Raw genomic sequence first — 55,360 nt, forward strand, 5'->3', positions numbered from 1 at the left:
CCGCCCGCCTCGGGGTAGGCCGCGCCCAGCTCGCTCCAGATAAGGCCATCGATGGCGGCCAGCGCCGCCCCTACCAGCCAGGCCAGCAAAAAGTTGGGCCCCATGAAACCCATCACGAGCGGCAGGGTTACGAAGGGGCCAATGCCCACCATGTCAATCATGTTGAGGGCGGTGGCTTGCACCAGCCCTAGGCGGCGCTGTAGAGAAGGTTGCGACATAGGCGGCGAATGTAGGGCGACTTTGTAGTCCGCGTCCGGTAGCGTGCTGCTAGACGGACGCAGACCACAAAGTCCGCGCAACAAACCCCTAGCGCACGCCCACGGTTTTGACGGGCGTTAGGCCTTCGGCCAACTTTAGCAAGCGCAGCAGCTCGGCGCGGTAGCCCTCGGTATCGGAGCCGCGGCCAGCCTGGGCGAGCTGCGCGGCGGTGGTGTAGGTGGCCGTGCCGCGCTGCTCGCTCTGGCGCAGCAACAGGCCAAACTCGGCTACGGCAGCGGCAAACTGCTGGTCGGCCGACGCCTGCGCGATGGGCACTGCCGCACCGGCCAGGGGCTGAGCCAGCAGCTTGCTCGCCCTGCCCTGCGGCTCTTTGTAGCGCAGCTTCACGGTCAGGACTTCGCCAGCCGCACTACCGGGCAGGTGCTGCGCATTGGCTTGGTATTTCAGCTTGTCGACCAGTGGCTCGCTGGCATTAGTTGGCACCAGCTCGTAGAGAGCCGTGACGGTGTGGCCCGCACCCAGCTCGGCGGCATCTTTGCGGTCGTTGTTGAAGTCTTCGTTGGCCAGCAGGCGGTTTTCGTACCCTAGGAGGCGGTAATTGGCCACGCGGGCAGGGTTAAACTCGACTTGCAGCTTCACGTCTTTGGCCACCGTGAAGAGCGTGCCGCCAAACTGTGCTACCAGCGTGCGGCGGGCCTCATCGAGATTGTCGAGGTAGGCGTAGTTGCCGTTGCCTTTATCAGCCAGCAGCTCCATGCGGCTGTCGCGCAGGTTGCCGCGGCCCACGCCCAGCACGGTCAGAAACACGCCCGTTTCGCGCTGCTGTACTATCAGCTGCTCCATAGCCTCATCCGAGCTTTCGCCCACGTTGAAGTCGCCATCGGTAGCCAGAATTACGCGGTTGTTGCCGGCTTTCAGAAAGTTTTGCTGCGCCACCGAGTAGGCTAGGCGCAGGCCCGCGCCGCCCGCCGTGGAGCCACCCGCCACGAGCCGGTCGATGGCTTCCAGTATCGTGCTTTGCTGGGCGCCGGCTGTGGGTGGTAGCACTAGACCGGCCGCCCCGGCGTAGGCTACCAGCGCCACGTGGTCTTGGGGGCGCAGCTGCTTCACGAGCAGCCGCAGGCCGGCCTGCACCAGACCTAGGCGGTCGCCACCCATCATCGAGCCCGACACATCGACCAGAAACACGAGGTTGGCGGGCGGCAGACTGGCGGTTTCTATCCGCTTAGCCTGAACACCGATGCGGGCCAGTTGGTGGCCGGGCGCCCAGGGGCACTCGCTCAGCTCGGCGCTGATGCGCACGGGGTCGGGGCTGGCAGCGGGCGGCGCGGGCAGCTGGTACTGAAAGTAATTGAGCATTTCTTCTACCCGCACGGCATCGCGCGGTGGCAGCTGGCCTTCGTTGAGAAAGCGCCGCACGTTGGTATAGCTGGCATTATCGACATCGAGCGAAAAGGTGCTCAGCGGCTCCTTGCTTACCGGCCGAAAGGTATTTTCCTCCACCTTGGCGTAGGTATCGCCGGCGCCCGCCTCGGGCCGGGCGGGGTACCCTAGAGTAGGCGACGCTACGTAGCCGGCACCTGAGAGGCCAGGAGCGGCCAAAATCTGAGGCGTCGCGTTTTTGACCCGGCGCCCGGCGCGGTCTCCTTGAGTAATAGCCACGCCCGCCACCCGGCCTTGCAAGGGGGCAGCGCTCACGGCGCTGACGCTACCCATGACCTGGGTGCGCTGCTGCACGCTGTAGCCAGTTATTACTACTTCGTTAAGAGACTTCTCATTAGGCGCAAGCACCACGTTCATGACCGTGCCCCGGGCCGGTAGGGCGAGCTCACGCGTGACGTAGCCCACAAAGCTGAATACTAGCACGCCGCCCTTGGCGGGCATGCCCGTTAGCGTATAACGGCCGGCCACATCGGTAGCAGCACCTAGGCTGGTGCCCTTGAGCAGCACGGTCACGCCGGGCAGTGGCTGCCCATAGGCATCGCGCACCTGCCCACTAATGGTGCGGGTGCGGGCAGCGGGTGCGCCTAGGTGGTGCGAGGCAGGCGTGGCCTGGGCAAACGCCGCCGGGCCAGCGGCTAGCAGCCCGAGTAGCACGGGCAGGGTGAGCAATGGTTTTTGCATAGCAAAAGCGGGAAAGAAGTGAAAGCCTTACCCTGCTGATGCCAGCATCCCGACAATTGCACAAGCCTTATTATTCGCTGCTTAGCGACGCGCACGCCACACCCACCACATGAGCAGCGGCTGCAGCGGCAGGCGGGCCCACAGCGCCCAAGCAGGCAAGTGTAGCTGCTCGTGCAGTTGGAGCATGTGCACATTGGCCGGAAACACGGCTACTAGCAGCGCCAGCAGGCCCCACGCCGCCCAGCGCCGGGTAGCGGGCCACAGCAGCCCTAGGCCACCCGCCACTTCGGCCACCCCGCTCAGCAGCACCAGCAGCCGGGGCGCGGGCAGCGCCGGCGGCATGATGCGCAAGTAGGGTGCGGGGTACAGAAAGTGTAGTAGTCCCGCGCCCACAAACAGTAGGACAAGTAGATAGCGCCCCCAGAACCTCCGCATCACAGTATGTAAATATTAATAGACGCTCACGAAGTACGGCCAAAGCTAGTGAGTCGGCAGAGAATAGTATAGGCCAAAAAAATGCAATCATCATAATCCAGTCAAAAATGCCTATTCACTGCTAAAAACATTCCACTCAAAGGAATTTAGCGCCATTTCAGATAAAATATAGTCCAGCTTTAAAACAGAAAAAATAATATTTGCGGCAAGTTTATTTTTTATATTAATCGAAGTTGTCAGCTCAAGTATGAGGTTAAAGAATACATTATTTGCCGTAGGTGGCTGGTTACTAGCAGCACACGCTAGCCAAGCAGCTACTTTCACTGTTACCAATACCAGCGACTCGGGCACCGGCTCCTTACGACAGGCAATTTTGAATGCTAATGCCGCCGGGGCAGGGCCGCACACCATTGCGTTTAACATCCCCAGCACCTCGCTGGTGGGGCCGTTTGGGAGCAAGCGGGCCCTCATTACGCTGGCCTCACCGCTGCCTGCTATTACGGTAGCCGGCGTAACTATCGATGGCACCACGCAGACGAGCAGCGCCGGCGACACTAATACTGGCACCCTAGGTACCACTACCACGGTGGGGGTAGATGGCCTGAGTGTATCGGCTCTGCCCCGCCCCGAGGTAGAGCTAAGCCTGACAGCTAACGCTACCAACACAGCCGTGCTTACTATTCAGGCCACGGGCGCTACGGTGAAGGGCTTAGCCATTCATGGGGCCGGCGATATTGGCACAACGGGCACGGGCAGTGGCCTGGGCGGCGGTACCGACCGTAGCGTGGGGGCAGGCATTCGCCTCGATACGAACGCCAATGGCTTTCTCATCACGCAATGCCTCATTGGTAGCACGGCCCTCTCGTATAGCTACCCTAGCGATGGCACGCAGTGTGCGCTTTACGGCATCAGCGTGGGTGGTGGGGCTGGCAGCGGCACTATTAGCAATTCGCTGATTGGCTTCACCGGCAACTCGGGTATATTCGTTATTAATAACTCGGCAACGGCCGCCGTTACTATCTCGGGCTGCCAGTTCAACCAGAACGGCTACAACGTGGCCGGGGGCGACGCCATTACCCTAGGGGGCTCGGCGGGCCTGCCAGTGGGCCCCGTAACGGTGCGCGGCAACCTTATCACGTCGCCCAACTCGAGCGGCGTGCAGCTGGAAGTGGGCTCTACCAATGCCACAACTATCGATAATAATTCACTGCTTTCGTGCGGCCTAGGTGGCAACAGCACCAGCAGCTCGCTAGAAGGCTCGGCCATCTGCTACCTGCACCGCAACAACACCCTGACGGGCAACGGCGGCGATATCATTTCCAAGAACATCATTCAGGATTCGGAGGCCTCGGGCATCGTGGTGGGCTTTTACCAGCGGGGTGTGCAGATTACGCAAAACCAGATTTATAACAACGGCTCGCTCAGCATCGACCTGATTGATAACAGCGGCGCCTATCCAGGCACTGCCACTGCTACCGCCGACATGTATGGCAACGGCGACGGCGTGACGCCCAACCGTAACAATGCCACCACGGCCACCGGCAGCTACGCGGCGGTGACGGCCAACTCACCCAACTCGGGCATCGACTATCCCATCTTCACTACGGCCACGCTCAGCGGCAATACCCTCACGGTAGCAGGCTACGTGGGCACGGCGGCGGGCCAAACCACGTTTGCCAATGCCACAGTTGAGATTTTTGAAGCAGCCAACGACGGCAACAACAACGGCCCCGTGGTAGCCAGCACTGCCGCAAGCGTGCCCCACGGCGAGCTAGGACGCTACCTAGGCACCCTCACAGCAAACGCCTCGGGCAACTTCAGCGGCACGCTCACCGTGACTAACCTGACCGGGGGCAACCAACTGGCCGCAACGGCCTGGCTGAGCGGCAAAGGCACGTCGGAGGCTTCTAACCTGCTAACGGTGACGGCTACGCAGCCGCCCCTGGCCACGGACCTGACCACGGCGGTATTTCAGAACACAGCGGCGCGCACCGACCTAGGCGTATCGCTCACGGCCACCACGCCCACTTCGGGCGCCACTATCACTTCGTTCACTATCACCGCGCTGCCCGATGCCGCCACCGGTACGCTTTACTACAACAGCGGCACCGCAGCCAGCCCGGTTATCAAGCCGGTGGCGGTGGGCCTGAGCATTCCGTACGCCAACCGCGCCAACCTGTCGTTTGACCCCGCGGCGGGCTATTCGGGCAATGCGATTGTGGGCTACACGGCCACCGACTCGAACAGCAAAACCAGCGATGGCAACGCCACCGTTACCATCCCGGTGAACGCCCCGCCCACAGCCAACAACATTGCGAACGGCACTATCCCTAATACCAACGGGCAAACGGCCATTAACCCGCTGCGCGGCACTGACTCGGATGGCACTGTCACGTCGTTCACTATCGCCTCGCTGCCCGCGTCGGCATCGGGCATCCTCTACTTCAACAACGGCACCAGCAATGTGGCGGTGAAAGCTGGCGATATTATTCTGTATGCTAATGCTGGCAAGCTACTTTTTGCCCCGGCTAGCGGCTACAATGGCCAGGCGGTATTCAACTACTCGGCCACCGACAACGACGGGGGCGTGAGTGCGGCGGCCACCTACACCATTCCGGTGGGCACGGGTACGGTAAGCGGCAACCAGGCCCCTTCGGCCACCAACGTTACTAATACTACCATGCCCGCTGATGCCGGCACTACCTCGCTGTCGGCGCTGGCCGGCACCGACCCCAACGGCGACGCTACTATTGCAGGCTTTACTATCAAGAGCCTGCCTAGCACCGGCACGCTGTACTTCAACGGGGCCGTAGCCACCGTGGGCACCGTAGTGCTCGCCAACGAAGCCAACCTACTGAGCTACAAGCCCAGCACCCAGGGCACATATAACTTCACATACACTGCCACCGACAACCAGGATGCCACGAGTGCCTCGGCGGCTACCTTCACCATTCCGGTAGCTGCGCCGCTGCCTGTGGTGCTGGTAAGCTTTGAAGCCCGGCGCACTGGCACGGCTGCGCTGCTGGCCTGGGCCACTGCCTCCGAAAAAAACAGCGATTACTTCGCCATCGAGCGTAGTCTCGACGGGGTTACGTTTGCCGAGCTAGGGCGCGTAGCCAGCCACGGCACCACTCAGTTAAGCCAGTCCTATCAGTTCGCCGACGCTGAGCTAACTCGCTACGGTGCCGCCGTGGTGTACTACCGCCTGCGGCAGGTAGACCTAGGGGGCGCAGCAACCTACTCGGCCGTGCGCACGGTAGCGCTGCCCGTGGCGGGCCTCACGCTGCAGGCCTACCCCGTGCCCACGCACGGCGCCAGCGTGCAGCTGGCCGTTTCGACCCCGCTGGCCGGGGCAGCTACCATCAGCGTTGCCACCGTGCTGGGCCAGCAACTACTGACGCGCCAGGTAATGCTAGACGCCGGCACCAACAGCCTTGCGTTGCCCGAGGCAGCCTATTGGCCCCGCGGCATCTATACGCTGCGCCTCACCCAAAATAGCACGCACCACACCGTTAAGCTGGTTTGCGAGTAACCTAGCTAGCCCACGCAAACGCCCAAAACCAAAGCCTCCACCTCGGAGGCTTTGGTTTTGCGTTTACTACTACCTAGGACCCTCGCAATTTTCGAGCGGCCTTGCCTGTTAGTCAGTGCACCGGGCGCGCAGCCGCGCCGGGGCTTTACTTTTGCTACCGTCTATGATTCTTCGCGCCGAGCACCTCGTCAAACAATACAAAGCCCGCACGGTCGTCAACGACATGTCGCTGACCGTGTCGCAGGGCGAAATCGTGGGGCTGCTGGGCCCCAACGGCGCCGGCAAAACCACCTGCTTCTACATGATGGTGGGCATGGTAAAAGCTAACTCGGGCAATATTTTCATTGATGATGAGAATATTACTCAATTGCCCATCTACCAGCGGGCCCGCCGCGGCATGGGCTACCTGGCTCAGGAAGCCAGTGTGTTTCGCGACCTAAGCGTGGAGGAGAATATCTTGTCGGTGCTCGAAATGACTAACCTGCCCAAGAAAGCGCAGCATGACAAAGTAGAGGAGCTACTCGAAGAGTTTAGCCTGGGCCACGTGCGCAAAAACCTAGGCAAGGTGCTGAGCGGTGGCGAGCGCCGCCGCACCGAAATAGCCCGCGCCCTGGCCGTAAACCCCAAGTTTGTACTGCTCGACGAGCCCTTTGCGGGCGTGGACCCCATCGCTACCGAAGAAATTCAGGGCATCGTGGCCAAGCTCAAAAACCAGAACATCGGCGTGCTCATTACCGACCACGACGTAAACTCGACCCTCGAAATTGTGGACCGCGCCTACTTGCTCTTCGAGGGCAAGCTGCTGAAGGCCGGCACCGCCGAAGAGCTGGCCGCCGACGAAACCGTGCGCCGCGTGTACCTAGGCAAAAACTTCGAGTTCAAGCGCAAAGTGTTTAATTAATCGGTAGTTGTTAATGTAACTGGTTAATTCAAGCTGGCGCCATTCGGCATTAACAACTACCAATTAACCCTTAACAATTAAAGAAGGTGCTCGACCTCGCTATTGCCGCTGCTACCCAGCTCAGCAGCCTACCTAGGCTGGCGCGGGTGCGCCAGCAGCCGCACGAGTTGCAAGCGGCGATGTTGCGCTACCTGCTGGGCCGGGCCAAGGACACGAGCTGGGGCCGCCGCTACGGCTACGCGGCCGGGCTACCCGCCCAGGAGTTTGGCGCCCGCGTGCCCGTGAGCACCTACGAGCAGCTATACCCCGAGCTAGAGAAAGTACTGCGGGGCCAGCCCAATGTGCTGTGGCCTGGCCCCGCCCCGCAGTGGCAGGCCAAAAGCAGCGGCACCACCAACGCCCGCAGCAAGTTTATTCCGCTTACTGCCGAGGCGCTGCACCACAACCACTACCGCGCCGGGCGCGACATGCTGGCCCTCTCCACGCATCTCTACCCCGCGCAGCGGCTCCTGCAAGGCAAAACCCTGAGCCTAGGTGGCACCCACGGCCCTAGCCCCTTTGGGCCGGCAGCGCGGGCCGGCGACGTATCGGCCCTCATCATGCAGAGCCTGCCGGGCTGGGCCGAGTACCTGCGCACCCCTCCCCTGCCGCTGGCGCTGCTCGATGAGTGGGAAGAAAAAATTGAGCGCATTGCCCGCCACGTGCTAACCCAGGATGTGCGCGTGCTGGCTGGCGTGCCTACCTGGATGGTGGTGCTGCTGCGGCGCGTGGTAGCCCTGGCCGGGGCCCAGCACGTGGCCGAGGTGTGGCCCCACCTAGGGCTATTTTTGCACGGCGCCGTGGCCTTTGGGCCCTATCGCGAGCTGTTTCGGCAGCTCATCCCAAGCGCGCACATGCGCTACCTAGAAATCTATAATGCCTCGGAAGGCTACTTCGCCTTGCAAGACGAGCCCGGCACGCCCGACCTGCTGCTGCTGCTCGACCACGGCATCTACTACGAGTTTTTGCCCGCGGCCGAGTTCGATAGCCCCAACCCACAACCCGTACCGCTGGAGGCCGTCGAAATTGGCCCGAGCTACGCGCTGGTTATCAGCACCAGCGCCGGGCTGTGGCGCTACCTGGTGGGCGACACGGTGCGCTTTACCTCGCTGCGGCCCTACCGGGTGCGCATCACGGGGCGTACCAAGCACTTCCTCAATGCCTTTGGCGAAGAAGTAGTTATCGAAAACGCCGAAGCTGCCGTGACGGCCGCCTCCCAGGCCACCGGCGTGCAGGTGCGCGACTTCACGGCGGCGCCCATCTACTTTGCAGCGGGTGCGGCCTCGCGCGGCGGCCACGAGTGGGCAGTTGAGTGCACCGGCCCACCGCCCGCCGACCTAGGGCGCTTTGCCGAGGTGCTCGACCATACGCTGCGCCAGCTCAACTCGGACTACGACGCCAAGCGCCACCGCGACCTGGCCCTCGGGCCGCCCCGCGTGCACCTAGTGCCCGTCGGCACTTTTGAGGCGTGGTTGCGCGGCCAGGGCCCCCTAGGTGGCCAGCGCAAGGTGCCCCGCCTCAGCAACGCCCGCGAGGTGCTGGAGGCCGTGCTGACGCTAGCCCAGGCGGGCGCCTAACTAAAAACGCCTGGGCCACTGCGACAAGCACAGCAACCCAGGCGTTCGAGTAGCAGGTAGCTACTAAAAAGCTTATTTCAGCGCTTCGGTGCCTGCTGCGGCCTGCTCGCGCTTCTTCTCAACTGAGTCAATCAGCTTGCCGAAGGGCTCGATGAACTTCTGCACGCCCTCTGTTTCGAGCTGCTGGGTGCTGGCATCGAGGTCGATGCCTACCTTGGGCAGGTCGGCCAGCACTTGGCGAGCTTTGTCGAGGCCCTGCTCGAGGCGGTCGGCGGGTTGGCCTTTTTCCTTGAAGATATCCATGGTCTCGACCGGAATGGTGTTCACCGTTTTCGGGCCGATGAGGTTTTCGACGTATTTCAGGTCGTCGTATTTCGGGTTTTTGTTGCCCGTGCTAGCCCACAGTAGGCGCTGCGTGTTCGCACCTTTGTCGGCCAGGGCCTGCCAGCGCGCACCGGCAAAAATCTCTTTGTAGAGCTGGTAGGCCTGCTTGGCGCTGGCCAGGGCCACCTCGCCCACCAGCGACTCGGCCAGTTGGCCTTTCTCGCCGCCTTCGGCCGCGATTTTCTCCAGCTGCGGGTCAAGCAGCACGTCGATGCGCGAAAGGAAGAAGCTGGCTACTGAGTCGATACCCTCGAGCGATTGGCCGGCCTTGGCGCGGTCTTCGAGGCCCGCGATGAAGGCTTCGGCAACGGCCTTGTAGCGGTCGAGGCCGAAAATCAGGGTCACGTTAACATTGATGCCTTCCGAAATAAGCGTGCGAATGGCGGGCAGCCCCTCCTGGGTGGCCGGCACTTTTATCATCACGTTCGGGCGGTTCACGTCTTGCCACAGCTGGCGGCCTTCGGCCACGGTCCCCTCGGTGTCGTGGGCGAGCTTGGGCGATACTTCGAGGCTCACGTAGCCATCGCTAGAGTTGTCGTGGCTGTCGTAGAGCGGGCGAAACAGGTCGCAGGCGGCTTGCACGTCGGCCACGGCTAGGCCCACATAGATTTCTTCGGCCGACTTGCCCTGGCGGGCCTGCTCCTTGATGGTGTCGTCGTAGTCGGCCGAGCCGCCGATGGCCTTCTCAAAAATGGCGGGGTTAGACGTAACGCCCCGCAGCGCATCTTCGTCGATGCGGCGCTTCAACTCACCGTTGGTGAGCACTTTACGGCTAATAAAATCGAGCCAGAGGCTCTGGTCCAGGCGGCGGATGTCGACTAAGGGATTCATATGAAAGAAGGAAAACTGGGGTGAAAAGGCAAACGGCCAGCGTTCTCCAGGGTTATTGGCCAAGCTACCCTTTCAACAAACGCAGCTACATAAAGTAGCCACCGGGTGCCAAAGTAACTTACTAGGTTGCTATCAAACCATAAAAAAGTTGGGCCTTAGGCTTGGCTGAGCAACCAAGGCTAGCGCTTTTGCCACTGAGGCAGGGCGGCGCTAGCCTATCGCTACCGTTGTGATAGCTGATGTATAGGCACCCAGCTTGTTAGTGCCAGATGGGCTGTGTGTAGCTAGCGCCTCCTATTCTACCACGGCGCCAAGTACATACCACCGGCTCTGGCGCGGCCGGGGACCCACAACCCTAGGGTAGCTTTTAGGGTACAAGCTTTAGAAAAGTCTCTTTTGTTTTTTCGCTCTTCCTATGAAACTCACGCATTTTCTCGTAGCTGCTGCCCTCTGCAGCACCAGCGCCGCCCTGGCCCAGACTACCCCCGTGCAAGGCGCTCAAAAAAGCCCGACCACCCTTACGCCGAGCAGCGCCGCACCAGCGCTAAACCCCAATAGTGCCGCTAATACTACGCGCGATATTCCGGCTACCGGTGCCCCCGATGCTATCGACAATACGCCCCTGGGCCCGAAGGACAAGCGGGCCACGAGCAGCAAAAAGCAAAAAAGCTCGATGTCATCGAGCAAGGGCAAGATGAAGACTAAAATGTAGAAAAGCCTGTAAGCTCAGGTTTTTTCTTGAAGTAAAAGCCCCCGCCTTCTTGACAGAAGGCGGGGGCTTTTTTAGGCCCTAGGCTTCGCTGGCGGCTCTTTTTAAGGCTTAACACTCTGTGCTTGTAGCTGCCTATCTACCAGCGCACAGCTTCTTGCGCAGGCCCGGCTACCGGGTGAGGTAGCCGGGCTGCTCACTACTCAGGCTCTGCTTCTTAAAGCCTTGCTTTCTGATTCAAGCTGGGCGCCCTAGGTAGCAACCCGCTGCCAAGCGGGGCGGTACAGGAGGCATGCCCTCTTTGCTTCATTCGCCGGTAAGCGTGCTTCACCTGCTGGCCGCGCTGGTGGCGCTGGGCACCGGCACCGCAGCCCTTTTTCTCCCCAAGGCCACAACGAGGCACCGCCGCCTGGGCTGGGCCTACGTGGGCAGCATGAGCGTTTTGCTACTTACGGCCTTCCGCATCTACACTCTGTTTGGGCGGTTTGGCATTGTGCACTGGGGGGCGGTGGGCAGTGCGGGGGCCCTGGCGCTAGGAGTGGGGGCCGCCGTGGCCCGCCCGCCCGGCGTGGCGTGGTTGCGCTGGCACTACGTAGGCATGGGTACTTCCCTCACGGGCTTATACGCGGCTTTGGTGGTCGAAAGCACCTACCGCCTCTTCTCGCCGGCTTATTTTTGGTGGAGCACGCTTGGGTCGGGCCTCTTGGTGCTGCTGCTGGGCGGCGGGCTGCTGTACAGGCAGTATCCGGCCTGGGTCGCGGCCTACGGGGTATCTGCGGCGGGGCGGGCGGCCCGTGCGCCGGCCACCTAGGTGGACCTAGGTGGTGCTACATACGCAAAGTGCCCTTCGGCACGCAGCCAAAGGGCACTATAGTGGGCAATGCCGGATTCGAACCGGCGACCTCTACCATGTCAAGGTAGCGCTCTAACCAACTGAGCTAATTCCCCAGTGTGGGGTGGTTGGGGCCGCGAAAGTACGGCGCCGGCGGGGTTTGTGCACGCCTAGGTGGTTATTTTTTGGCTTTGGCTGCACTAGCGAGGCGCATGGCAGAGCCGGGCAGCTGGCTTTGGGCAGTTTCTTTGCGCTTATGATAAGCGCTGTATTGCTGACGTCGGTGGCCCCCGCAGCGGGCTGGTTGGCCGCCTACCAGGCCCGCGAGCTGCTGCTGGGCCGGGGCCTGGGCCTGCTGGGTGTGTGGGCGCTGGCCAATCTCATCCTCAGCGGCTACCAGCTGCCGCGCACCGACCGGCGCGAAATGCCCCACCACTTTCACTTCATGAATTGCTGCTGGGGCTTCATCAACGCGGTGCTGGCCGCGGTGGGCATTTTGCGCACCCACCCCGGCGCGCCGCCCACCGGCTTCACGGCCCTCGACGCGGCCTTCGACCAGCAGCACGTCGTGCAGTTGTTTCAGGTAAATGCCGTACTCGACCTAGGCTACCTGCTGATAGGCTGGTGGCTGGTGGCCCGCGCCGCCCGGCCCGCGCTGCAGCCCATCACGCCGGTGCGGCTGCTGGGCTACGGCCGTTCCATCTGGCTGCAAGGCGGCTTTCTGCTGGTTTTCGACGCCATTATGGCGGAGGTGATGAGTAAATAACTTACTGAGCGACACTTCTAAGTAGCAAGCCACTACGCTACCTATTCCCAGCACCCATTACTCCTGGCCCGCGGAGCGGCGCTGCTGCTTTAGCTCTTGGCGCACGGCCTTCACACGCTCGTCGAAGCCGTCGGGGTCGTAGTCGATGTGGGGCACGTCGACCTCCTCCAGCATGTCCATCAGGGCATCGGCGTGGTCGAGGCGCGTGCCGGCGGGCAGCTGCACAAAGGCCATTTCCGACCACAGCAGCGCCAGAAGCCGCTGGCCATCGGCCGAGCGCATTTGCATCTCAACCACTAGGTTGGAGTTGTCGAAGTGAATGAGCTGGGAAAGAATGCGCACCATGACGCCCTGCCGCGCCGGCTTGAGGTAGCTGAGGTGGTGCTTAGTAATAACCCAGGCCGCGTGCTGGGCCCGCGCCAGCTCGCCCATGTTCAGGGCGTAGTGCTCGGCCACGTGGTCTTCGCGGGCATTGAGGAAGTAATCGATGTAGCGGGCGTTGTTGAGGTGGCCCAGCATGTCGCAGTCCTGAAAGTGGATGCGGTGCTGGGTTTCGGGGGTGCGAACGAGGCGCGGCATAGGCGGGCATACGGGTTGGGGCCGCGAAGGTAGGCGCGCCAGCGCACTGCCCTAGGCCGCGGCGCTGGCCAGCAAAAACTGCGGCCCCCGAAAATCCGTGGCGGGGCACAGTGCCATGTCCGTGCACATTCCACTATCCTTTAGCTCATTAAGCAAGTTACTGGGCAGCCCACACCAATAAAGCTGCGTGCTGCTGGCGCGTGCTTTGCTGTCGGCCTGGAGCAGCGCTTCCTGGCCCACCCCGTTGAGCGAATGCAGCCCCCGGCAATCAATCCAGGCTTGTGGCACGGCCCGCACCAGCAGTTGGTTGATGGCCTGTGCCAGGTGGGCCGCATCGTCGGGCGTGGTGCATCCTCCCCGCAAGCTCAGTCCCATGCAGTCGCGATGGCCTCCTAGGTGGATGGTCAGCGTCCTCATCGGAAAAACGAGGAGCAAGAAAGTATCAGCCATAGCTACTGATGTGAGGAGAGAATACAATGCAAATGTACCCGGCTTCTGTCCTATATCGACTACTTTTAATACTTAATTTATACGCGTTAGTTACGCTTCATTTATAAATAGGTAATTGTACTTACGTACTATACCCATCTCATTAGCGAGCACGTTATACAATTTTACACAACTGATATAGCCGCCTGATAAATTGGCAGATACGCCTAGGCCTATCTTAGCTGCTGCTTACAACTCGCGTAGCTGCCACGAACACACCTAGGGCGCCTAACGGCTCAGCTGCTGTGCCAGCCAAGCAATAAGACGCCCTAAAATATTATCAAAAAATAGTACTATTCTTCAGTAGGCCTTCATTTCTTGAGCTAATCGAGCAGTCCCTGCGTCATGGCCAGTTTGATAAGCGCCGCGGTGTTTTTGGTTTGGGTTTTCTCCAGTATGTTCTGGCGGTGCGTTTCGATAGTGCGCTTGCTAGTAAATAGCTTTTCAGCCATTTCGCTGGTTGTCAGGCCTTCGGCTAACAGGCGCAGAATTTCGGTTTCGCGGCGCGTTAGCTGGCCCGCCTTCTTAAATTCGGTGGCTTCGCTGGGCTCGCTGGGCTCTTCTTTGGCCAGCACCTTGTGCAGCATGGCTAAGCCAAGGTCGCTGCACAAAAACTGCTTGCCATTGGCTACCGTCTGAATGGCAATCAAAATTTCGCCTTTATCCGCGCTTTTGAGGATGTAGCCGTGCGCGCCGGCGCCGAAGAGCTGCCCAATGTAGCGCTCGTGGTTGAGCATCGACAGCACCAGGATTTTAATATCGGGGTACTCGGCGTGTAGGCGTTGGGTGGTAGCCAGGCCATCGAGTACGGGCATGTTGATATCGAGTAGCACCACATTGGCGGGCGTAGTGGGCAGTTGGTCGAGCAGCTCCTGGCCATTGTTGGCTTCGCCTACTACTTCCAGGCCAGGCTCCTGCGCCAGCAGCGCCCGAATGCCGTCGCGCACAATGGCATGGTCGTCAACTAAAAAGATACGGTTCATAGATGCTAGGCGTTAGTATCTTTTGTAGCAACCCCTGCAGCACTGATACTTGTAGCAGGCAAGGTTTGTTAGGAAAATCCAAATTATTTTGATAAAACTCTATTTCCTCAGGCCAGAAGCTAGGCACTGGCCTGAGGAACAATACTTGGCTTGTACTTAGGGCGTGTTTTCCACTACTTGTGGACCTTTCGGCGCTTCGGCCTCCGCAGCCTTGTCTTTGAGCGTGCCTAGCTCGCGGCCTACTTTCTTGAAGGCGGCAATGGCCTTGTCGAGGTGCTCGCGGGTGTGGGCGGCGCTGAGCTGCACCCGGATGCGGGCCTTGCCCTGCGGCACCACGGGGTAGTAGAAACCCACTACGTAGATACCCTCATCAAGCATCTTAGCGGCAAACTCCTGGGCCAGCTTGGCATCGTAGAGCATAACGGGCACAATGGGGTGCTCGCCGGGCGTGATGTCGAAGCCAGCGGCCGTCATCTGCTCGCGGAAGTATTTGGTGTTGATTTCGAGCTGGTCGCGCAGGGCGGTACTCTCAGTCAGCAGTTCCAGTACACGCAGACTGGCACCCACGATGGCCGGGGCCAGGGTATTGCTAAACAAATAGGGCCGCGAGCGCTGGCGTAGAATTTCGATAATCTCCTTGCGCCCGCTCGTGAAGCCGCCCATGGCGCCACCTAGGGCCTTGCCTAGGGTCCCGGTGATGATGTCGACGCGGCCCAGCACGTTGCGGTACTCGTGGGTGCCGCGGCCGGTTTTGCCCAAGAAGCCCATCGAGTGGCACTCATCTATCATCACTAGGGCGTCGTACTGGTCGGCGAGGTCGCAGATTTTGTCGAGCTGCGCAATGGTGCCGTCCATCGAAAACGAGCCGTCGGTGACGATGATGCGGTGGCGCATGCCGGCGTTCACGGCGTCCTGGAGCTGCTTCTCTAGGTCGGCCATGTCGTTGTGGGTGTAGCGGTAGCGCTTGGCTTTGCACAGGCGCACGCCATCGATGATGCTGGCGTGGTTGAGCGCGTCGCTGATGATGGCATCGCGCTCGTCAAACAGCGGCTCGAACACCCCGCCGTTGGCGTCGAAGGCGGCGGCGTAGAGAATGGTATCCTCGGTACCTAGAAACTCGGCCAGCTTGGCTTCGAGCTGCTTATGAATATCCTGGGTGCCGCAAATAAAGCGCACCGAGCTCATGCCGTAGCCGTGCGAGTCGATGGTTTCTTTGGCCGCTTTTAGCACCTCGGGGTGCGAGCTGAGCCCTAGGTAGTTATTAGCGCAGAAGTTGAGGACATCGCCCGCTTCGTTGGTCTGGATTTCGGCGCCCTGAGGCGAGGTAATCACGCGCTCCTTTTTGTAAAGGCCGGCGTCTTTTATTTCCTGCAGCGTCTGCTGGAGGTCGGCTTGAAGGGTTCCGTACATGGGGCGGTGGAAGAGATGGTGAGCGCACAAAACTACTCCAAGCCCAAAGTGGGCAGCGGAATAGCGTGCTCTAGGGAGTACAAGAGATTAGAAATTCGTTGGGCTAGGCCGGTAGACAAGTTATCATAGTAAAAGAAGCCTTCTGCGAGACACTGCCGCATCTTTAAGTCGAAATTGACCTCTGGCGGTGTGGCTTTGCCTAGGTAGTAGAAACAGTACAACCAGTCTACCAGCATAAGAAAGGCTGGTGATTGTACGTAATTAGCCGAAGACTGATTTGGTGCCGGCTGCACAACTTCGCACCAGGCTTTTTGCAGCCACGCCTCAGGTAATAAGCCACTTTGCACTAACTCCTGATAAACGGGCTCTACGGAATTGCCCCACCCATCTACCGAACGGCCAGCTATAAATTCCCCAAACTCTTGCTGGAGCAGCGCTAAGCACACATGCCACCATGCCCGTAAGCAGTCTAGCACAACCTGCTGTTCCTGCGCAGGCCAGTTGTGCCAATGCGCGTAAGCGAGCTTATTGGCAAAGCATTGTAGGTCACAGGCTCCATCGTGGATAGTGCCAGGATAGTAACTCGAATCTGGGGTCAGCGCCGCAACGAGCTTAGGCAAAAAATGCTTGAAATCAGTTTCATTACCCCAGGTAGTCATTGCTTTAAAAGCATAGCGCCGCAGATTACCACTTTGTAGTTCGGCATGGTCGGCCGCAGATACGCAACAGGGGCAACCGTCCGTGTCACCACGTAGCGGGTACTTTGCAAATACATCTACCAATGCGCCATGTGCTTGTGCCAATTTGCTGTGAGCTACTGTTAAATCCATACGAGTTGTGTTCAGTGCTGCGCCTGCACTCTACTGAAAAACGCCTGCACGCCATGCTTTGCTAGCTCCTGCAAGGCTCCGCCGTAGGCAATGCCTCGGATGCCATCGCCCTTCATGATAAGATTGCGGCAGGTAATGGGAGAAGAGGTAGCTTGAGCCTGGGCAGCTTGCGAAGTACCTAGCAAGACCAATGAACTGAGCATGAGTAGCAAGCGTATAATCATAGGGTTTAAATATACCCCTAGCTGCAGGCTGCAACGCGTGGCGGCGCTCATCGTCCCTACCCCTGGCCGTATCTTTGCGGTACGCACTTCCCACCCCCTCCCCCAACAGTTTAATCGTTTATGCAACCCTCGCCTAGCGAACCTGCTACTCCTCGAACACCAGGCACTGTACTCGTCATTGGCGCCTGCGGCCAGCTGGGGCTAGAGCTCACGGCCGCCCTGCGCCAGCGCTACGCGCCCGAGGCCGTAATAGCGGCCGATGTGCGTGCCCCCCAGCACCCCGAGGCGCTGGTCGGCGGCCCCTTCGAGCTGCTCGATGTGCTCGACAAAGCCCGCCTCGAAACCCTGGTGCAGCAGTATCGCCCGGTACAAATTTATAATCTAGCCGCCCTGCTCTCGGCCACGGCTGAGAAGAACCCGGCGTTTGCCTGGAAGCTCAACATGGACGGCCTGCTGAATGTGCTGAACGTGGCCGTGCAGTACCAGGTGCCGCAGGTGTACTGGCCCAGCTCCATCGCGGTATTCGGGCCCGATACGCCTCGCGAGCACACGCCGCAGGTCACCATCATGAACCCCAACACGGTGTATGGCATCAGCAAGCTGGCCGGCGAGCAGTGGTGCGAGTGGTACCACCGCCACCACGGCCTCGACGTGCGCAGCCTGCGCTACCCTGGCCTCATTGGCTACAAGAGCCTGCCCGGCGGCGGCACCACCGACTACGCCGTGGACATCTACCATAAGGCCGTGGCCGGCGAAGACTTTTCGTGCTTTCTGAAGCCCGACACCCGCCTGCCCATGATGTACATGCCCGACGCGCTGAAGGCCACCCTCGACCTGATGCACGCCCCGGCCGAAAACATCAACGTGCGCACCAGCTACAACCTAGGGGCTATGAGCTTCACGCCTCAGGAGGTAGCCGCCGCCATTCAGCAAGAAGTGCCGAGCTTCCGGATTTCCTACGCGCCCGACGCACGTCAGGCCATCGCCGACTCGTGGCCCGCCAGCATCGACGACAGCGCCGCCCGGCACGACTGGAACTGGTCACCCGACTACGACCTAGGCAAGATGACGCACGATATGCTCGCGCACCTACGCGAGCTGGTGCCAGCGTAGGCTACTCCGCTATCGAAAAGGCCCTGACTACTCGCTGTAGTCAGGGCCTTTTTAGTTGAGAATTACCGTTGGCTAGAAGCTCACCTGGCCAGCGGCCTGCTTTAGCAAATCGCTCAGTTGGTAGAGTCGGCTTTGCGAGTCGGGGGTGGCATTGACGGCCGCAGCCGCAGTCTGCTGGCTGAGGGTGCTCAGGCTACCGGCCACAGACCCATGATGATTTTGGGTAATAGCATCTTGCAGCTTTTGCAGCTCAGCCGCAATAGGTGCCAGGTCGGCGTTGCCCTGCAAAGCGTCAATCCAGCCGCCGACGGCCGATTTGGCCTCGTCCGTAATCTTAAGTAATCCGTTTTGCAACGCGTCGAGGGTAGCGTCGAGCTGCGCGGTGGGCGAAGGAGTAGCCATGTATATGAAACAGGAAAAGTGAAATACTACCTCCCTAACGGCTACTCGCCGGGCAGAGTTAAGTACTTCGCATCTCGGTCGCCCCTTACTGCCCGCCCAGGCGCTGCGGCCACCCTAGGAAGCGCGACGTGAGCAGCGGCACCCCGAACACGGCCACCGTCAGCACCGTCAGGCCCACATCGGCGGCCTCACTGGTGAGGAACACCGAGAACGGGTGGGTAGGCAGATAATGCTCAAACAACGATAGCATCAGCTTAAGCCCCAAGATGCCGATAATGACGAAGGCCGCCGTTTCGAGGAAGGGGTACTTGCCCATGAGCAGCACAAAAGCCTGCGCCACCAGCCGCATGGCCAGGATACCGATAAACACCCCGGCACAGATGATAACCAGGTTGTTGGTAAAGGCTACCACGGCAAACACGTTATCGATGGAGAAGGCCAGGTCCATGAGCTCGATGAGCGCCACGGTAGCCCAGAACTTACCAAACATCCCCAGAGTGCGGCGATAAATCCAGCTCTTCGATTTCTCTACATGCTCTTCTTCATGCGGCGGGCCGGCCCGGAAGTGGTCCCACACCAAGTAGAGCAGGTAGAGGCCACCTAGGGGTTTCAAAAACCAAAATTCGATGAGGTACGAGGCAAACAGAATGCAGAGCCCCCGGAACAGGTACGCCCCAAAAATGCCGTAGCGCAGGGCCTTCTTGCGCTGCTCGGGGGCGAGGTCGCCGACCATGGTGGCCAGCACGGCCGCATTGTCGACCGAGAGCAGGCTTTCGATAATAATGAGGTTGCCCACGAGGGCCAGGGCCGCCAGCGGATTGTCGATGATTTGCTGGATGTCTTGGTTCATGCCGAAGGAGGAAAGACCGCAAAGCTACTGGCCGGGGCGAGTTGGCAGCCGGAGCGCAGTAGCGCAAAGGGCATCTTGTACGTAGACCCAGCCACTTTGCCTACCTAGGTCAAGTGCCCGTTCCAAGATGATAGTAAACCCTACCCCCACTGGCTGGCAGATAATCTACCAGCAGGCCCACGCTTTGCTAGCCATGCAGCTGGCCTGGGCCTGGCCGCCCTTTCTGCCCGCCGACCGCTGGGTGGGCCTGTTGGCCGCCACTGCGCAGCACGACGATGAGCAAGCGCCTTGGCACGGGCGCGGCGGCCACCACGGCCTCACGCCAGCCGGCGCCCCGGCCAATTTTACGCAAGTGGCCTTTTCGCTGGAGCAAGCCACGGGCGTGCTGCACGCCGCGCGCTTTCAGGGGCGCTGGCGCAGCTTGCTCACCAGCCTGCACCTAAGCACCCTGTATGAGCCGCTGCGCGGCAGCGAGGCCAAAACCACCGCTTTTCTGGACGAGCTGCACACCAGCCAGGCGCGCTGGACCAAGGAGCTGCGCCTTACCAAAACGCAGGTACGCCAGGCCTACGACTTGCTGCATTGGTGCGACCGCCTCTCGCTCATCTTGTGCCGCCAAGAGCTACCCGAGATGGGCCGCGCCGTCGAAATTTACCCCGACCCACTGGGCACCGGGCACCGCACGCCGCACCTAGTGCGCCAGCCTGCCGGGCCGGGCACGCCCGTAGTCGTGTCGCCCTGGCCATTCGCGACTAAAGAGTTAGTGGTGAGCGTGGAATCTCAAGAATTGCACCAGCTTCAGTTTCGCGATGACGCCGAGCTGGCAGCCGCGCTACACCAAGCTACCATTCAAACGTTAAGCTGGACGCTACAATCGGCCTAGGTTATTTTTTCGTGCATTTTTCGGGCAAAAAATTGTCGGGGCCGTATCTACTAGGGCCCTGGGCGGGCTAGGGCTGGTGGTACTGGGCAGATTAGCCACGGCGCGGGCTGGCCCAGTACTCACTTATTGCTACGCTTTTTCTGCTTCCGCACGATGGCCCACTACAAGCTTTCCGACATCTTCGCCACCCTCAAATCGTCGGCCGGCGAGTTTGGCAACAACAACTCCTTCCGGCACTCGGCGGCGCTTTCGTACTACACCATTTTTTCGCTGCCGCCGCTGCTGCTCATCGTTATCACCTCGGCCAGCGCCGTGTATGGCGGCGAGGCCCTTACTGGCCAAATCTACGGCCAGCTTAAAGGCCTGGTGGGCGCCGATGCCGCGGCGTTTCTGCAGGAAAGCATCGCCAAATTCACACTACAGCAAAAATCCGGGCTTGCCACTGCTATCGGCATAGGCACCCTCATTTTTGCGGCTACTACCTTCTTCGTTACGCTGCAAGAAAGCATCAACGATATCTGGAACCTGAAAGTAAAAACCCAGGGCATCGGCGTGTGGCAGTACGTGCAGCAGCGGCTGCTCTCGTTCGGGCTCATCCTCAGCGTAGCGCTGCTGCTACTCATCTCCTTCGTGGTGAGCGCCGTGCTCAGCATTTTCACGGGCTGGCTGCAGCGGCATATTCCAGAGGCGGGGCTCATCGCCATCCGGCTCGTCGATTTCAGCTTGTCGCTCATAGTCACGACGCTGCTGTTCGCGCTCATCTACAAGTTCTTACCCGATGCCATCATTCGTTGGCGCGATGTAGGCATTGGCGCGTTCATCACGGCTTCGCTCTTTATCCTGGGCAAGTATTTGATTGCTTTTTATATTTCCAAATCCAACCCGGGGTCGGCTTTCGGCGCGGCGGGGTCGGCCATTGTGCTGCTGGTCTGGATTAACTATTCCTCGCTCATCATCTTCTTCGGGGCCGAGTTCACCCAGGAGTTTGCCGACGCCTTTGGGCAGCGCGTGCAGCCCAAGGCCCACGCCGTGCGGGTCAAGTTGACGGAGGTTCCGCCTGCCGAAACCGAGGAAGCCATTGCTACCGGCCGCCCGCAAGCCACCGGCCGCTGGCGGGCCTAAGTAGCTAAAGCCTAAGCCACAACCGCACCACCGAAGCCTCAACTCACTCATATATAGCTTTTTAAGCTAATTAAAATCTACTTTTATCCTGTTAAAACACTGTAAGTAAAAGTCAGATACAAAGCTATTTAAGTTTGCAACCAAGCCAGTTAGTAAGCGCATCTTTGCGACAGCCGAATCATTCACCGGCCCTTCATCGTTATGCGCTCTTTACTACTGCTCGGGGGACTATTAATGGCTGGCTCGGCCTGGGCACAGCAGCCTGCCCTACCGGGCGCGCCGCAACCACCGGTGCCTGGGGCTCCTGCCGCGCCCGGCACCGTGCGCATGTCTGAGCTGCCCGAAACCAATGTTACTGGCCGCCACGAGGCGGTGGGCCAAGTGTACAGCGTGGAAACTGCTGGCGGCACTATTTTCACGGGCACGCTGCGGGCCACCAGCGAGGAGTCGCTCACCTTCGAAACCAAGGAGCTGGGCATCGTTACGCTGCAGCGCACCAACATGCGGCAGCTGTCGTCGCTCACGCCCGAGCAGGTGCGGCGCGGCTTCAACTACATTGGCAATGGCACGCGCATGTTTCTTGCCCCCACGGCCCGCAACCTGCACAAGGGAGAAGGCGAAGTGCAGGTCATTAATATCTTTCTGACGGGGGCCAACTACGGCATTACCGACAACATCTCGGTGGGCGTGCTGGTACCAATTATTCCATTTGTCGGCGTGCCCTTCGTGGCCGTGACGCCTAAGGTAAGCGTGCCCATCAACGATAAGTTTCACGTGGGGGCCGGCATCCTGTACGGCTTCGCTACGGGCTTTGAGGGCAGTGCGGGCGCGGGCTACGGCCTAGCCACCTACGGCACGGCCGATACCAACGTGACCTTCGGCCTAGGCTATGGGATAGGCAGCGGGGGCGTTAGCAGCTCACCGGTGGGCGTTATCGGGGCCAATGTGCGGGTATCGCGGCTGTTCTCGCTGGTCAACGAAACGTACCTGGCCAATTTCGGCTCTGTTGGGGGCATAGCCGGCCTAGGTGGCCTGCGCTACACCGCGCCCCGCTTCAACGCCAGCCTGGGCCTGCTGTACTACTCGGCGCGCAACGATGGTGGGGTGTATCCGGCTTACCTAGACGTAGGATTCCGCTTCGGCAAAGTCAAGCTGCGGTAAGACTTGCATAGCACTAGCTGCTTGCGCCCGCTTGAATATTCCTTCAGGCTAAGCAAGAGGTAAGCTGCACTGCCACTATCAGCCGTAAGTTTGACCTATAGCTGCTCAGATGCAGCTGCTAACTAGCTTTACTTATGCGTTTTTCTACACTATTAGCAAGTGTTTGCCTTATAACCGCGTCTTGGCAAGCTCGCGCCCAAACTAAAGACGAAGTAAAAGCTAAGATTGCCAGCAGCGTGTGCGACTGTTTGCAAAAGAAAGAGACTGAGAAGCCTCTCAACACGTTGTCAAAAGAGCAAGCCACCACTGTTGTCACTACTTGCTTTGCAGCAGGGGCTGGCAAAGAGCTAGCGGGAATTCAACACGCTTATGGCGCTAGCGCGTTTAATCAGCCCGAGCTTATGAAACAGATTGGACGCGAAGTAGGAGGCCTAATGCTCCAAAATTGTCCAGCCTTTATACGCGTCAGCATGGCACTGGCACAGATAGACAATGCCAGCAGTGCGGCCTCCACTACCGGGCAAACAATAGGTCGCCTAGGTACCTTACACGGCACTGGCATTGCGATGCTCGATATTGACATCAGTGACACTGAGCAAACCCAATTTGCCTGGCTCCAGCACCTACAGAGTGGCGATGACTTATTAGCGCAACTGCCAAAACTGAAAGGCCAAGCTGTACGCGTATTATGGCGGGAGGTAGAGGTACTAGACCCTTCCACTAATAGCTATCGCAAAGTGCGTCAGCTCACCGGCTTAGAAAAGCAGTAGTGCGCGCTACGCCGCCTCTGCCTTCTCCTTATTAGCGAGCTGGCCGCAGGCAGCGTCGATGTCTTTGCCCCGGCTGCGGCGGATGTTGGTTTGCACGCCGCGGTCGGCGAGGTACTTGTGAAAGGCCGTGATTTTGTCAGCCTCCGCGTTTTGGTACGCCGCGTTCTCGATGGGGTTATACTCGATGAGGTTCACCTTGCAGGGCAGCCACTTGGCAATGGTGAGCAGCTCGGCTGCATCTTCCAGCCCGTCATTAAAGTTCTCGAATACAATGTATTCGTAGGTAACCTTACGACCTGTCTTTTGGTGATAGTACTGCAACGCTTCCTTGAGCGCGGCGAGCGAGTTGGCCTCGTTGATGGGCATAATCTCGTTGCGCTTCGCGTCGTTGGGCGCGTGCAGCGAGAGCGCCAAATTGGCTTTTACATCGTCGTCGGCTAGCTTCTTTATCATCTTGGCGATGCCGGCCGTGCTGATGGTGATGCGCCTAGGTGCCATGTTGAGACCGTCGGGCGCCGTAATGCGGCGCACGCTTTCCACCACGTTGGCGTAGTTGAGTAGCGGCTCGCCCATGCCCATGTACACGATGTTGGTGAGCGGCGTGCCGTACTGGGCCTCGCACTGCTCCCGAATGCGCACCACCTGGTCGTATATCTCGGCCGCGTCGAGGTTGCGCTTGCGGTCCATGTAGCCAGTGGCGCAAAACTTACACGTGAGCGAGCAGCCCACCTGCGACGAGATGCAGGCCGTCATGCGCGTATCGTGCGGGATGAGTACGCCCTCCACAATATTGCCATCGTGCAGCCGGAAGGCCGACTTGATGGTGCCGTCGTTCGAGAGCTGCTGGTTCTGCACGGCCACGCCGTTGATGACGAAGTGCCGGGCCAGCAACTCGCGGGTGCTCAGCGAGATGTTGTTCATTTCCTCGAACGAGCCGGCCGTATTTTTCCACAGCCACTCCGTCACCTGCTTGGCGCGGAAAGGCTTTTCACCATGCTCCACCATAAACGCCTTGAGGTCGTCGGGAGAAACTTTGCGGATATCGCGCTTGGCGGGGGCTAATTCGAGTTCGAGTAACATAGTACAAAGATACAAACAGCCAAGGCGTTGGGTTCCGGCTGAGAATAGGACGATTAGCTATTTCGCTATTTTAGGCGGAGTAATAGGCAAAGTGAACTTAACTGGCACCGTAAGGCTGCTTACAACAGACTTCCCTGCGCGACTAACTGGCCTGAATCTCGGCAACTTCTGTACCGCTTGCAACGCAGCGGCATCACAGTCAGGCCGAAATCCTTTAATGACCTCTGCATCCTGGATTAAGCCAGTTATAGCAATAGTAAATTTAATAAACACCCTACCTTCTGCTCGCTCCTTTATAGCCTGAGATGGGTAAACAAGGCGCTTTTGAATAGCCTCAACAACGTTTAGCTGCTTGCCATTCTCTACCAGCTCTGGCAGCGGTTCAAAATAACAGATAAGCTGCGTTGTGTTCGATTGTGCTGAAGCTGAATAGCTATTAACCAGAAAAAGTAAGCACACCAGCCAGATTACCGCGTATTGCATAATTGCTTTGTTGAGCGTCCCGCTCGATAGATGCCTATCAGACTGACTTTGCACAACTGCTGCCCTTGTTTGCTGACTAAAAGCAGCTACTGCACGGGTTTTGGCAATAAAATTTCGGCAAAACCAACTCGATTCAGCCAACACTTAGTTTTCTCCGCCTACCTTCGCCCCGTAAACTTTAGGGGTGCTTTGCTACGGCAAGGCTGAGACGATACCCTCCGAACCTGAACCAGGTAATGCTGGCGAAGGGAAAAGTACTGGTCCGTTACGCGGCTGCCTTGCGGGGCACGCCGTGGCCGGCACCGCCTATTGCTTACGGCTTCCTATGTCCCAACTAATTTCTAGTTGCATGGTCTGCTACGTAAACAATTCAACCCACGAAGCCACTGAAAACCAGCCGCTCGCCGACTTGCTGGCGGCTCTAGGTCAGGCCCAGACGCGAGGCCTTGCCGTGGCCATCAACGACACCGTGGTGCCCCGCACCGAGTGGGCGACCCACGCCGTGCAGCCCCACGACCGCATTCTGCTTATCCGCGCCACCCAGGGGGGCTAGGCGCGAGCCAGCCTCTTTTCTACCCCATCCAATCAGATGAAGAAAAAAGACCAAGCCCCCCAGCAGACGCTGGTGGAGCGCCAGCCCCTGACCGGCTCGCGCAAGATTTACGTGCCGGGTAAGCTGTACCCCCACATCCAGGTGGCGATGCGCGAAATCGCACTGGCCGACACCGAGCGCAAGTTCGATTTCGGCTTCCCATCGGAGCCGAACGCGCCCGTGACGGTGTACGACACCAGCGGCCCCTACACCGACCCTAGGGTTCAGATAGACCTCAAAAAGGGCCTGCCTAGGTTACGCGAATCGTGGATTTGGGAGCGCGGCGATGTGGAGCAGCTAGCTGGCACCTCGTCGAGCTACGGCCAGCAGCGCGCCGCCGACCCCACCCTCGACCACCTGCGTTTCGAGCACATTCAGGCGCCGCTACGCGCTAAGGCTGGTGCCAATGTCAGCCAGATGCACTACGCCAAGCAGGGCATCATCACGCCCGAGATGGAGTACATTGCCATCCGTGAAAACCAGCGCTTTGACGAGCTGCCCGCCGATGACCCGCTGCGCACGCAGCACCGCGGCCACAGCTTCGGAGCCAACACGCCGGAGGGCCACATCACGGCTGAGTTTGTGCGCCAGGAAGTGGCCGCCGGGCGGGCCGTTATCCCGAGCAACATCAACCACCCGGAGAGCGAGCCCATGATTATCGGGCGCAATTTCCTGGTGAAAATCAATACTAACATCGGCAACTCGGCCGTGACTTCTTCGATTGAGGAAGAAGTAGATAAGGCGGTGTGGAGCTGCCGCTGGGGCGGCGATACGCTCATGGACCTCTCGACCGGCAAGAACATTCACGAAACCCGCGAGTGGATTATCCGCAACTGCCCGGTGCCGGTGGGCACGGTACCCATTTACCAAGCACTGGAGAAGGTGAACGGCAAGGCCGAAGACCTGACCTGGGAGCTGTTCCGGGATACGCTGATTGAGCAGGCCGAGCAGGGCGTGGACTACTTCACTATTCACGCGGGGGTGCGGCTACACTACGTGCCCATGACAGCCAAGCGCGTGACGGGCATCGTGTCGCGCGGCGGCTCCATCATGGCCAAGTGGTGCTTGGCGCACCACAAGGAGAGCTTCCTCTACACGCATTTTGAGGAGATTTGCGAGATTATGAAGGCCTATGATGTGGCCTTTTCACTGGGCGACGGCCTGCGCCCCGGCTCTATAGCCGATGCCAACGACGAGGCGCAGTTTGCCGAGTTGGAGACCCTAGGCGAGCTCACCAAAATAGCCTGGGCGCACGATGTGCAGGTAATGATAGAAGGCCCCGGCCACGTGCCCATGCACCTCATTAAGGAGAACATGGACAAGCAATTGAAGGAGTGCCACGAGGCGCCTTTTTACACCCTAGGGCCGCTCACGACGGACATTGCGCCGGGCTACGACCACATCACATCGGCCATCGGCGCGGCTATGATAGGCTGGTTTGGCACGGCTATGCTCTGCTACGTGACGCCTAAGGAGCACCTAGGGCTGCCCAACAAGCAGGACGTGAAGGACGGGGTAATCGCCTATAAAATTGCAGCTCACGCCGCCGACCTCGCTAAGGGCCACCCCGGCGCGCAGTACCGCGACAACGCCCTGAGTAAGGCCCGCTTCGAGTTCCGCTGGGAAGACCAGTTCAACCTCAGCCTCGACCCCGACACCGCCCGCGAGTACCACGACGAAACCCTGCCCGCCGAGGGCGCCAAGGTAGCGCACTTCTGCTCGATGTGCGGCCCGCATTTCTGCTCCATGAAAATCACGCAGGAAGTACGCGACTACGCTGCCAGCCAGAAGCTGACAGCCGCGCAGGTGCTGAGCGAGGGCATGTTGGAAAAATCGCGGGAGTTCGCAGAGCGAGGCAGCGAGATTTATTTGTAACAAGTCACTTTCCTTCCCGTCTGTCATGCTGAGCTTGCGAAGCATCTTATCGCGCTAAATGCTAGCGTATTCAACATGATAAGATGCTTCGCAAGCTCAGCATGACAGACGGGAAGGATACCTGTTTGAGCTCTATGCGCCCTTACGCCCTCACCATTGCCGGCTTCGACCCCAGCGCCGGGGCCGGCGTGCTGGCCGATGTGAAAACGCTGGAGGCTAGCGGGGTGTATGGGATAGCCGCCTGCACGGCCCTCACCGTGCAAAACGACGTGAGCTTCGAGCGGGTGAGCTGGGTGCCATTAGCCGACATCCAAGACCAAATTCAGACTCTGCTGGTGCGGTTTCAGGTTGATTTTATCAAGGTTGGCCTTATCGAAAGCCTACCCGTGTTACTGAAGCTATTCAGCTGGCTGAAAGCCCAAATCCCGGCCGTGTGCATTGTCTGGGACCCCGTGCTAAAAGCTACGGCTGGCTACGAGTTTCACGCTCAGCCCGATGTCGAGCTGCTTCAAGCTATTTGCCGCGAGTTGGCGCTCCTCACCCCTAATCGGCCGGAGGCGCTGCGGCTCCTCCCGGCCGCTAGCCCCGAAGCTGCTGCCGAGGCGCTGGCCGCCTGGTGCCCGGTGCTACTGAAAGGCGGCCACGCCGACGGCCCTGAAGCTACCGACTTGCTCCTGCTGGGCGGCGAGCGGCACGTGCTCAGCGCGCCGCGCCTGCTGCACGGCGAGAAGCACGGCAGCGGCTGCGTGCTCTCGGCGGCAGTGCTGGCCCGGCTGGCGCTAGGCGATGACCTAGGCGCCGCCTGCCGCGCCGGCAAGGCTTATACAGCCGCCTTTCTAGGCAGCAACGATACGTTGCTAGGCTATCATTATAAAGACGAAAGAACATGAAAATTAGCAACCTGCATTACATCACCACCACGGCTCACGCGGCCGAGCTGGCTTGCCTGGGCGGCGTGTGCTGGGTGCAGCTGCGGGTCAAAAACCTGCCCGCCGCTGTCTGGCAGCAGCGAGCGCTTGACGTGCAGGCCGTATGCCGCCACCACGGCGCCACGCTTATTATCAACGACAATCCGGCGCTGGCCCTGGCCCTCGGCGCCGACGGCGTGCACTTGGGCAAGCAGGACATGAACCCAGCCAAGGCCCGCGCCTTGCTGGGCCCTGGGTTCATCATCGGCGGCACGGCCAACACCTTTGCCGACATCGAAGGGCTGGTGGCGGCGGGCGTCGATTATATCGGCCTAGGACCCTTTCGCTTCACTGCCACCAAGGAAAAGCTGAGCCCGATACTGGGGCTGGTGGGCTACACCGAGATTATGGTGCAGTGCCGGGCGGCCGGCTTCACGACGCCCATCGTCGGTATTGGGGGCGTGGAGCTGGCCGATATACCGGCGTTGCGCGCTGCCGGCCTGCACGGCGTGGCCGTGTCGGGAGCCATCGGCAGCGCCGCCGACCCAACGGATGCAGCTCGGCTTTTTGTCACTGAATTAGCTAAAAGTCAACCAGTAGCATCTTTATGAAAACGCAGCCGCTAGTTATTGCCGGGCGCACGTTCACGTCGCGGCTGTTTACGGGCACAGGCAAATTCAGCTCGTCGAGCCTGATGGAAGAAGCCCTGCTGGCCTCCGGCTCGGAGCTGGTGACGGTGGCCCTCAAGCGGGTGGATGTGGCCGACGCCCACGACGACATTTTGCGTCACTTAGGGCACCCGCAATTTCAGCTGCTGCCTAATACCTCGGGCGTACGCACGGCCAAGGAGGCCGTGTTTGCCGCCCAGCTCGCCCGCGAGGCGCTAGAAACCAACTGGTTGAAGCTGGAAATTCATCCCGACCCCAAGTACCTGCTGCCCGACCCCATCGAGACGCTGCGCGCCGCCGAGGAGCTGGTGAAGCTGGGCTTCGTGGTGCTGCCCTACATCCACGCCGACCCGGTACTCTGCAAGCGCCTCGAAGAAGTAGGCGTGGCCGCCGTGATGCCCCTAGGGTCGCCCATCGGCTCTAATAAGGGCTTGCTGACCAAGGATTTCCTTGAAATTATTATCGGCCAGAGCAATGTACCGGTGGTAGTCGATGCGGGCATCGGCACCCCTTCGCACGCCGCTGCCGCCCTCGAACTAGGCGCCGACGCAGTGCTCGTGAACACAGCCATTGCGGTGGCCGGGCAGCCGGTGGCAATGGCCCACGCCTTCCGGCTGGCCGTGGAGGCTGGGCGCATGGCCTATGAGGCGCGGCTGGCGGCGCCAGTAGCGCACGAAGCGGTGGCTAGTTCGCCGCTCACGGCGTTTTTGGATATGTAAATCACCTGGAAAAAACCGTCATGCAGCGCGCAGCGAGCATCTCGCGTGGCGCAGTAAACCTAGGCGCTAACAACGAGGCGAGCGAGATGCTTCGCTGCGCGCTGCATGACCTTTTCAAATTAATCTATTGCAGCCAATGAGCTTTCGCCCCATTTTTGAAGCCCACGCCTGGGACGATATCAAGGCCAGCATCTATGCTAAAACACCGGCCGATGTGGAGCGCGCCCTAGCCGCGCCGCGCCGCACGCTCGACGATTTTAAGGCACTCATCTCACCGGCCGCCGCGCCCTATCTCGAGCAGATGGCGCAGCTCAGCCACCGCCTCACGCGCAATCGCTTCGGCAATACCATGCAGCTGTACGTGCCGCTGTATTTGAGCAATGAGTGCCAGAATATTTGCACGTACTGCGGCTTCAGCCTCGATAACAAGCTCAAGCGCCGCACGCTCAGCAGCGTGGAAATGCTGGCCGAGGCCGCCGTGCTCAAAGGCTGGGGCTACGACCACGTACTGCTCGTGACCGGCGAAGCCAACCAGACCGTGGGCGTCGATTACCTCGAAAAAGCGCTCAAAACCCTGCGCCCACATTTCGCGCACCTCTCAATGGAAGTGCAGCCGCTCGACCAGGCCGACTACGAGCGCCTCATTCCCGAAGGTCTGAACACGGTGCTGGTGTACCAGGAAACCTACCACCAGGACGACTACAAAAAGCACCACCCTAAGGGCAAGAAGTCGAACTTTCAGTATCGCCTCGACACGCCCGACCGGCTTGGGCGGGCCGGCATTCATAAGATGGGCCTAGGGGTACTCATTGGGCTGGAGGACTGGCGCACTGACTGCTTCTACACCGCGCTGCACCTCGACTATTTAGAAAAAACCTACTGGCAAACCAAGTACAGCCTCTCCTTTCCGCGCCTGCGGCCAGCCGAGGGCCTGCTGCAGCCCAAGGTAGAAATGAGCGACCGCGAGTTGGTGCAGCTCATTTGCGCTTACCGCCTGCTGAATGAGGAAGTAGAGCTCTCGCTCTCGACCCGCGAAATGCCGGCCTTCCGAGACCAGGTTATTAAGCTGGGTATCACCAGCATTAGTGCAGGCTCAAAAACGAACCCTGGTGGCTACGCCGTGGCGCCCGAGTCGCTGGAGCAATTTGAGATTTCCGACGAGCGCAGCCCCGCCGACATCGCGGCCATGCTGCGCCGCCAGGGCTACGAGCCGGTGTGGAAAGACTGGGACGCGGCGCTAGCCTGAACTACCTGCCGCCACGCCGCCACCGGGTCGGGGCTTTGCCACACGGCACCCAGCACCGCCGCCCCCGCGAAGCCTACTTGCCGCACTTGGCCGACAATTTGTGCCTCGATACCACCCAGGGCCAACACTGGTGGCCAGTGGCCGGGCCGCGTTGCTTGTACCCGGAAGGAGCGCTGCAAGTCACCTAGGTCAAACTTACTGGCGTACCCTTCTTTGCTGATACTGTCAAAAATTGGGCTTAGAAATACGTAGTCGTAGCGCCGACGCGTGCGGTTGATTTCGGCCAGCGAATGGAAGGAGGTCGATAGCGTTTGGCCCGGCAGCAGGGCAGGGCGCCGCCGAGCGGCGGCGCGCGCACGCTCCGTGAGGTGCAGCCCCCCAAGCCGATACCGGCGCACTAGCTTGGGGTAGGCGTGCAGTACGAGGCGCGAATAAAAAGCGGGCGGCAACGCTTGGATAAGGGCTTCGAGCTGGGCGGCGGGCCAGCCGGGCTTGCGCAGGTGCAGGCGCCCTAGGTCCTGCGCGAGCAGCTCCGCGAGCACGCGCGGCTCGTCGGGCTGGGCGGTGGGAGCGGTGAGAAGCACCAGCTGAAAGGGCGCGCTCACGGCTGCGGCGGGGCTACTTGGGCGGCCAACTCGGCGGGGAGGGCGCGCAGCTTGCGGGTGTTGTAGTCGAAGCAGAGCATGCCGGTTTTGGCGCGGGCTACCTCGCGGCCGGTTTGGTTTTTGACCAGGTATACGAGGTCGAAGCCGTACTTACTGAGGTCGGCGGCGCCGATGTCGATGTGCAATACGTCGCCGTAGAAGGCCTCGGCTTTGTACTCCACGGCCACATCGGCCATAATGAAGCCGAGCTTGGTGGCGTGGTCTACTTCGGCCGTGCCTAGGTGGGCCAGCAGCTGCACCCGCGCCTCGTGCAGGAGGCTCAGTAAGGCATCATTGCCGAGGTGTGCACCGTAGTTGAGGTCGGTGATGCGCACCGGCAGCTGCGTAGCAAACAGAAACGAACTAGGTAAGGCTATTTTTACGCGGGCCATATTTTTTAAGTAGCAATGAGCAGTGAGCAATTAGCAGAGGGCGTAGCGCAGTCAGACGATGCCTCAAAAATAGAGGTACGCACCACGGCCGATGGTTCGCCAACGCTCTACGTGCCGGCGCTCAACGAGCACTACCACTCGCACCACGGCGCGGCCCAAGAGTCGCGCCACGTCTTCATCGCGGCGGGCTTGCAGCCACTGCTCGATGCGGGATTGGGGCAGCCAGATGAGGGACCAGTACGCATTCTAGAGATAGGATTGGGCACCGGACTTAATGCATTGCTAACGGTAGAAGCAGCAGTGGAAGCCCAAGCCATCATTGACTATGATGGTTACGAAACCAATCCTTTACCACCTGCCGTAGTAGCTGCGCTAGCGCCGCAGTGGGACAATAATAGTTTCCTTAGAGCGGCCTTTGAACAGTTACACGCGTCCTCTTGGGGATGGAATGAGTCATTCCAGTTTGACGAGGTTAGGCGTATGACCAAAATTCAGCAGCCCATTCAGAATGCTGATTTACCCGCTAATAGGTACAACCTCATTTACTTCGACGCCTTCGCGCCCGAAAAGCAACCCGAACTGTGGACCGAAGATGTCTTTGCGAAGCTCTACGCGGCGGCCGCACCCGGCGCGGTGCTGGTAAGCTACTGCGCTCAGGGCCAATTCCGGCGCAATCTGCGGGCGGCGGGCTGGCTCACCGAGAAGCTACCCGGCCCACCCGGCAAGCGCGAAATGACGCGGGCGCGGAAAGCCAGCTGAGGTAACCAAGTATCGCGATTTTTGATTTTAAGCGAAAAGAACTACCTTCAGCGCTCAGGCTGCGTTAAATAAGGATTATTGCCCTCGCGCGGCAGCCGGCGCCGAGCGCTCACCCCCTTATTTCTTGCCGCTATGACCTCCGATTCAGTTGAAATTTATTGCCCCTGCTGTCACTGGGAGCCCGATGGCCGGGCGCACTGGCAGTGCACCTGCGGCTACGTCTGGAACAGCTTCGAGACAGCCGCCGTATGCCCCAAGTGCCAGTACCGCTGGAAAATATCGCAGTGCCCGGCCGCGGCTGGCGGTTGCGGAGCCGTATCGCCGCATGTAGATTGGTACCACGGGCTTGATAGCTTAGTGGAGGAGCTTGTCGAAGAAACCGAGCACGCCGAAGCCGCCGCACACGCGCACGTTGCCGTAAGTTGCGCGGCAAATGAGTCGTAAATTCCTCGAAACTGAAAGCCCAGCCTGGGTAGCCGACGGCCTCATCACGGCCGAGCAGCAGCAGCGCCTGCTGGCCCGCTACCCGCCCGATGCGGTGCAGGCCGTGGGTTTGCTGCCGCTCCTAGGTAGCATTTTGCTGCTGCTGAGCGCCCTTAGCGTGGTGGCCGCCAACTGGCAGAGTCTGCCTACGCAGGTGCGCCTAGGGCTGCTACTGGCCACGCTGGCCGCCACTTACGCGGGCGGCGAGTACTTTCTGAAGCGCGGCAATAGGCGCGTGGGCCACGGGCTCATTGGGTTGGGTCTGGTGGTATTTGGGGTTAGCATCATTCTCACCAGCCAGCTCTACCAGTTGGTAGGCTACGACGTGAGCGGCCTGCTGGCCTGGGTAGTAGTGGGCGTGCTGCTGAGCTACATCTATGAAAGCCAGACCCTAGTGCTATTGCCCATCGTCATCGGGGCGGCGGTGCAAACGTATTGCACGCAGGCGCTGGGCTTGTTTAGCTACGCTACCATGGGGCTGGTGGCGCTGGGCAGCGGCTACCGCTGGTGGCGGCGGCCCGATACTATCGTGGCCTCAGTGCTGGCGGTGGGGCTGCTGTGGCAGGCGGCGCTGTGGGTGGCGCTGAGCCACGCCAAAATCACTTGGTTCTTCATTCCGGCCATGCTCGTGTACGCGGCCGGCGACTGGCACCGCGAGCGCCCAGCCAGCCGCGCCCTGCAAGGGCCGCCGCTGGTGGCAGCTTACTTGTTTGCGCTAGGGCTGGCGCTGTTTGGCGAAACCGACCAATACGCGGGGCTGCTGCGCCCGCCGGTGCTAGCCTACCTAGGGGCGCTGGCGGCGGTGTTTGGGCTGTCGGTGGCGGGCAAGCGCCAGCGCGGCCGGCTGGCCTCGCTACCCGACTGGCTCCTGCTGCTGCCGGGCTTCTACCTGCCGGGCGGGCTGCCGCTGGCCATTGCCACGCTGGTGGTGCTGTACGCGCACGCCGGCTCGGTGCTGGCCCGCGCCCACCGCTCGGGCGAGGCCGAGCAGCTCACCCTAGGTACCGTGCTGTTTGTGGTGGCAACCATGGTGGCTTACTTCAAGCTCACTTGGGCGTTTCTCGACAAGTCGCTGTTCTTCCTGATTGGGGGGGTGCTGCTGCTGAGCATGAGCTGGTACCTGCGCCGCCGCAATGCCCAGCGCCTCGCCGCTGGCGTGGCCATCGGGGCGGCGAGCCCCACGCCGCCACCCACTTCCGACCAACGCCCCACCGCCTAATGCCCACTAGCTCTACTCCCTCCCACCGCATGCTGGTGCGGCTGCTGGTGGCGGCCCAGCTACTTTACGTGCTGGGCGTGGCCGGTGCCGGCTACGCCACCACGGCCTACGGCCAGCATATTGCGCTGGCTACCAGTCCCGTCGATTTGCACAGCTTGCAGTACGAGAGCTTTGTGCGCCTGCGCTACACCGTTGGCGAGGCGCCGCTCACGGCTTGGCGCGGCCCTACCCCACCCCAGCGCCGCCAGAGCGTATATGTGCTCCTCAACGCTGGTGCCGATAGCCTAGCCACCGTAGCCGGCATCTACGATGCGGCCCCGCGCCCCGCCGCGGGCCAGGCCGTGCTGCGCGGCTGGGTCACCGATGTGTTTCCTCGCACCCTAGGGCTGCGCTACAACCTAGAGCGATACTACGTGCCCGGTGACAGCCCCCTGCGCCTCGGCAAAACCAGCCCGGCCGTGCGCGTGCAGGTCAGTATCGCGCCCTGGGGCCAGGCCCGCATCGAGTCGGTGCGGCTGCTGCGGCCTACTGCCGCCCGTTAAGGTGGAGCAGCTGGCGGTCGGCATCCGTGGGCGTAACAATCTTGTACGCTCGCTGGCCGGCGATATTCATCTCGTCTAAGATGTTGGCCAGCGCCTTGTAGTTGTTATCTGCGACAGGCTTGATAAAAATGGTAGCCTTGCTGTGCTGCTGCCACGCCTTAATGGCCTGCCGAATAGGTTGGGCCGGAGTAGCCGCGTGCAGGCTATCGGCAGCCGTAGGGGTAGCTTCGCCAAAGTAGTAATACAGCTGGTTGCCATTGCCCAGCAAGATGGTGAGCGCCTCGGCCGGTGAGCCCACTGGCTCTTTAGCCGCCGGGGCGGACATCGACAGCTGCAATACCCGCGGCTTGCTGATGGTATGAATCACCAAAAACAACGATGGCAAAAGCGCAACGACGGCAACCAGAGCTAGCAGCCCTACCCGCCACTTTATTTTAGAAGATGCCATAAGACGGGGCAGCTAACCTGAAGTCGATACAAGTTTTATAAGGGCAGCAATATCAATTCATTTTGTTTGCTCGCCAACAGGCAGCATCACTGTGCTTGCTACAAGGCTAGCCCATCCTTCATTATCAGTCAGTGAAGAACGGCGCTCCTACTGCTTTTTGTTAGCCTCTAGCAGTTGGCGGTCGGCGTCGCCTAGGTCGGTGAGGGCGTATTTCTGCTGGTCGGTGATGTTCATTTCATCCAGAATATCCACCATATCGCGATAGGTAGCCTGCGGGCCGGGCTTGATGAGCACAACCGGCTTAGGCTGCTGACTTTGCCGCGCCAGCAATGCCTGGCGAATGCCCCGCGGCCCAAAGTTGGTGGTCTGGAGCGTGGGCACCGGCACGGTGGGGTCGGCGGGCGCATACAAGCCAAAGTAGTAGTGCAGCTGGTGATTTTTACCAAGCACAATGGTCATAGCCTGCTTGTTGGCTACCAGGGCGGGCTGTTTTTTATCGGGCACCGGCATGGTCAGCTGCATCACCCGCGGCTTGGCGAAGGTGGTGGTGAGCATGAAAAAGGTCAGTAGCAGGAAAGCCAGGTCTACCATCGGCGTCATGTCGAGGTGAAAGCTGTGCTTGCGGGCACGCGGCTTTTTACCGGCCTTGGGAGTGGGTTGCTGAATGGCAGCCATAGCGAAAAAAGTAGGAGGTGACCGGCTGCACCCGCGCTGCCACCAAGCAGCGCTACCACAGGCAGCAGCCTACCTTCCCGATGCTTTTCGCTCAAAAATTCCACACCCCGCCCGGCGTAATGCAGGCGTGCAACGGTACGTCGGTGGGCAGCACATCGGCTATTTCCGCCAGCGGCTCATCGTCTAACAAGCTGAGCCCGATGAACAAAGCATCAGGACGGCATTCGGCCAAAAACCGGTCGTAGAAACCGCCGCCATAGCCCACACGGTGGCCGCGCTGGTCGCAGGCCAGCAGCGGCACCAGCACGGCATCGAGCTGCACGGGCTGCACTTCGGTACCTAGGGCGGCCGCTGGCTCAGGAATGCCCCAGCGGCTGGTGATGAGTGGCGTACTGGGCGTCAGTTCATAGTGCCATAAGGATATGCCATCGGGCTGCACCACGGGCGCGGCCAGCCGCAAGCCCGTTTCCTCGGCCCACACCCGCTGAATTATCGGCCAAGTATCAGGTTCATTCTTAGCCAGCAAAGGCAAAAAAACGTGCAACCAGCGCCACTGGCCCACCGGAAACTGCGCAAAAAAGCCCGCGCACAGCTGGGCGCTGCGGCGGGCTACTTCGGCGGCGGATAGCGCCCTGCGCTGCGCTAGGGCGGCGCGGCGCAGGGCGGCTTTGGTAGTCGCCGGGGCCACCTAGGCGACAATTTCGCCCACGCCGTCGGCCAGGGTGGTCACGTAGGTTTCCAGCTCCAGGCCCAGGCGGTCTTGGTAGCCTTTGGTCATGAAAGCCACGAAGTTGTCGACCTCGGCCGAGTCTACCAGGTTGATGGTGCAGCCGCCGAAGCCGCCGCCCATCATGCGGGCGCCGTAGGCGCCGGGGGCCTCGTGGGCCAGCTCTACCAGCACGTCCAGTTCGGGGCAGCTCACCTCGTAGTCGTCGCGCAGGCCGTTGTGGCTGGCGTAAATGAGCTCGCCTATCTCGTGCAGGGCGCGGCCCGACTCTAGGTCTTTGGTCACCTTCTCAACGCGAGCATTCTCCTCGACTACGTAGCGGCAGCGGCGCGCAATCACCTCGCCCATCTCGTCTTTAGAAGCCTCAATGTCGGCCAGCGTGGCGTAGCGCAACGACTTGATTTCTGGATTCTTCTCCATCATGATGCGCACACCCTCAGCGCACTCCTCGCGGCGGGTATTGTACTCGCTGTCGGCCAGCGCGTGCTTCACGCCTGAGTTGCAAAGCACCAGGCGGCACGCCTCCGTATCGAGCGGGAAGTAGGCGTACTCCAAAGAGCGGCAGTCGAGCCGCACCACGTGCCCGGCGCGGCCAAAGAGGCTGGCAAATTGGTCCATGAGCCCGCACTGCACCAGGGCGTACTCGTGCTCGGCCTGCTGCGCAATGAGGGCCAGCGCCATCGTATCGTGCCCTAGGTCCAGCATTTTGTTCAGGCCCCAGGCAATGCCGCACTCCACGGCGGCCGACGACGACAGGCCCGCGCCCGACGGAATATCGCCGCCAAAGGCGCAGTCGAAGCCCGGTATCTGGGCGCCGCGCTGCACTAGGCCCGCCACCACGCCGAGCTGGTAGTTAGCCCAGTGGCCCTGCTCTAGCGGCTTGATGTCGGCCACGGCCACCTCGTAGCTTTTATCAAAGTCCAGTGCCCGCAGCCGAATTTTATCGGTGCCATTGAGGCGCAGCGCAAAGCTGACGGCCTGCGTAATGGCGCCCGGCAGCACCAGCCCCTGGTTGTAGTCGGTGTGCTCGCCGATGAGGTTGAGGCGGCCGGGAGCGCGGACCAACAGCGTGGGCGCGGCGTCAAAATGCTGAGTAAAAGCTTGGGTGAGGGCAGAGGCAGTCATGCAAAAATCGGCTAAGCGAAGGAGGAAAAAAGGGCGGCCGTGGCCAACGCACCAGCGGCTGCCGGGGCGAAGGTAGCGCCCAACCTTTTGCCTCCGGAAAGAGTAAGCCTGCCTAGTACCGGGGCTACTGCCGTGGCGCCCGTCTTCCTTACCCTCTGCCTTCTCTCCATGACTACTTCTCGGTTATCTCTACTCTTCGTGCTGGCTACGCTGGCCACCACGCTCACGGGCTGCGAGCTCGCAGGCGACCTCGTTAAAGGCGGCATCTGGATTGGTGTCATCGGCGTGTTTGTAGTCGTTGCCATCATCTTCTGGCTTGTGACTAAGCTCGGCGGCGGCAAAAACCCAGGCGCCTAGGCTGCATTACTGCTTACCCATAAAAAAAGGCGCGGCCCCTACCTAGGGGCCGCGCCTTTTGTGCTAGTGTCAGTGCGCTACGAGTTGCGCTTGGTAGGCATGGTGCCAATAATGTGGTCCCATAGCGTGCTGCTCACGCCGAAAGCCACTTCATCTTGGCGGTAGTGGTGCTGGGCGTGGTGCGTCCACCATACTTTCAAGAAGTTTTTCGGCGGCGCGTACACGTGGATGGCGTAGTGCACAAACAGGTACATGGCGTAGCCAAACGTGAAGCCGGCTAGGATACCAAATGCCCAGTTGCCGAACACAAACCGGAAAATAAAGAACAGCAGCGAGGCCACAAACACCGTCAGAATGGGCGGCATGGCCAAGCGGGTTTCGTCTTTGGGATACTCGTGGTGCACACCGTGCATGGTGTACTGAAACTTGGCGCGCCCCGGCGTAGTGGCCGGAATGTGGTACACGTAGCGATGCACCAGGTATTCGACGAGGGAGAACAGCAGTAGGCCACCCAAAAACAGCCCCAGCCCACCTAGGCCCGCCACGAAGCCGTGCGTGATGCCATAATACAAACTCACCAGTGCCGTGGCAATAAATATGCTGACCGGCAAGGCAATGTGCGTGTGCGAAAGCCGCTCTAGCACCGGGTTTTTGAATAGCTGTGCCGAGCCTTTGTGCTTGGGCCGAACCGGTGCGGCAGCCGACTTAGCGGGCTGCTTTGTGACTGTGTCCATCTCCATACGAAAGCTGATAAAATTCAGGAATTAAACGGCAAATTTACGACAGACCACAGTTTAAGTTAAGTCTGGGCGAAAGTCCGCCTTAGCCAGCGCCGCCACGATGGCGGGTGCCGTAGCAGCGCCCGCAAGCCGCAGGTGCGCCTGGCTATAGAACTGCTGGCGGGCGGCTAGGGTTCGGCTGAGCTGCTCAAAAAGTGCAGTTTCGGGCGATTCATGGGCCGCGGTGCCCGCCAAAAGTGGGCGCGAGCTACTGCCGCGCACCAAGCGCCGCACCAGCTCGGGCAGCGGCACATCGAGCCACAGCAGGAAGCCCGTAGCGCGCAGCACGCCTAGGTTATCGTGAAAGCAGGGCGTGCCGCCGCCCGTGGCCAGCACCAGCGGCGGGCCGGTGCGGGCGGCTACGGCGCGCAGAGCGTCGGCTTCGCGCTGCCGAAAGCCCGCCTCCCCTTCGGCCGCAAAAATTTCGGGTATCGTGCGCCCGGCCTGGGCAACAATGTCCACGTCCAAGTCCCGAAATTCGCGCTTGTAGTGCGCGGCTAAGCGGCGGCCAATGGTGGTTTTGCCCGAGCCCGGCAGGCCGATGAGGTATAGGTTATTCAATGAGCAATGAATAGTGAGCAATTGACAGTGAGCAATGATTAGACCATGCGTGCAGTCTGCTCATTGCTCACTGTTAATTGCTAATTGATTTTCACCCTAGGGTCGAGCAGGGCGTAGAGCATATCTACGGCGATGTTGACCAGCACAAAAATGGCGGCCACAAATAGCGTGGCCCCCATCACGACCGGGAAATCCAGGTTTTCGACGGCCCGCAGCGTCACGGTGCCCAGGCCCTTCCAGTTGAAGATATATTCGATAAAGAAGGCGCCCGCCATTAGCGAGGCCAGCCAGCCTGACACAGCCGTCACCACGGGGTTGAGAGCATTGCGCAGAGCGTGGCGCCACACGGTGCTGCCGCCACTCAGGCCCTTGGCGCGGGCCGTGCGGATGTAGTCTTGGCTCAGCACATCGAGCATGGAGGAGCGCGTGAGCTGCATGATGATGGCTAGCGGCCGCACCCCTAGGGCCACAGCGGGCAGCAAGAGGTTGCGCAGCACCAAGTGGCTTTCGCCCGTGAAGGGGTCGGTTTCGTAGAGCTGTCCGGTCAGGCTCAGGCCCGTCCAGTGGCTCCAGTAAAAGCCAAACGTGACCGCAATGAGGATGGCCGCCACAAACGAGGGCACCGAAATACCCAGCACCGAGGTAGTTACCAGCGCCCTATCGAGCCACGACTGCGGCCGCAGGGCCGCCGCTACTCCTAGGGCCACGCCGCCCACCGCCGCCAGCAGCATGGCCGCCAGCGCCAACCACAGCGTGCCCGGAAAGTAGCTGAGCAGCAGCGTCAGCACGTCTTGGTTGCTTTGAAAGGAGCGGCGCAGGTAAGGCCATTTCAACACCACCGCGCGCTGGCCGCCTACCGGCAGCAGCGCCACGCCGCCGTAGCGCGCTACCCCCGCCGAGTCGCGCGGGTGCACACCCAGCGGCGAGGCATCGTTGAGGTAGCCGAGCAGGCGGCTGGGCAGCGGCTCATCGAGCCCTAGGTCGGCCCGGATGGCGGCCTGCGTGCCTACATCGGAGCGCTGGCCCGCTAGTAGGGCGGCGGGGTCGCCGGGCAGCACATTAAACAGAAAAAACACCACCGTAGCCACGCCCACCAGCACGAGCAAGCCCTGACCTAGGCGGCGAAGTAGAAAAGAAAGCATGTAATAGTGCTTAGTTATTAGTGCTTAGTGCCTAATCGTTAGTGCTTAGTTATTAGTGCTTAGTGCCTAATCGTTAGTGCTTAGTTGCCGGCGCTTAATGCGCACTATTCTTTTAGCCTAAATTACTAAACACTAGCAACCAAGCATTAAGCACTACTTATCACAGCGTCTTCTCAATCTCGAATAGCGCCGGAATGTCGTGGTAGTGGTACTTGGCCCGTACAATGCCGTTGTGGAGCACGATGAGGCCGGGGTTGGCCCGAATCATGGTTTTGAGCACCGTGGCGTCGGCGAAGTAGTAGGGCGTGGCTAGGTTCACCTCGTGGCGGAAGGCATCGAACTTGCCCGCGCCGGTGCTGGTAATGGTCATCACACCGATGGTTTTGCGCGACTTGGCCGCCGCGGCAAATAGCTCGTTGATTTGCTCAAACCGCTCGCGGTCGGCTTTATTGGTGTTCTGCACCACCAGCACCAGCTTGTTGCCGGTTAGCATAAGCTGGGTGGCGTCGTTGCCGTCGGTGTCGGTCAGGCTCAGGTCCGTGATGACGGGGCGCGACTCCTCGGGGTTGAGGATGGTCATGGACTTGTACTTCCACGTCGAGTCGGTCGGAAACTCGTCGAACTCTTTGGTTTCGGTGCCCCGCGTGAAGGTATAGCGGTACTTGGCCGGCGCGGCGGGCTTCATCAGCTGGCCGATGTTGTTGCCCACTTTATAAGGCAGAAAATCGAAATACGGCAGGTGCCCCAGCGCCCGCACCCCAATGCCAATGGCCAGGGCACTGGCGAAGGTCATGGTCATGAGCCCCGCCGTGCCCTGCACAAAGCGATGGCGCAAAAACCGCTGCCCCACAAACACGATTACCCACAGCACCAGTAGCAGCAAGTCCTTGATAAACGAGGTCCAGGGCGTGAGCTTGATGAAGTCGCCAAAGCAGCCACAGTCCGTCACCTTATTGAAGGCCGCCGAGTAGAAAGTCAGGAAGCCGAAGAACACCAGCAGCGCCAGCAAGATATAGAGCGTGCGGCGCAGGTACCAGCGCAGCAGCAGCGCCACCCCCAAAATGACTTCGAGCGAGCTGAGCGCGATGCTCAGGAAGCGGCTCTTGTCCTTGAACCACTCAAACACCGCACCTAGGCTGGGCAGGTCAATGGCAAAAACCTCGAAGTACTCTTCCAGCTTGATGGCCGTGCCCACGGGGTCGTTGAGCTTGACCAGGCCAGAGAAGATAAAGACGATGCCAAGCAGCGCCCAGCAAATGCGGGTGAAGAGGCGCATGAAAGTTTTTAAGTTTAAGATACTAGGAGAATAACGCCTGTGCGAGCAGGAACGGCGGAGCGCCCTTTACGCACGCTTGGGTTAAAAGAGCCAACACAAAGGAAAGGTTGCTTGGCCGTTCTGCCTCGCAAGGTGGGCCCTAGGCCTGCTTCGCTACCCCCTCGCGCAAGATGAGCGCAAACACGGCGTAGTTCAGCATGTCGCGGTAGCCGCCTTCCACACCCTCACTCACGCGGGCCACACCGCCTAGGTCTTCGAGCTGCTTGATGCGGTGCAGCTTCATCAGGATGAGGTCGGTGATACTCGACACCCGCATTTGGCGCCAGGCTTCGCCGTAGTCGTGGTTTTTGGCCAGCAGCAGGTCGCGGTTGCGGGCGTTTTCCTCGTCGTAGCTGGTGGCTACTTGGTCGGCAGGCAGGTCAAGCGGCGCATCGGCGGGCAGGCGCAGCTGCATCAGGGCAATGAGGCAGTAGTTGATGATGGCCACAAACTCGCCGTCTACATCGTCGGCTATCATCTGCTGGCCCACCTCCTGAATGGTGCGAATGCGGTTGGCCTTAATAAAAATCTGGTCCGTGACGGAGGGCAGGCGCAAGATGCGCCAGGCCGTACCGTAGTCGTGGGTTTTGGCCAGAAACAGCTCGCGGCACCGGGCCAGAATAAGGTCGTAGTGGTTAGCAGTAGTCAAGGGAATGCAGGAGTAGCTAAGAATGGGCTGGCAAGGCGCGCCGGAAGGGTTTTCGCGGCCTTGAGCGAGTACCTCCGTGGCTTCGGCTAGTGTTAGAATCAGGCGGCGCGTGGGGAGTACTCGGCAAGAAAGCCCCGGCAAGTTCGCCCCTAAAAGCGGATATTTGACCTGCCGCACCCCGCCGCCCATGCCCAGCCCCACCCTGTTTCCTAGCTTCACCCACACCCTGCGCAGCCCCCACGGCCGCCTACTCGACCTGCGCCAGCCGCAGATAATGGGCATTCTCAACCTCACGCCCGATTCGTTTTACCCCGGCTCGCGCCTCAGCCCTAGCGACGAAACCGCTCTGCTGCACCGCGCCGAAGCTATGCTAACCGCCGGCGCGGCGGCCCTCGATGTGGGCGGCTACAGCTCGCGCCCCGGTGCCGACGACATCACGCCCGCCGAGGAGCTGCGCCGCCTGCTGCCCGCCATCGAGGCGCTGCGTCGCGAGTTTCCGGCCGCGTTTATTTCGGTCGATACCTTCCGGGCTGCCGTAGCCGCTGAGGCCGTAGCCGCCGGCGCCGACCTAGTCAATGACATCGGCGGCGGCACCCTCGATGATGATATGTTTGCCACTGTGGCGCGCCTAGGGGTGCCCTACTGCCTCATGCACCTGCGCGGCAACCCCCAAACCATGCGCACCCTCACGCACTATGACGAGGACTTGGTGCTGACCATCCTACGCTTTTTCCGGGACCAACTCGCGCGCCTGCGTCAGGCCAACGGCGGCCACCCGCCCGCCGATGTGCTACTCGACCCCGGCTTTGGCTTTGCCAAAAACGCGCCCCAAAACTTCGAGCTGCTGCGCCGCTTGCCCGAGCTGGCGCCCCTAGGGCACGGCCTGCTGGTGGGCCTCTCGCGCAAGGCTATGGTGCACAAGTTCTTAAACCTAAGCCCCGACGCAGCCCTCAATGGCACCACCGCCCTGCACGCCTGGGCCCTACGGGGCGGCGCCCGCCTGCTGCGCGTGCACGACGTGCCCGAAGTCCGGCAAGTGGTGCGGCTACATGAGATGGTAGGATGAGGGATTATTGGGGTGAGCACCCCGACCCCAAGACCAACACCTACCAATCTACTTACTTTCTATCCTAGCAATGGACCTCCCTTATCCCTTTCGATTTCTGCACGTTGGCTTAGTTGATTTGGCCGATGTACTGCTCGTTACGGTGCTGCTCTACCAGCTCTATAAGCTGCTACGCGGCTCGGTGGCGCTCAATGTAGCGCTCGGGGGCCTCAGCGTGTACCTGGTGTATCTGCTGGTAAATGTGCTGGGGCTAGGGCTACTGTCGTCCATTCTGGGCGAGGTCATGGATGTGGGTGTGCTGGCTAGCGTCATCTTGTTTCAGCAGGAAATCCGGCGATTTCTAGTGAATGTGGGCAAGGTGGCCCTGGAGGGCGGCGGCCCCCTAGGCTGGTGGCGCCGCGAAACCAGCTCCGACACGCGCCTGCCGCTGGCGCCCTTTGTAGAGGCCGCCAAAACCCTGGCTACCCAAGAAACCGGCGCGCTCATCTGCTTTGCCCGCGCCTCCGACCTCAGCGCCTACGCCGAATCGGGCGACCTGCTCGACGCTGAGGTAAGCAAGCGCCTGCTACTAGCTATTTTTCAGAAAACCAGCCCCTTGCACGACGGCGCCGTCATCATTGCGCAGGGCCGGCTGCGGGCGGCGCGCTGCATCTTGCCCGTGAGCCAAAACCCCGAGGTGCCCGCCGCCCTAGGCCTGCGCCACCGGGCTGCCCTGGGCCTCACCGAGGCTACCGACGCTATTGTGCTGGTAGTGAGCGAAGAAACTGGCCAGGTAAGCCTGGTGCGCCAGGGTGAAATCTACCGCAACCTGACGCCCGTGGAAGTAAAGAGCCGCCTGGGCGAGTGGCTGCACCCCGGCGGCCTGGCCGCCACCGCCACCTAGGGCATGAGGGAATTAAAATGAAGAATTAAAAATTAAGCTATCGGATTTTTAATTCTTCATTCTGCTAGTAGCAATGGGCTAAACTACTCGGCACGCCTACTACTTTGGCAGCTGCGCCGTACCTTTTGGGTTGTTTAAAAGCGTCCCAAATATGTTTACGCTCACGCCTGCTCGTCAAGCTACCCTCAGCGCCGTTGCCGACGCGTTTATCCCGGCCAGCGCGGGGCCGCCCGCGCTGCCGCCCGGCTCGGCGCTGCTTGATTTTGAGCAGGCTACGCAAGCCATTCGGGCGCAGCCCCTAGGTACCCAGGAAGAGTTTGGCAAGCTGCTCGACCTGCTCGACAAGCCCCTGCTGGGTCTGAGCTGGCTGGGCCCGCTGCGGCCGTTCGGGCAGCTCGCGCCAGCGCAGCGCGAGCAGGTGCTGCTAAGCTGGGCCGGCTCGCGGCTGCCCACGCTGCGCAAGGGGTTTCAAGCGCTGCGCAAGCTCTGCATGTTCTTGTACTACGGCAGCAGTCCGGCCGATGGCCGCCCCCACCCGGCCTGGGCGGCGCTGGGCTACCCCGGCCCAGCCCTACCACCGGGGCAGGATGGCTCGCCAGTGGCCGCAGCCCGGCGCCTCCCAACCCTAGCGCCGCTCGCCGACACTACCTACGACTGCGAGGTGCTGGTCATTGGCTCGGGAGCGGGGGGCGGCGTGGTGGCCGGTGAGCTGGCCCAGGCCGGCCACGACGTGCTGGTGCTGGAGAAAGGCCCGTACCTCGACGGCGCCGACTTCACGCAGCGCGAGGCCGACATGCTGAACCGGCTCTACGAAGCGCGCGGCGCCCTCAGCACCCAAGATGGCGGCATCAGCCTGCTGGCGGGTGCGTGCCTGGGTGGTGGCACCACCGTCAACTGGGCCGGGGCCTTCCGCACGCCCGACTACATCCTGGAAGAATGGGCCCGCGAGCACGCCGCGCCGCACTTCATGTCGGCCGCCTTCCAAGCCAGCCTCGATGCCGTGAGCCAGGCCCTAAGCATCAACACCGACTACGCGCGCCACAACGGCCAGAACCAAGCCCTGCGCGACGGTTCGGCTCAGTTGGGGCAAGCCACACACCTAATTCCGCGCAACGAAAAAGGACTCACCGACTCCGATGCGCATTTTCAGAACCTAGGGTTTTCTTCCCTAGGCGATGCGCAGGGCATCAAGCAAGGCACCCTGAATACTTACCTGCGCACGGCCGTAGCGCACGGCGCGCGCCTTTTGCCCGGCACGCAGGCCGTGCGCGTAACCACCGCCGCTGGTCGGGCCACCGGTGCCGAAGCCGTGCATACCACCGCTGCGGGCCAGCGGGTGCGCATTGTGGTGCGGGCGCGGGTAGTGGTGGTAGCCGGGGGTGCCGTGCACACGCCAGCCCTGCTGCTGCGCAGCGGGCTGCGCCACCCGCACCTAGGGCAGCATTTGCACTTGCACCCCACCGTGGTAGTGGCGGCGCACTACCCGCACGCCATGCACTCGTGGCACGGCCCCAGCATGAGCATTGTCAACGACACCTACACCCGGCTGCACGGCACCAACTTTGGGGTGAAGCTCGAAACCCCGCCCACGCACCCCGGCCTGCTGGCGATGGTGTTGCCCTGGCGCGGCGGCCAGGCGCACCGCCAGCTTTTGCAGGGTGCCGACCACCTAGGGTCGTTTATCGTGCTCACCCGCGACCGCGACGGCGGCCGTGTGCGCATCGACAAGCACGGCGCGCCCCTGCTCGACTATACCTTGTCGGACTTCGACCGCGCCAACCTGCTGGTGGGTATGCGGGCGGCGGCCGACATCCACGTGGCCGCCGGGGCGCACACTGTGCACCTGCCCCACGGCACCCTGCCCACGCTGCGCGCCACTACCGGCGTGCCCCACAACCCCGAGGTACTGGCCCAATTGCCGCAGCTCGGTTGGCGGCCCAATCAATTTGGCCTCTACAGCGCCCACCAAATGAGTAGCTGCCGCCTAGGGGGCCAAGCGGCCACCCACCCCCTGCGCCCCACTGGCGAAACCGTGGAAGTACGCGGCCTTTTTGTGGCCGATGGCTCGGCTTTCCCAGCCTGTAGCGGGGCCAACCCCATGCTCACCATTATGGCACTGGCGCACTATTTAGCGCAGGATTTAAAAAATAATTTACCCTTTTGAGGCGCTTGCCAGCCTTTTTCTGGGTCTGGCACCTAGGTGCGCCAGCGGCACCCAGGCGTGCGCGCCTAGGTGCCATTGCTTCACTGCCAGCCAGTAAGCTATGGGGTTGCTTCAGAGTACAACTAACCATAGCTTTTATTATCAAATATTTTTCCTTTAAAGTGCAAATTATAATATTTTCAAATGCAAGAAAACTAGCCTCTTAACTTTATATCTGTTACTTATATTTGCTATTCGCAGGCCTCTATTTATTATTTTATGTCAATTGATTCTGGTACTATTATTACTATTTCTCCTCTACCCAACTTGCCCGATGAAGAGCATGCTCGACAAGCCTCTGCTGAGTTGCAAGTAACCGAGCTTCAGCAAGCTCTGGCGCAGGCGCAGGCCCAAATTGCTTTTCAGAATAATCGCTACCGGGCGCTGCTCGAGCAGCTGCCGCCCGGCTCGAGGGCGCCGCACGCCAGCGGCCAGGTGCTGTGCTACCCCATGTACAGCCCCGAGGCAGCGGGCCCGCCCAGTACGCCGCCTGGGCCGCCCTTGGCCACCAACCCTGCGCACATGCCGCTGCTTGCGCGCCTGCTCGAGCAAAACCCCAACCCTGTGCTGCTGCTGACAGCCACCGGCGAAACCCGCTACGCCAACGCCGCCGCCCAGGCCCTAGGCCCAGCCCTGCGGCACGAGTCGCAGCCCAATGGCTACCTACTGCCGCTGGTGCGCAAGGCCCTGCGCACGGGCACCGCGCAGCAGCAGGAAATAGCCTTGGCCGACCGCTGGTATCTACTGCAGGCCACGCCCGGCCCCGGCGAAACCTGCGCTACGCTCTACCTAACCGATTGCACCTCGGTGTATAGCGCCGAGCAGCGCCTAGCCGAGCAACGCGAATTTTACGAGACCATCCTGCACGAGCTGCCCATAGATGTGGCCGCTCTTGATGCTGAGCATCGCTACCGCTTTGCCAATGCCAGCGAGGTGAGCGACCCAGTAGTGCGCGAGTGGATAATCGGCAAAACCAACCAAGCAGCCTGCACCCACCGCCAGCTGCCCGAGGAGCTGGCCGCCGAGCGCGACCGCCGCTTTGACCTGGCCGTGCAGCAGCGCAGCGAGGTGCAGTGGGAAGAGCTGCTACTGACGCCCACGGGCCCCCAGCGCATGCTGCGCCAGTTGCGGCCGGTGTATGGCCCCGGCGGCGAGCTGCGCCTGCTCATCAGCATGGGCCTCAACGTGACCGAGCGCTACCAAGCCGAGAAGCAGCTGGTAGAGCAGCGCGCCTTCTACGAATTTATCTTCAACCAGCTGCACTGCGACATTGGCATTTTTGACGCTCAGTTCCGCTACCTATTTGTGAATGAGCGCGGTATTTCGGACCCCGAAATACGTGAGTGGGTAATTGGGCGCGACAACTTTGAGTACTTTGCCCGCACTGGCCGGCCCCGCAGCATGGCCGAGGAGCGCCACGCCCGCTTCGAGCAGGCCGTGCGCGAGCGCCAGCTCGTGACCTACGCCGAGAGCTTTACCCGGCCCGAGGGCACGCGCCACCTGATGCGGTTTTTGCAGCCGGTGTTCCACGCCGATGGCTCGCTGTATTTGCTCCTAGGTTACGGGCACGACATCACGGAGCAGGTGCTGGCCGAGCAGGCCCTCACGCAGGCCAAGCTCGTGGCCGAAGAGTCGGTGCGCGTGAAGGAAGCTTTCCTGGCCAACATGAGCCACGAAATCCGCACGCCCATGAACGCCATCTTGGGCATGAGCCAGCTGCTGGCCAAGACGCCGCTCAGCCCCATGCAGCTCAACTACCAGCAGGCCATTGCCACCTCGGCCGACAACCTCCTGGTTATCATCAACGACGTGCTAGACTTGTCGAAGCTCGAAATGGGCAAGCTGGCGCTCGAAACCATTGGCTTCGCCCCCACCGAGCTGCTTGCTCAAATTGAGCAGACCCTGCACTTTAAGGCGGCCGAAAAAGGCCTGAGCCTCGTGATGGAACTGGGGGCGCAGGTGCCGCCCGTGCTCCTCGGCGACCCTTACCGCATTCGGCAGGTGCTGCTCAACCTGGCCGGCAACGCTATTAAATTCACCGAAAAAGGCAACGTTACCATCTCGTGCGTGCTGCAGGCGGCCGACTTCAATGGGCCGCACGGCATGGTGGCGGTCGAGTTTCGGGTGTCGGACACGGGCATCGGCATCGAGCCGGAGTACCTAGAAACGATTTTCCACGAGTTTAGCCAGGCCGACTCGTCCGTGTCGCGCAAGTTTGGCGGCACCGGCCTAGGGCTCAGCATTTGCCGCAATTTGGTGCAGCTGATGGGCAGCGAGATAAAGGTGGCCAGCCGCAAGCACAAAGGCACTACCACGCGCTTTGCGCTACGCCTGCCCGTGGGCGCTACCCACGACCTGCCGCAGCCCGAGCACCCCACCGCCGAGGCTACCGTATTGCGCGAGCACCTGTGTAATAAGCGCGTGCTGCTGGTAGAGGACAATCTCTTTAACCGCCAGATTGCGAAGTCGTTCCTGGCCCAGGCCGATGTGCAGGTAACTGAGGCCGAGCACGGCAGCCGCGCCGTGGAGTTGGTGCGTCGCCAGGATTTCGACCTCATTCTGATGGACGTGCAGATGCCTATAATGGACGGTTACGCCGCTACCGCTGTGCTGCGCCAGCAGCTGGGCGTCACCACGCCTATCATCGCCCTCACGGCCAACGCCATCAATGGCGAGCGCGAAAAATGCCTGGCCGCTGGCATGAACGGCTACCTCGCCAAACCCTTCCAGGAGGCGCAGCTGCTGCAAGTGCTCAGCGACTGGCTACTACCCGCCGAGTATGCCGGCTCGGTGGCGCTGCCCAAGCTAGCCAACCCTGAGCGCCTGGCTGCCAACACCACGAGTCTCTACTGCATCAACGACTTGCTGCAGGCCGGGCAGGGCGACCCTGAGTTTGTGGTATTCATGCTGCACACCTTCTTGGAGAGCTGCCACGAGGCCTTGCAAGAGCTGCACCAGGGCCTGCGCGAAGCCAACCTCACATTGCTCAAGGGCACGGCCCACATGCTCAAGCCTAGCCTGCAGCACCTCAATGCTTGGCAGGCCCTGCCGCCTGTGGAGAAACTCAACAAATGGGACGGCGAGTTTCAGCCCGAGCCCCTGCAAGGCCTTGTAAAATCGGTGGAAGGCCTCCTAGGTGAGGTAATGGCCCAAATAAACCTCGACCTGAAAGAAGAGCGGGTGCTGACCAGAACCATTGCCGCCTAAGCTCAGTCGTTAGTGCGTAGTACCTGGAGCTTAGTTGTTAGTGCCTGGTGAAAATTTCGTAGCAGCACCCAACTAAGCACCAGGTACTACGCAAAAAGCCGGCGCGCCACGCGCCGGCTTTTTGCGTAGTAGGGTTTTTCACCTCGCTCTTCCATGCTTACACCTCGTCTATTCGGCCAGTTTAGCTACGCGGCCCTGCTCCTGTTTACCAGCAGCTGCGCCCTTTTTCACCGCCACCGCGATGATGCACCGGCCCCGCCACCCGTAGTGGTCGAAACCGTGCGCACCCCCGACTCGCCCACCCCGCCCAAAGCCGCCCGTGACCTTGCCGATGCCATGACCACCGTGCTGCGCCTGCCCGCCGACAAAACGGGTCCGCTGCGTCAGATTCTAAATGGCACCGTGGAGCAGGCCAACGCCGCCCGCCAGCAGTACGCCGCCCAGTCGCCTCAGCTCAACGCCGAGCTTCAGCGCATCAATGCTAAGTCAGCCAGCCAGCTACGGACCCTCCTAGGCCCCACCAAATACAAAGAGCTGCAAACCAAGCAAGCCCAGATTCAGGCCGAGATGCAGCAGCGGCAGTAAAGGATTACGGCTCTTTTAGCGAGAGGCAGCCAAATAGGTAGCAGCGGGCTTTCATAATGTCTGATACCCGCTGCCACCAGCGTAATTCCATTCGTTCTTGTTTACTCTGCTTACTGCTACAAATACTTCAGCAGCCAGCCTATCAGGCGCTTCACTCCCGAGTTGTAAGGTGGGTACATGGTTTTGATACCGGTGCGGCCTATGCGCTGCTGCAGCACCGACTTCTCGTTGCTGAATGCCAAGAAGCCAGCGTGGCCGTGCGCCTTGCCCAGGCCCGAGTTGCCGACGCCGCCGAAGGGTAGCTCGGGGTGCGCCAGCTGGATGATGGTTTCGTTGACCGCCGCGCCACCCGCCGTGATGTTATCTAGCAGGTAGCGGCGATTCTCCTTACTGGTCGTGAACACGTATTGCGCCAACGGCTTCAAGCGAGCGTTGACGTAAGCGGCTATATCGGGCAGTGTAGCGAAGGCGATGACGGGCAGGACAGGTCCAAAAATCTCTTCTTCCAGCACGGCCGCGCCCGCGGGCACATCGGTGAGGATGGTGGGCTCGATGTAGCACTGCTGCTCATCAACGCCGCCCCCCGTGGCCACGGTAGCGCCACGCATTTCGGCATCTTCGAGCAAGCGGGCCACACGGGCGTAGTGGTGCTCGTTTACGATGCGGGCATAAGACTTGGACTGCTTTACGCCTTCGCCTTCGGCATTATAGTACCTAACAATGGCCGCCTTCATCTCGGCCACCAGGCCGGCCTGGGCGCTGGCCTGCACCAGTACGTAGTCGGGCGCCACGCAGGTTTGGCCAGCGTTGAGAAACTTGCCCCACACTATTTTCTCGGCGGCGTCGCGTAGGTTGGCGGTGTCGTCTACGATGGCCGGGCTTTTGCCGCCCAGTTCTAGCGTCACGCTGCTGAGGTGCTCGGCCGCGGCGCGCATTACTATCTTACCTATCTGGGGCGAGCCGGTGAAGAAAATATGGTCCCAGGGCAGGCGCAGCAGTTCGGTGGCTACTTCTTTGCCGCCTTCGGCCACCCACACTTCATTGGCGGGAAACAAGTCTTGGCACAACCGGCGCAGCAGCGCCGAGGTAGCCGGCGTTTGCTCGGCGGGCTTGATAACCACAGCGTTGCCGGCCGCAATGGCCGATATCAGCGGGTCGATGGCCAGGTAAAAGGGGTAGTTCCAGGGCGCGATGATGAGCACCACGCCCTTGGGCTCGACCTGCACCCAGCTTTTGGTGCCCATCAGGGCCAGCGGGGTGCCCACGCGGCGCGGCGCCAGCCAGCGCCCTAGGTGGCGGCTGGTGTGCTTGAGCTCGACCAGCGAGGCCCAGATTTCGGTTACGTCGGTTTCGGCGGGCGGCTTGCGAAAATCCTGGTACAACGCCTGCTGAATATCAGCACGGTGCGCCGTGAGCCAATCGGCTAGCCGCTGCAGGCGCTGGCGGCGGGCAGTGGCAGCTTCGCGGCGCAGGGCTGGGGCCTGTGCCCGCAGCGCGTCGAACTGGGCTTGAAAGCGATTGGGAGCGCCGGCGAGCGCAGTAGCAAGGGGGTCAGCAGTCATCTTCACAGCGCTTCCTAACGGCGAAGCCTCAACACTAGTTGCCTGTATTACTGCCTACTACATCTGGTTTTCATCTTTGCAAATGCGCCAGGATATTATGCCTAAGTTATCTTTGCCAAAATATTATACGGCCGAGTCCGTCACTGTTCCGGCCCGAAGCAACGTGCGGGTGAGTAGTTATTTAGTTTAAAAGTTTTGGTAAAGTTTACGTTTTCCTGCCACCCGGGCCGGTGGCTATTGGGAGTTTTTTGGGCGCTGGCTGTGTCGGCCAGCGCCACGCCTAGGTCGGCAGTAGCGTACCCCGCCGATTCGAGCCAGGTAGCCGCCGCCGATACCACCAGCCGCCTCGCGGCCGACCTGGCTGCCCCCGCCGACTCGGGCAAGCTGAAAGTAAAAGTGAAGCCGGGGCACCGCCCCTGGCGCACCGACTACACGGTGGCGCCTGGCGTCACGTACCACTACGAGCGGCCGGGGCAGCTGCGCTGGCTGCTGCACATTCCGCGCGACCTAGTGCAGTTTCCGGGCACTTACTTTAAGCGCGACAACGTACCGGCGTTTGTGGCCATTGCCCTGGGCTCGGCAGCGCTGTATGCTTTCGATGACCAAATTATTCGCGGGTCTCAGCGCTTTGGCCGCTACATCGGCCTCGACAATGCCGATGTCAAGCGCAACCTGTTTTACATCCCCGTGCGCCTGGGCAGCACCAAAGTACCGATAGAGATGCAGGTGCCCGATAACCTCAACACCACGTTTTATTTTCTTGGTGATGGCTGGACGCACCTTAGTATTGCCACCTCCTTTTTGGCCTATGGGATAATTAAGAAAGATAACCGCGCTTCGCAAACGGCCTCGCAGCTCGGCGAAGCCATCCTGAGCACGGGCTTGGTGGTGCAGGCACTCAAGCGCACGACTGGCCGCCAAAGTCCCTTCCGCGCCACCCAGGACCGGGGCCGCTGGTTTTTCCTGCCGTCCTACAACACGTACCAAAATAATGTATCGAACTACGATGCCTTCCCGACCGGGCACCTCGCCACGGCCATGGCTACGGTCACGGTTATCGCCGAGAACTACCCTGAGTACAAGTTCATTCGCCCGGTAGGCTACAGCCTCATGGGCGTGCTCGGCTACGCCATGCTCAACAACGGCGTGCACTGGGCCAGCGACTACCCCCTAGGTATTGCCCTGGGCTATGGCTTCGCCAAGATAGCCGTGCGCAACGGCCGCACCCGCGTGCCCGAGCCCACCGCCCCTAGCCTAGAGGGCGGCACGGGCTGGCAAGCACCTAAGCACCCCCGCCCCTGGTACCGGCAGCCGCAGCTTAGTCCCTACAGCCTAGGGCCCTTTCAGGGCCTGAGTGTCAGCTGGATGCCTAGGTAACTTTGCGATTTTGGGTAGTGGTGCAACCATTGGCAGCCCGGCGGGCATCTAGAAGTACCTTCTAGCTTGCCTTTCTGGGCTTATGAAAACTGCTACATTATCCTTTCTCCTAGGTGCGCTGCTGCTTGGCGCCGGCAGCTGCACCAAAGATGCTGACCCTGAACTACTCTGCGCGCCTACCAGCAGCTATGCCAAGCCGGTAACTGACCTGGAAGGAGTTATCAGACTCGACCAAACGCTGCAGCAATACGTGGTTTGGCGGGCCATTCCTGGCACCTATGACTCGGTAGACGTTGGCGTGGTATGCGGCGACCTGCCCACCCACCTAAAAGCAGCCGACACTAAGGTGCGCTTCAGCGGCATTTACCGCGGCTATGGGCGGTCGGCCCCTACCTCGCCAGCCGGCACCACCTATTACTACTTAGAAATAAGCAACATAGCGAAGCTCTGAATTAGTATTAGCGCCGTGCCTTTTGCCAAAAAAAGAGCCCTAGGTTGACCTAGGGCTCTTTTTTTGGCAAAGCGTTAATTGCCCAGCGAGTGGCTTAGAACAAGCCTTTCTTCACCGTGCGGTTGCCGTCTTCGTCAATTTTGATTTTAGTGCCGTCGGCGCGCTTGATTTTTACCGAGCCATCGTCACTGCGCTTGATTTTGGCGCCGTTGTTATACTTCACTTTGTGGTCGTCGTCGTCGTTTTCCAGCTTCTTGATGCCCGAGCCCTGGCCCACGCGGGCACCTAGGCTGGGCTTGGCAGTGGTAGTCGTCGTCACTACTGTGGCCGTGTACGGGCCCTCATAGTAAGTACCTTGGCTAGCCGTGTAGGTTTTATACTGCGCCGGGTCCACGATGCTTTTTACCTCGCTGGTGGTTTGGTCATTCACGGCCTTGAGGGCAGCGTAGCGGCCAGTAGTATCGGTAGCGTAGCGCGTGTCGAGGTCGCGCAGGGCGCGGCCGCGGGTGTAGTACGCATTCTGGAGGCGGGTTTTGATGGCCGCGTCAGAGGCTTTCAGGTCGGCGGCTACCTGGTTGGCCAGTGCATCGGCCGAGGTGCGGTAGGCAACCGTGTCGATGGTCGTGGTGGTGGTAGTTTGTTCGCCACCGGGCACGGCCGTGGTTTCGGTAGTCTCAGTGGTCTTTTCCTGCGAGCAAGAGGCAGTGGCGAAGGCCGCAGCGGCGGCCAGCAGAAGGTGTTTAGTAGTCATCGGGAAAGAATAGCTAGTAAAAAAAAGCGCGGCACTAGGCCACAGCGCCTGATACGAAGCGCTACGAACGAAGTTGCCAGCCCGCTATTAACGGATTGGCAACCAATATTCTTAGCGCCTAGGTCGGCACTAGGCATTTACGACCGAGCCACCGTTGGGGTGCAGCGTCTGGCCCGAGAAATAGGAGGCGTCTTCTGAAGCCAAGAACACATAGGCAGGTGCAACTTCGGAGGGCTGGCCGGCGCGGCCCATGGGCACGTCTTTACCAAAAAAGGGCAGCTTGAGCAAGCCTGCGGCCGTTACGAAAGGCGTCCAAATGGGGCCGGGCGCTACCGAGTTTACCCGAATGCCCTTCTTCACAAGCTGCAGCGATAAAGCCCGCGTAAATGCCTCGATGGCGCCTTTGGTAGAGGTGTAGTCGAGCAACTGCTCGTTGCCCTTGTAGGCATTCACCGAAGTGGTATTGATGATGGCCGCCCCTTCCTTCAGGTGCTTCAGCGCCGTGCGCGTGATGCGGAACATGGCGATGATGTTGAGGTTGAAGATGCTATCTAGCTCCTCGTTAGTGATTTCTTCGAGCGAATCGTGCCAGTTTTGCTCGGCGGCGTTGTTGACGAGCACATCGAGCTGGCCGTACTCTGCTACGGTGCGCTCTACTATTTCTTCGCAAAAAGCGGGTACTTTGAGGTCGCCGGGCAGCAGCAGGCAGTGGCGACCTTCGG

The 55,360-nt window shown here is 60.6% G+C and carries 57 protein-coding genes, 1 tRNA gene and 1 riboswitch (2 of these 59 cut by a window edge); of the genes, 29 read left to right on the forward strand and 29 right to left on the reverse strand.

Annotated elements, in window-relative coordinates:
* The 3 genes from JAO77_RS20380 to JAO77_RS20390 all read right to left on the reverse strand — a co-directional run.
* On the reverse strand, nt 1-218 hold the beginning of the coding sequence (locus JAO77_RS20380) for an APC family permease (protein ID WP_198992283.1). It extends 1,195 nt beyond the left edge of the window; only the first 218 of its 1,413 coding nucleotides appear in the window; the start codon lies at nt 216-218; its stop codon lies off the left edge, out of view.
* An 88-nt stretch (nt 219-306) separates the two neighbouring features.
* Nucleotides 307-2,343, reverse strand: a complete 2,037-nt coding sequence (locus JAO77_RS20385; RefSeq protein ID WP_198992284.1) for a vWA domain-containing protein — start codon at nt 2,341-2,343, stop codon at nt 307-309.
* An 81-nt stretch (nt 2,344-2,424) separates the two neighbouring features.
* A complete protein-coding gene (locus tag JAO77_RS20390; RefSeq protein ID WP_198992285.1) occupies nt 2,425-2,778 on the reverse strand; it encodes a DoxX family protein in 354 nt (117 codons plus the stop codon).
* A gap of 247 nt (nt 2,779-3,025) precedes the next feature.
* On the opposite strand from JAO77_RS20390, the gene JAO77_RS20395 reads away from it, so the two are divergent.
* From JAO77_RS20395 to JAO77_RS20405, 3 genes are all read left to right on the forward strand, one after another.
* Complete coding sequence (locus tag JAO77_RS20395; RefSeq protein WP_198992286.1) at nt 3,026-6,310, forward strand: Ig-like domain-containing protein; 3,285 nt, start codon at nt 3,026-3,028, stop codon at nt 6,308-6,310.
* A 163-nt stretch (nt 6,311-6,473) separates the two neighbouring features.
* Nucleotides 6,474-7,211, forward strand: a complete 738-nt coding sequence (gene lptB, locus JAO77_RS20400) for an LPS export ABC transporter ATP-binding protein (RefSeq protein WP_198992287.1) — start codon at nt 6,474-6,476, stop codon at nt 7,209-7,211.
* Nucleotides 7,212-7,297: 86 nt separating this feature from the next.
* The gene (locus JAO77_RS20405; RefSeq protein WP_370550306.1) at nt 7,298-8,827 is read left to right on the forward strand and encodes a GH3 auxin-responsive promoter family protein; all 1,530 of its coding nucleotides are present in this window, start codon (nt 7,298-7,300) and stop codon (nt 8,825-8,827) included.
* Between the two features lie 72 nt (nt 8,828-8,899).
* Here the strand turns inward: JAO77_RS20405 and tal are convergent, their stop codons facing one another.
* Nucleotides 8,900-10,042 (reverse strand): transaldolase, encoded by a 1,143-nt coding sequence (gene tal, locus JAO77_RS20410; protein ID WP_198992288.1) that lies wholly within the window; start codon nt 10,040-10,042, stop codon nt 8,900-8,902.
* Between the two features lie 415 nt (nt 10,043-10,457).
* On the opposite strand from tal, the gene JAO77_RS20415 reads away from it, so the two are divergent.
* Both JAO77_RS20415 and JAO77_RS20420 read left to right on the forward strand, forming a co-directional pair.
* Entirely contained in the window at nt 10,458-10,754 is a 297-nt protein-coding gene (locus JAO77_RS20415; protein WP_198992289.1) for a hypothetical protein, read from the forward strand.
* Between the two features lie 289 nt (nt 10,755-11,043).
* Nucleotides 11,044-11,562, forward strand: coding sequence for a DUF2306 domain-containing protein (locus JAO77_RS20420; protein WP_198992290.1), 519 nt, complete (start codon nt 11,044-11,046; stop codon nt 11,560-11,562).
* 63 nt (nt 11,563-11,625) lie between these two features.
* On the opposite strand, the gene JAO77_RS20425 is transcribed toward JAO77_RS20420, so the two are convergent.
* Nucleotides 11,626-11,699 (reverse strand) — tRNA-Val (locus JAO77_RS20425).
* Between the two features lie 140 nt (nt 11,700-11,839).
* On the opposite strand from JAO77_RS20425, the gene JAO77_RS20430 reads away from it, so the two are divergent.
* Nucleotides 11,840-12,349 (forward strand): DUF6992 family protein, encoded by a 510-nt coding sequence (locus JAO77_RS20430; protein WP_198992291.1) that lies wholly within the window; start codon nt 11,840-11,842, stop codon nt 12,347-12,349.
* Nucleotides 12,350-12,406: 57 nt separating this feature from the next.
* Here JAO77_RS20430 and JAO77_RS20435 read toward each other — a convergent pair whose 3' ends face one another.
* The 6 genes from JAO77_RS20435 to JAO77_RS20460 form a co-directional block, all read right to left on the reverse strand.
* On the reverse strand, nt 12,407-12,928 hold the full coding sequence (locus JAO77_RS20435) for an acyl-CoA thioesterase (protein WP_198992292.1): 522 nt from the start codon (nt 12,926-12,928) through the stop codon (nt 12,407-12,409).
* Between the two features lie 51 nt (nt 12,929-12,979).
* Nucleotides 12,980-13,378 (reverse strand): STAS domain-containing protein, encoded by a 399-nt coding sequence (locus JAO77_RS20440; RefSeq protein ID WP_198992293.1) that lies wholly within the window; start codon nt 13,376-13,378, stop codon nt 12,980-12,982.
* A 362-nt stretch (nt 13,379-13,740) separates the two neighbouring features.
* On the reverse strand, nt 13,741-14,400 hold the full coding sequence (locus JAO77_RS20445; RefSeq protein ID WP_198992294.1) for a response regulator: 660 nt from the start codon (nt 14,398-14,400) through the stop codon (nt 13,741-13,743).
* Nucleotides 14,401-14,556: 156 nt separating this feature from the next.
* The gene (gene kbl, locus JAO77_RS20450) at nt 14,557-15,810 is read right to left on the reverse strand and encodes a glycine C-acetyltransferase (protein WP_198992295.1); all 1,254 of its coding nucleotides are present in this window, start codon (nt 15,808-15,810) and stop codon (nt 14,557-14,559) included.
* 32 nt (nt 15,811-15,842) lie between these two features.
* The gene (locus tag JAO77_RS20455; RefSeq protein WP_198992296.1) at nt 15,843-16,640 is read right to left on the reverse strand and encodes a hypothetical protein; all 798 of its coding nucleotides are present in this window, start codon (nt 16,638-16,640) and stop codon (nt 15,843-15,845) included.
* Nucleotides 16,641-16,651: 11 nt separating this feature from the next.
* The gene (locus JAO77_RS20460) at nt 16,652-16,843 is read right to left on the reverse strand and encodes a hypothetical protein (protein WP_198992297.1); all 192 of its coding nucleotides are present in this window, start codon (nt 16,841-16,843) and stop codon (nt 16,652-16,654) included.
* A gap of 141 nt (nt 16,844-16,984) precedes the next feature.
* Between JAO77_RS20460 and JAO77_RS20465 the strand changes: the two genes are divergently transcribed.
* Nucleotides 16,985-17,977 (forward strand): NAD-dependent epimerase/dehydratase family protein, encoded by a 993-nt coding sequence (locus JAO77_RS20465; RefSeq protein WP_198992298.1) that lies wholly within the window; start codon nt 16,985-16,987, stop codon nt 17,975-17,977.
* 72 nt (nt 17,978-18,049) lie between these two features.
* Here the strand turns inward: JAO77_RS20465 and JAO77_RS20470 are convergent, their stop codons facing one another.
* Both JAO77_RS20470 and JAO77_RS20475 read right to left on the reverse strand, forming a co-directional pair.
* Nucleotides 18,050-18,379 (reverse strand): hypothetical protein, encoded by a 330-nt coding sequence (locus tag JAO77_RS20470; protein WP_198992299.1) that lies wholly within the window; start codon nt 18,377-18,379, stop codon nt 18,050-18,052.
* An 85-nt stretch (nt 18,380-18,464) separates the two neighbouring features.
* Nucleotides 18,465-19,229, reverse strand: coding sequence for a TerC family protein (locus tag JAO77_RS20475; RefSeq protein ID WP_198992300.1), 765 nt, complete (start codon nt 19,227-19,229; stop codon nt 18,465-18,467).
* Between the two features lie 127 nt (nt 19,230-19,356).
* On the opposite strand from JAO77_RS20475, the gene JAO77_RS20480 reads away from it, so the two are divergent.
* The 4 genes from JAO77_RS20480 to JAO77_RS20495 all read left to right on the forward strand — a co-directional run bounded on the left by JAO77_RS20480 (nt 19,357) and on the right by JAO77_RS20495 (nt 23,165).
* Nucleotides 19,357-20,112 (forward strand): DUF3891 family protein, encoded by a 756-nt coding sequence (locus JAO77_RS20480; RefSeq protein WP_198992301.1) that lies wholly within the window; start codon nt 19,357-19,359, stop codon nt 20,110-20,112.
* 153 nt (nt 20,113-20,265) lie between these two features.
* A complete protein-coding gene (locus JAO77_RS20485; protein WP_198992302.1) occupies nt 20,266-21,234 on the forward strand; it encodes a YihY/virulence factor BrkB family protein in 969 nt (322 codons plus the stop codon).
* Between the two features lie 201 nt (nt 21,235-21,435).
* Nucleotides 21,436-22,395, forward strand: coding sequence for a hypothetical protein (locus tag JAO77_RS20490; protein WP_198992303.1), 960 nt, complete (start codon nt 21,436-21,438; stop codon nt 22,393-22,395).
* Between the two features lie 134 nt (nt 22,396-22,529).
* A complete protein-coding gene (locus tag JAO77_RS20495) occupies nt 22,530-23,165 on the forward strand; it encodes a hypothetical protein (protein WP_198992304.1) in 636 nt (211 codons plus the stop codon).
* 6 nt (nt 23,166-23,171) lie between these two features.
* On the opposite strand, the gene rlmN is transcribed toward JAO77_RS20495, so the two are convergent.
* Nucleotides 23,172-24,245 carry a dual-specificity RNA methyltransferase RlmN gene (gene rlmN / locus JAO77_RS20500; protein ID WP_198992305.1) on the reverse strand — a complete coding sequence of 358 codons (1,074 nt, stop codon included), beginning with the start codon at nt 24,243-24,245 and terminating at the stop codon, nt 23,172-23,174.
* A gap of 57 nt (nt 24,246-24,302) precedes the next feature.
* Nucleotides 24,303-24,869, reverse strand: coding sequence for an energy transducer TonB (locus tag JAO77_RS20505; RefSeq protein ID WP_198992306.1), 567 nt, complete (start codon nt 24,867-24,869; stop codon nt 24,303-24,305).
* A 29-nt stretch (nt 24,870-24,898) separates the two neighbouring features.
* Nucleotides 24,899-24,996: riboswitch (TPP riboswitch) on the forward strand.
* Between the two features lie 81 nt (nt 24,997-25,077).
* Here JAO77_RS20505 and thiS point away from each other — a divergent pair.
* The 6 genes from thiS (at nt 25,078) to thiH (ending at nt 30,736) form a co-directional block, all read left to right on the forward strand.
* The gene (gene thiS / locus JAO77_RS20510; RefSeq protein WP_198992307.1) at nt 25,078-25,281 is read left to right on the forward strand and encodes a sulfur carrier protein ThiS; all 204 of its coding nucleotides are present in this window, start codon (nt 25,078-25,080) and stop codon (nt 25,279-25,281) included.
* 36 nt (nt 25,282-25,317) lie between these two features.
* Nucleotides 25,318-27,195, forward strand: coding sequence for a phosphomethylpyrimidine synthase ThiC (gene thiC / locus JAO77_RS20515; RefSeq protein WP_198992308.1), 1,878 nt, complete (start codon nt 25,318-25,320; stop codon nt 27,193-27,195).
* 134 nt (nt 27,196-27,329) lie between these two features.
* Nucleotides 27,330-28,085, forward strand: coding sequence for a bifunctional hydroxymethylpyrimidine kinase/phosphomethylpyrimidine kinase (gene thiD, locus JAO77_RS20520; RefSeq protein ID WP_198992309.1), 756 nt, complete (start codon nt 27,330-27,332; stop codon nt 28,083-28,085).
* Nucleotides 28,082-28,714 carry a thiamine phosphate synthase gene (locus JAO77_RS20525; RefSeq protein WP_198992310.1) on the forward strand — a complete coding sequence of 211 codons (633 nt, stop codon included), beginning with the start codon at nt 28,082-28,084 and terminating at the stop codon, nt 28,712-28,714. Before thiD ends, JAO77_RS20525 begins: the two co-directional genes overlap by 4 nt.
* A complete protein-coding gene (locus JAO77_RS20530) occupies nt 28,711-29,490 on the forward strand; it encodes a thiazole synthase (protein ID WP_198992311.1) in 780 nt (259 codons plus the stop codon). Before JAO77_RS20525 ends, JAO77_RS20530 begins: the two co-directional genes overlap by 4 nt.
* A gap of 136 nt (nt 29,491-29,626) precedes the next feature.
* A complete protein-coding gene (gene thiH / locus JAO77_RS20535; RefSeq protein WP_198992312.1) occupies nt 29,627-30,736 on the forward strand; it encodes a 2-iminoacetate synthase ThiH in 1,110 nt (369 codons plus the stop codon).
* Here the strand turns inward: thiH and JAO77_RS20540 are convergent.
* Together JAO77_RS20540 and JAO77_RS20545 are read right to left on the reverse strand one after the other, a co-directional pair.
* On the reverse strand, nt 30,694-31,341 hold the full coding sequence (locus JAO77_RS20540) for a thiamine phosphate synthase (protein ID WP_198992313.1): 648 nt from the start codon (nt 31,339-31,341) through the stop codon (nt 30,694-30,696). The genes thiH and JAO77_RS20540 overlap by 43 nt on opposite strands.
* Nucleotides 31,338-31,772 carry an acyl-CoA thioesterase gene (locus JAO77_RS20545; protein ID WP_198992314.1) on the reverse strand — a complete coding sequence of 145 codons (435 nt, stop codon included), beginning with the start codon at nt 31,770-31,772 and terminating at the stop codon, nt 31,338-31,340. The genes JAO77_RS20540 and JAO77_RS20545 overlap by 4 nt, the downstream gene beginning before the upstream one ends.
* A 15-nt stretch (nt 31,773-31,787) precedes the next feature.
* Here JAO77_RS20545 and mnmC2 point away from each other — a divergent pair, with 15 nt between their 5' ends.
* The 4 genes from mnmC2 to JAO77_RS20565 all read left to right on the forward strand — a co-directional run bounded on the left by mnmC2 (nt 31,788) and on the right by JAO77_RS20565 (nt 34,775).
* Nucleotides 31,788-32,531 (forward strand): tRNA (5-methylaminomethyl-2-thiouridine)(34)-methyltransferase MnmC2, encoded by a 744-nt coding sequence (gene mnmC2 / locus JAO77_RS20550; protein ID WP_198992315.1) that lies wholly within the window; start codon nt 31,788-31,790, stop codon nt 32,529-32,531.
* A 132-nt stretch (nt 32,532-32,663) separates the two neighbouring features.
* Nucleotides 32,664-32,975: a hypothetical protein gene (locus JAO77_RS20555; RefSeq protein WP_198992316.1), complete on the forward strand. Its 312-nt coding sequence runs from the start codon at nt 32,664-32,666 to the stop codon at nt 32,973-32,975.
* Entirely contained in the window at nt 32,965-34,233 is a 1,269-nt protein-coding gene (locus JAO77_RS20560; RefSeq protein ID WP_198992317.1) for a DUF2157 domain-containing protein, read from the forward strand. Before JAO77_RS20555 ends, JAO77_RS20560 begins: the two co-directional genes overlap by 11 nt.
* The gene (locus tag JAO77_RS20565; RefSeq protein ID WP_198992318.1) at nt 34,233-34,775 is read left to right on the forward strand and encodes a GDYXXLXY domain-containing protein; all 543 of its coding nucleotides are present in this window, start codon (nt 34,233-34,235) and stop codon (nt 34,773-34,775) included. Before JAO77_RS20560 ends, JAO77_RS20565 begins: the two co-directional genes overlap by 1 nt.
* Here JAO77_RS20565 and JAO77_RS20570 read toward each other — a convergent pair.
* From JAO77_RS20570 to galK, 4 genes are all read right to left on the reverse strand, one after another.
* Nucleotides 34,759-35,223, reverse strand: a complete 465-nt coding sequence (locus tag JAO77_RS20570) for a biopolymer transporter ExbD (protein ID WP_198992319.1) — start codon at nt 35,221-35,223, stop codon at nt 34,759-34,761. The two genes, JAO77_RS20565 and JAO77_RS20570, sit on opposite strands and share 17 nt — an antisense overlap.
* A gap of 147 nt (nt 35,224-35,370) precedes the next feature.
* A complete protein-coding gene (locus tag JAO77_RS20575) occupies nt 35,371-35,898 on the reverse strand; it encodes an ExbD/TolR family protein (protein WP_198992320.1) in 528 nt (175 codons plus the stop codon).
* Between the two features lie 91 nt (nt 35,899-35,989).
* On the reverse strand, nt 35,990-36,586 hold the full coding sequence (locus JAO77_RS20580; RefSeq protein WP_198992321.1) for a 5-formyltetrahydrofolate cyclo-ligase: 597 nt from the start codon (nt 36,584-36,586) through the stop codon (nt 35,990-35,992).
* Nucleotides 36,587-37,750, reverse strand: coding sequence for a galactokinase (galK, locus tag JAO77_RS20585; protein WP_198992322.1), 1,164 nt, complete (start codon nt 37,748-37,750; stop codon nt 36,587-36,589).
* Nucleotides 37,751-37,918: 168 nt separating this feature from the next.
* On the opposite strand from galK, the gene JAO77_RS20590 reads away from it, so the two are divergent.
* Nucleotides 37,919-38,107: a hypothetical protein gene (locus JAO77_RS20590; protein WP_198992323.1), complete on the forward strand. Its 189-nt coding sequence runs from the start codon at nt 37,919-37,921 to the stop codon at nt 38,105-38,107.
* A 77-nt stretch (nt 38,108-38,184) separates the two neighbouring features.
* On the opposite strand, the gene JAO77_RS20595 is transcribed toward JAO77_RS20590, so the two are convergent.
* The 5 genes from JAO77_RS20595 to JAO77_RS20615 all read right to left on the reverse strand — a co-directional run bounded on the left by JAO77_RS20595 (nt 38,185) and on the right by JAO77_RS20615 (nt 42,559).
* The gene (locus JAO77_RS20595; protein ID WP_198992324.1) at nt 38,185-38,841 is read right to left on the reverse strand and encodes a sterol desaturase family protein; all 657 of its coding nucleotides are present in this window, start codon (nt 38,839-38,841) and stop codon (nt 38,185-38,187) included.
* A gap of 60 nt (nt 38,842-38,901) precedes the next feature.
* Nucleotides 38,902-39,447 (reverse strand): shikimate kinase, encoded by a 546-nt coding sequence (locus JAO77_RS20600; RefSeq protein WP_198992325.1) that lies wholly within the window; start codon nt 39,445-39,447, stop codon nt 38,902-38,904.
* A gap of 80 nt (nt 39,448-39,527) precedes the next feature.
* Complete coding sequence (locus JAO77_RS20605; protein WP_198992326.1) at nt 39,528-40,589, reverse strand: ABC transporter permease; 1,062 nt, start codon at nt 40,587-40,589, stop codon at nt 39,528-39,530.
* A gap of 160 nt (nt 40,590-40,749) precedes the next feature.
* Nucleotides 40,750-41,865 carry a BT_3928 family protein gene (locus JAO77_RS20610; RefSeq protein WP_198992327.1) on the reverse strand — a complete coding sequence of 372 codons (1,116 nt, stop codon included), beginning with the start codon at nt 41,863-41,865 and terminating at the stop codon, nt 40,750-40,752.
* A gap of 139 nt (nt 41,866-42,004) precedes the next feature.
* Complete coding sequence (locus JAO77_RS20615) at nt 42,005-42,559, reverse strand: DUF1599 domain-containing protein (RefSeq protein WP_370550317.1); 555 nt, start codon at nt 42,557-42,559, stop codon at nt 42,005-42,007.
* Between the two features lie 181 nt (nt 42,560-42,740).
* Between JAO77_RS20615 and folP the strand changes: the two genes are divergently transcribed.
* The 5 genes from folP (at nt 42,741) to JAO77_RS20640 (ending at nt 50,497) form a co-directional block, all read left to right on the forward strand.
* Nucleotides 42,741-43,619 (forward strand): dihydropteroate synthase, encoded by an 879-nt coding sequence (gene folP / locus JAO77_RS20620; RefSeq protein ID WP_198992328.1) that lies wholly within the window; start codon nt 42,741-42,743, stop codon nt 43,617-43,619.
* Nucleotides 43,620-43,689: 70 nt separating this feature from the next.
* Nucleotides 43,690-44,502 (forward strand): diadenylate cyclase CdaA, encoded by an 813-nt coding sequence (gene cdaA / locus JAO77_RS20625; protein WP_198992329.1) that lies wholly within the window; start codon nt 43,690-43,692, stop codon nt 44,500-44,502.
* A 151-nt stretch (nt 44,503-44,653) separates the two neighbouring features.
* Nucleotides 44,654-46,666: an FAD-dependent oxidoreductase gene (locus JAO77_RS20630; RefSeq protein WP_198992330.1), complete on the forward strand. Its 2,013-nt coding sequence runs from the start codon at nt 44,654-44,656 to the stop codon at nt 46,664-46,666.
* A 258-nt stretch (nt 46,667-46,924) separates the two neighbouring features.
* Nucleotides 46,925-49,912, forward strand: a complete 2,988-nt coding sequence (locus JAO77_RS20635) for a PAS domain-containing hybrid sensor histidine kinase/response regulator (RefSeq protein WP_198992331.1) — start codon at nt 46,925-46,927, stop codon at nt 49,910-49,912.
* 153 nt (nt 49,913-50,065) lie between these two features.
* Nucleotides 50,066-50,497, forward strand: a complete 432-nt coding sequence (locus JAO77_RS20640; protein WP_198992332.1) for a hypothetical protein — start codon at nt 50,066-50,068, stop codon at nt 50,495-50,497.
* Nucleotides 50,498-50,613: 116 nt separating this feature from the next.
* Here the strand turns inward: JAO77_RS20640 and JAO77_RS20645 are convergent, their stop codons facing one another.
* On the reverse strand, nt 50,614-52,059 hold the full coding sequence (locus JAO77_RS20645; protein ID WP_198992333.1) for an aldehyde dehydrogenase family protein: 1,446 nt from the start codon (nt 52,057-52,059) through the stop codon (nt 50,614-50,616).
* A 237-nt stretch (nt 52,060-52,296) separates the two neighbouring features.
* Here JAO77_RS20645 and JAO77_RS20650 point away from each other — a divergent pair, with 237 nt between their 5' ends.
* Nucleotides 52,297-53,436, forward strand: a complete 1,140-nt coding sequence (locus JAO77_RS20650) for a phosphatase PAP2 family protein (protein WP_198992334.1) — start codon at nt 52,297-52,299, stop codon at nt 53,434-53,436.
* 82 nt (nt 53,437-53,518) lie between these two features.
* Nucleotides 53,519-53,887, forward strand: a complete 369-nt coding sequence (locus JAO77_RS20655; RefSeq protein ID WP_198992335.1) for a hypothetical protein — start codon at nt 53,519-53,521, stop codon at nt 53,885-53,887.
* 94 nt (nt 53,888-53,981) lie between these two features.
* On the opposite strand, the gene JAO77_RS20660 is transcribed toward JAO77_RS20655, so the two are convergent.
* A complete protein-coding gene (locus JAO77_RS20660; RefSeq protein ID WP_198992336.1) occupies nt 53,982-54,638 on the reverse strand; it encodes a hypothetical protein in 657 nt (218 codons plus the stop codon).
* Between the two features lie 129 nt (nt 54,639-54,767).
* Nucleotides 54,768-55,360, reverse strand: partial view of an SDR family oxidoreductase gene (locus tag JAO77_RS20665; protein WP_198992337.1) — the 3' portion only. The gene runs 277 nt beyond the window's last position; 593 of the gene's 870 nt are visible here — the last part of the coding sequence; its start codon lies beyond the right edge, outside the window; it ends in the stop codon at nt 54,768-54,770.

Source organism: Hymenobacter sp. BT559, from assembly GCF_016427535.1.
In the GTDB taxonomy this organism is placed as follows: domain Bacteria; phylum Bacteroidota; class Bacteroidia; order Cytophagales; family Hymenobacteraceae; genus Hymenobacter.

Bases quoted from the DNA above. Each gene is read 5' to 3' on its own strand.
- JAO77_RS20385 (WP_198992284.1), bottom strand. From the start codon at position 2,343: ATGCAAAAACCATTGCTCACCCTGCCCGTGCTACTCGGGCTGCTAGCC.
- JAO77_RS20390 (WP_198992285.1), bottom strand. From the start codon at position 2,778: ATGCGGAGGTTCTGGGGGCGCTATCTACTTGTCCTACTGTTTGTGGGC.
- JAO77_RS20395 (WP_198992286.1), top strand. From the start codon at position 3,026: ATGAGGTTAAAGAATACATTATTTGCCGTAGGTGGCTGGTTACTAGCA.
- lptB (WP_198992287.1), top strand. From the start codon at position 6,474: ATGATTCTTCGCGCCGAGCACCTCGTCAAACAATACAAAGCCCGCACG.
- tal (WP_198992288.1), bottom strand. From the start codon at position 10,042: ATGAATCCCTTAGTCGACATCCGCCGCCTGGACCAGAGCCTCTGGCTC.
- JAO77_RS20415 (WP_198992289.1), top strand. From the start codon at position 10,458: ATGAAACTCACGCATTTTCTCGTAGCTGCTGCCCTCTGCAGCACCAGC.
- JAO77_RS20420 (WP_198992290.1), top strand. From the start codon at position 11,044: ATGCCCTCTTTGCTTCATTCGCCGGTAAGCGTGCTTCACCTGCTGGCC.
- JAO77_RS20430 (WP_198992291.1), top strand. From the start codon at position 11,840: ATGATAAGCGCTGTATTGCTGACGTCGGTGGCCCCCGCAGCGGGCTGG.
- JAO77_RS20435 (WP_198992292.1), bottom strand. From the start codon at position 12,928: ATGCCGCGCCTCGTTCGCACCCCCGAAACCCAGCACCGCATCCACTTT.
- JAO77_RS20440 (WP_198992293.1), bottom strand. From the start codon at position 13,378: ATGGCTGATACTTTCTTGCTCCTCGTTTTTCCGATGAGGACGCTGACC.
- JAO77_RS20445 (WP_198992294.1), bottom strand. From the start codon at position 14,400: ATGAACCGTATCTTTTTAGTTGACGACCATGCCATTGTGCGCGACGGC.
- kbl (WP_198992295.1), bottom strand. From the start codon at position 15,810: ATGTACGGAACCCTTCAAGCCGACCTCCAGCAGACGCTGCAGGAAATA.
- JAO77_RS20455 (WP_198992296.1), bottom strand. From the start codon at position 16,640: ATGGATTTAACAGTAGCTCACAGCAAATTGGCACAAGCACATGGCGCA.
- JAO77_RS20460 (WP_198992297.1), bottom strand. From the start codon at position 16,843: ATGCTCAGTTCATTGGTCTTGCTAGGTACTTCGCAAGCTGCCCAGGCT.
- JAO77_RS20465 (WP_198992298.1), top strand. From the start codon at position 16,985: ATGCAACCCTCGCCTAGCGAACCTGCTACTCCTCGAACACCAGGCACT.
- JAO77_RS20470 (WP_198992299.1), bottom strand. From the start codon at position 18,379: ATGGCTACTCCTTCGCCCACCGCGCAGCTCGACGCTACCCTCGACGCG.
- JAO77_RS20475 (WP_198992300.1), bottom strand. From the start codon at position 19,229: ATGAACCAAGACATCCAGCAAATCATCGACAATCCGCTGGCGGCCCTG.
- JAO77_RS20480 (WP_198992301.1), top strand. From the start codon at position 19,357: ATGATAGTAAACCCTACCCCCACTGGCTGGCAGATAATCTACCAGCAG.
- JAO77_RS20485 (WP_198992302.1), top strand. From the start codon at position 20,266: ATGGCCCACTACAAGCTTTCCGACATCTTCGCCACCCTCAAATCGTCG.
- JAO77_RS20490 (WP_198992303.1), top strand. From the start codon at position 21,436: ATGCGCTCTTTACTACTGCTCGGGGGACTATTAATGGCTGGCTCGGCC.
- JAO77_RS20495 (WP_198992304.1), top strand. From the start codon at position 22,530: ATGCGTTTTTCTACACTATTAGCAAGTGTTTGCCTTATAACCGCGTCT.
- rlmN (WP_198992305.1), bottom strand. From the start codon at position 24,245: ATGTTACTCGAACTCGAATTAGCCCCCGCCAAGCGCGATATCCGCAAA.
- thiS (WP_198992307.1), top strand. From the start codon at position 25,078: ATGGTCTGCTACGTAAACAATTCAACCCACGAAGCCACTGAAAACCAG.
- thiC (WP_198992308.1), top strand. From the start codon at position 25,318: ATGAAGAAAAAAGACCAAGCCCCCCAGCAGACGCTGGTGGAGCGCCAG.
- thiD (WP_198992309.1), top strand. From the start codon at position 27,330: ATGCGCCCTTACGCCCTCACCATTGCCGGCTTCGACCCCAGCGCCGGG.
- JAO77_RS20525 (WP_198992310.1), top strand. From the start codon at position 28,082: ATGAAAATTAGCAACCTGCATTACATCACCACCACGGCTCACGCGGCC.
- JAO77_RS20530 (WP_198992311.1), top strand. From the start codon at position 28,711: ATGAAAACGCAGCCGCTAGTTATTGCCGGGCGCACGTTCACGTCGCGG.
- thiH (WP_198992312.1), top strand. From the start codon at position 29,627: ATGAGCTTTCGCCCCATTTTTGAAGCCCACGCCTGGGACGATATCAAG.
- JAO77_RS20545 (WP_198992314.1), bottom strand. From the start codon at position 31,772: ATGGCCCGCGTAAAAATAGCCTTACCTAGTTCGTTTCTGTTTGCTACG.
- mnmC2 (WP_198992315.1), top strand. From the start codon at position 31,788: ATGAGCAGTGAGCAATTAGCAGAGGGCGTAGCGCAGTCAGACGATGCC.
- JAO77_RS20555 (WP_198992316.1), top strand. From the start codon at position 32,664: ATGACCTCCGATTCAGTTGAAATTTATTGCCCCTGCTGTCACTGGGAG.
- JAO77_RS20560 (WP_198992317.1), top strand. From the start codon at position 32,965: ATGAGTCGTAAATTCCTCGAAACTGAAAGCCCAGCCTGGGTAGCCGAC.
- JAO77_RS20565 (WP_198992318.1), top strand. From the start codon at position 34,233: ATGCCCACTAGCTCTACTCCCTCCCACCGCATGCTGGTGCGGCTGCTG.
- JAO77_RS20570 (WP_198992319.1), bottom strand. From the start codon at position 35,223: ATGGCATCTTCTAAAATAAAGTGGCGGGTAGGGCTGCTAGCTCTGGTT.
- JAO77_RS20575 (WP_198992320.1), bottom strand. From the start codon at position 35,898: ATGGCTGCCATTCAGCAACCCACTCCCAAGGCCGGTAAAAAGCCGCGT.
- galK (WP_198992322.1), bottom strand. From the start codon at position 37,750: ATGACTGCCTCTGCCCTCACCCAAGCTTTTACTCAGCATTTTGACGCC.
- JAO77_RS20590 (WP_198992323.1), top strand. From the start codon at position 37,919: ATGACTACTTCTCGGTTATCTCTACTCTTCGTGCTGGCTACGCTGGCC.
- JAO77_RS20595 (WP_198992324.1), bottom strand. From the start codon at position 38,841: ATGGACACAGTCACAAAGCAGCCCGCTAAGTCGGCTGCCGCACCGGTT.
- JAO77_RS20605 (WP_198992326.1), bottom strand. From the start codon at position 40,589: ATGCTTTCTTTTCTACTTCGCCGCCTAGGTCAGGGCTTGCTCGTGCTG.
- JAO77_RS20610 (WP_198992327.1), bottom strand. From the start codon at position 41,865: ATGCGCCTCTTCACCCGCATTTGCTGGGCGCTGCTTGGCATCGTCTTT.
- folP (WP_198992328.1), top strand. From the start codon at position 42,741: ATGCCCAGCCCCACCCTGTTTCCTAGCTTCACCCACACCCTGCGCAGC.
- cdaA (WP_198992329.1), top strand. From the start codon at position 43,690: ATGGACCTCCCTTATCCCTTTCGATTTCTGCACGTTGGCTTAGTTGAT.
- JAO77_RS20630 (WP_198992330.1), top strand. From the start codon at position 44,654: ATGTTTACGCTCACGCCTGCTCGTCAAGCTACCCTCAGCGCCGTTGCC.
- JAO77_RS20635 (WP_198992331.1), top strand. From the start codon at position 46,925: ATGTCAATTGATTCTGGTACTATTATTACTATTTCTCCTCTACCCAAC.
- JAO77_RS20640 (WP_198992332.1), top strand. From the start codon at position 50,066: ATGCTTACACCTCGTCTATTCGGCCAGTTTAGCTACGCGGCCCTGCTC.
- JAO77_RS20645 (WP_198992333.1), bottom strand. From the start codon at position 52,059: ATGACTGCTGACCCCCTTGCTACTGCGCTCGCCGGCGCTCCCAATCGC.
- JAO77_RS20655 (WP_198992335.1), top strand. From the start codon at position 53,519: ATGAAAACTGCTACATTATCCTTTCTCCTAGGTGCGCTGCTGCTTGGC.
- JAO77_RS20660 (WP_198992336.1), bottom strand. From the start codon at position 54,638: ATGACTACTAAACACCTTCTGCTGGCCGCCGCTGCGGCCTTCGCCACT.